At 70.6% G+C, this 54593-nt stretch carries 56 protein-coding genes, 2 tRNA genes and 1 riboswitch (1 of these 59 running past the window's edge); of the genes, 17 read left to right on the forward strand and 41 right to left on the reverse strand.

Features of this window, described 5'->3' with window-relative positions:
- Positions 1-253: 253 nt before the first annotated feature.
- From ACFV9H_RS24730 to ACFV9H_RS24745, 4 genes are all read right to left on the reverse strand, one after another.
- Complete coding sequence (locus ACFV9H_RS24730) at positions 254-913, reverse strand: DUF1707 domain-containing protein (protein ID WP_385401900.1); 660 nt, start codon at positions 911-913, stop codon at positions 254-256.
- Between the two features lie 100 nt (positions 914-1013).
- Positions 1014-1982: an ATP-binding cassette domain-containing protein gene (locus tag ACFV9H_RS24735; protein WP_385401902.1), complete on the reverse strand. Its 969-nt coding sequence runs from the start codon at positions 1980-1982 to the stop codon at positions 1014-1016.
- Between the two features lie 2 nt (positions 1983-1984).
- A complete protein-coding gene (locus ACFV9H_RS24740) occupies positions 1985-2863 on the reverse strand; it encodes an ABC transporter permease (protein ID WP_385401905.1) in 879 nt (292 codons plus the stop codon).
- On the reverse strand, positions 2856-3659 hold the full coding sequence (locus tag ACFV9H_RS24745; protein WP_385401908.1) for an ABC transporter permease: 804 nt from the start codon (positions 3657-3659) through the stop codon (positions 2856-2858). The genes ACFV9H_RS24740 and ACFV9H_RS24745 overlap by 8 nt, the downstream gene beginning before the upstream one ends.
- A 211-nt stretch (positions 3660-3870) precedes the next feature.
- On the opposite strand from ACFV9H_RS24745, the gene ACFV9H_RS24750 reads away from it, so the two are divergent.
- A complete protein-coding gene (locus tag ACFV9H_RS24750; protein ID WP_385402022.1) occupies positions 3871-6288 on the forward strand; it encodes a transglycosylase domain-containing protein in 2418 nt (805 codons plus the stop codon).
- Between the two features lies 1 nt (position 6289).
- Here ACFV9H_RS24750 and ACFV9H_RS24755 read toward each other — a convergent pair whose 3' ends face one another.
- From ACFV9H_RS24755 to ACFV9H_RS24770, 4 genes are all read right to left on the reverse strand, one after another.
- Positions 6290-6610, reverse strand: coding sequence for a multidrug efflux SMR transporter (locus ACFV9H_RS24755; protein ID WP_214938444.1), 321 nt, complete (start codon positions 6608-6610; stop codon positions 6290-6292).
- A gap of 38 nt (positions 6611-6648) precedes the next feature.
- Positions 6649-6721: riboswitch (guanidine-III (ykkC-III) riboswitch) on the reverse strand.
- Between the two features lie 44 nt (positions 6722-6765).
- Positions 6766-7107, reverse strand: coding sequence for a co-chaperone GroES (locus ACFV9H_RS24760; RefSeq protein WP_030239046.1), 342 nt, complete (start codon positions 7105-7107; stop codon positions 6766-6768).
- A gap of 43 nt (positions 7108-7150) precedes the next feature.
- Entirely contained in the window at positions 7151-7471 is a 321-nt protein-coding gene (locus ACFV9H_RS24765; protein WP_385401910.1) for a DUF3618 domain-containing protein, read from the reverse strand.
- Between the two features lie 131 nt (positions 7472-7602).
- Positions 7603-8823, reverse strand: coding sequence for an RNA-guided endonuclease InsQ/TnpB family protein (locus ACFV9H_RS24770; protein WP_385401913.1), 1221 nt, complete (start codon positions 8821-8823; stop codon positions 7603-7605).
- A 145-nt stretch (positions 8824-8968) separates the two neighbouring features.
- Here ACFV9H_RS24770 and bcp point away from each other — a divergent pair, with 145 nt between their 5' ends.
- Together bcp and ACFV9H_RS24780 are read left to right on the forward strand one after the other, a co-directional pair.
- Positions 8969-9436 (forward strand): thioredoxin-dependent thiol peroxidase, encoded by a 468-nt coding sequence (gene bcp / locus ACFV9H_RS24775; protein WP_385401915.1) that lies wholly within the window; start codon positions 8969-8971, stop codon positions 9434-9436.
- A gap of 179 nt (positions 9437-9615) precedes the next feature.
- Positions 9616-9699, forward strand: a tRNA-Leu gene (locus ACFV9H_RS24780).
- Between the two features lie 63 nt (positions 9700-9762).
- Here ACFV9H_RS24780 and rdgB read toward each other — a convergent pair.
- The 4 genes from rdgB to ACFV9H_RS24800 all read right to left on the reverse strand — a co-directional run bounded on the left by rdgB (position 9763) and on the right by ACFV9H_RS24800 (position 12038).
- Positions 9763-10386, reverse strand: a complete 624-nt coding sequence (gene rdgB / locus ACFV9H_RS24785) for an RdgB/HAM1 family non-canonical purine NTP pyrophosphatase (RefSeq protein ID WP_385401918.1) — start codon at positions 10384-10386, stop codon at positions 9763-9765.
- An 8-nt stretch (positions 10387-10394) separates the two neighbouring features.
- Complete coding sequence (locus ACFV9H_RS24790; RefSeq protein ID WP_385401920.1) at positions 10395-10775, reverse strand: hypothetical protein; 381 nt, start codon at positions 10773-10775, stop codon at positions 10395-10397.
- Positions 10776-10865: 90 nt separating this feature from the next.
- Positions 10866-11591, reverse strand: coding sequence for a ribonuclease PH (rph, locus tag ACFV9H_RS24795; protein ID WP_365171669.1), 726 nt, complete (start codon positions 11589-11591; stop codon positions 10866-10868).
- 96 nt (positions 11592-11687) lie between these two features.
- The gene (locus tag ACFV9H_RS24800) at positions 11688-12038 is read right to left on the reverse strand and encodes a glucose PTS transporter subunit EIIB (protein ID WP_385401924.1); all 351 of its coding nucleotides are present in this window, start codon (positions 12036-12038) and stop codon (positions 11688-11690) included.
- 127 nt (positions 12039-12165) lie between these two features.
- Between ACFV9H_RS24800 and ACFV9H_RS24805 the strand changes: the two genes are divergently transcribed.
- Both ACFV9H_RS24805 and ACFV9H_RS24810 read left to right on the forward strand, forming a co-directional pair.
- The gene (locus ACFV9H_RS24805; RefSeq protein ID WP_385401927.1) at positions 12166-13467 is read left to right on the forward strand and encodes a PTS transporter subunit EIIC; all 1302 of its coding nucleotides are present in this window, start codon (positions 12166-12168) and stop codon (positions 13465-13467) included.
- Positions 13468-13776: 309 nt separating this feature from the next.
- Entirely contained in the window at positions 13777-15045 is a 1269-nt protein-coding gene (locus tag ACFV9H_RS24810) for a PTS transporter subunit EIIC (protein ID WP_385401930.1), read from the forward strand.
- 83 nt (positions 15046-15128) lie between these two features.
- Here ACFV9H_RS24810 and ACFV9H_RS24815 read toward each other — a convergent pair whose 3' ends face one another.
- Positions 15129-15881, reverse strand: a complete 753-nt coding sequence (locus ACFV9H_RS24815) for an MBL fold metallo-hydrolase (RefSeq protein ID WP_385401932.1) — start codon at positions 15879-15881, stop codon at positions 15129-15131.
- Between the two features lie 215 nt (positions 15882-16096).
- Between ACFV9H_RS24815 and ACFV9H_RS24820 the strand changes: the two genes are divergently transcribed.
- Together ACFV9H_RS24820 and ACFV9H_RS24825 are read left to right on the forward strand one after the other, a co-directional pair.
- Positions 16097-16516, forward strand: a complete 420-nt coding sequence (locus tag ACFV9H_RS24820; RefSeq protein WP_385401935.1) for a hypothetical protein — start codon at positions 16097-16099, stop codon at positions 16514-16516.
- Positions 16513-16866 (forward strand): DUF488 domain-containing protein, encoded by a 354-nt coding sequence (locus ACFV9H_RS24825; RefSeq protein WP_385401938.1) that lies wholly within the window; start codon positions 16513-16515, stop codon positions 16864-16866. Before ACFV9H_RS24820 ends, ACFV9H_RS24825 begins: the two co-directional genes overlap by 4 nt.
- A gap of 425 nt (positions 16867-17291) precedes the next feature.
- Here ACFV9H_RS24825 and ACFV9H_RS24830 read toward each other — a convergent pair whose 3' ends face one another.
- The 8 genes from ACFV9H_RS24830 to clpS all read right to left on the reverse strand — a co-directional run bounded on the left by ACFV9H_RS24830 (position 17292) and on the right by clpS (position 22647).
- Complete coding sequence (locus ACFV9H_RS24830) at positions 17292-17729, reverse strand: hypothetical protein (protein WP_385401941.1); 438 nt, start codon at positions 17727-17729, stop codon at positions 17292-17294.
- A 172-nt stretch (positions 17730-17901) separates the two neighbouring features.
- Complete coding sequence (locus tag ACFV9H_RS24835) at positions 17902-18852, reverse strand: PLP-dependent cysteine synthase family protein (protein WP_376658534.1); 951 nt, start codon at positions 18850-18852, stop codon at positions 17902-17904.
- The gene (locus ACFV9H_RS24840) at positions 18852-19130 is read right to left on the reverse strand and encodes a MoaD/ThiS family protein (RefSeq protein WP_385401944.1); all 279 of its coding nucleotides are present in this window, start codon (positions 19128-19130) and stop codon (positions 18852-18854) included. The genes ACFV9H_RS24835 and ACFV9H_RS24840 overlap by 1 nt, the downstream gene beginning before the upstream one ends.
- 101 nt (positions 19131-19231) lie before the next feature.
- Complete coding sequence (locus ACFV9H_RS24845; RefSeq protein ID WP_311736929.1) at positions 19232-19339, reverse strand: putative leader peptide; 108 nt, start codon at positions 19337-19339, stop codon at positions 19232-19234.
- Positions 19340-19416: 77 nt separating this feature from the next.
- Positions 19417-19839 (reverse strand): Mov34/MPN/PAD-1 family protein, encoded by a 423-nt coding sequence (locus ACFV9H_RS24850; protein WP_385401947.1) that lies wholly within the window; start codon positions 19837-19839, stop codon positions 19417-19419.
- Between the two features lie 110 nt (positions 19840-19949).
- Positions 19950-21389, reverse strand: a complete 1440-nt coding sequence (locus tag ACFV9H_RS24855; protein WP_385401949.1) for an amino acid permease — start codon at positions 21387-21389, stop codon at positions 19950-19952.
- A 338-nt stretch (positions 21390-21727) separates the two neighbouring features.
- Positions 21728-22333, reverse strand: coding sequence for a DUF2017 domain-containing protein (locus tag ACFV9H_RS24860; RefSeq protein WP_385401951.1), 606 nt, complete (start codon positions 22331-22333; stop codon positions 21728-21730).
- Positions 22333-22647: an ATP-dependent Clp protease adapter ClpS gene (clpS, locus tag ACFV9H_RS24865; protein ID WP_385401953.1), complete on the reverse strand. Its 315-nt coding sequence runs from the start codon at positions 22645-22647 to the stop codon at positions 22333-22335. Before clpS ends, ACFV9H_RS24860 begins: the two co-directional genes overlap by 1 nt.
- Before the next feature lie 80 nt (positions 22648-22727).
- Here clpS and ACFV9H_RS24870 point away from each other — a divergent pair, with 80 nt between their 5' ends.
- Positions 22728-24056, forward strand: coding sequence for a nicotinate phosphoribosyltransferase (locus tag ACFV9H_RS24870; RefSeq protein WP_385401955.1), 1329 nt, complete (start codon positions 22728-22730; stop codon positions 24054-24056).
- 291 nt (positions 24057-24347) lie between these two features.
- The gene (locus tag ACFV9H_RS24875) at positions 24348-24953 is read left to right on the forward strand and encodes an isochorismatase family protein (RefSeq protein ID WP_385401958.1); all 606 of its coding nucleotides are present in this window, start codon (positions 24348-24350) and stop codon (positions 24951-24953) included.
- A 7-nt stretch (positions 24954-24960) separates the two neighbouring features.
- Here ACFV9H_RS24875 and ACFV9H_RS24880 read toward each other — a convergent pair whose 3' ends face one another.
- On the reverse strand, positions 24961-25263 hold the full coding sequence (locus ACFV9H_RS24880; protein WP_030825287.1) for a hypothetical protein: 303 nt from the start codon (positions 25261-25263) through the stop codon (positions 24961-24963).
- A 112-nt stretch (positions 25264-25375) separates the two neighbouring features.
- Positions 25376-27730: an immune inhibitor A domain-containing protein gene (locus ACFV9H_RS24885; RefSeq protein ID WP_385402024.1), complete on the reverse strand. Its 2355-nt coding sequence runs from the start codon at positions 27728-27730 to the stop codon at positions 25376-25378.
- Between the two features lie 485 nt (positions 27731-28215).
- Here ACFV9H_RS24885 and ACFV9H_RS24890 point away from each other — a divergent pair, with 485 nt between their 5' ends.
- Complete coding sequence (locus ACFV9H_RS24890; RefSeq protein ID WP_385401960.1) at positions 28216-28473, forward strand: hypothetical protein; 258 nt, start codon at positions 28216-28218, stop codon at positions 28471-28473.
- A 258-nt stretch (positions 28474-28731) separates the two neighbouring features.
- Here ACFV9H_RS24890 and ACFV9H_RS24895 read toward each other — a convergent pair whose 3' ends face one another.
- Together ACFV9H_RS24895 and ACFV9H_RS24900 are read right to left on the reverse strand one after the other, a co-directional pair.
- Positions 28732-29478 (reverse strand): RDD family protein, encoded by a 747-nt coding sequence (locus ACFV9H_RS24895; protein WP_385401963.1) that lies wholly within the window; start codon positions 29476-29478, stop codon positions 28732-28734.
- 78 nt (positions 29479-29556) lie between these two features.
- Positions 29557-31062 carry an RDD family protein gene (locus ACFV9H_RS24900; protein ID WP_385401965.1) on the reverse strand — a complete coding sequence of 502 codons (1506 nt, stop codon included), beginning with the start codon at positions 31060-31062 and terminating at the stop codon, positions 29557-29559.
- Positions 31063-31339: 277 nt separating this feature from the next.
- Here ACFV9H_RS24900 and ACFV9H_RS24905 point away from each other — a divergent pair, with 277 nt between their 5' ends.
- Entirely contained in the window at positions 31340-31822 is a 483-nt protein-coding gene (locus tag ACFV9H_RS24905; RefSeq protein ID WP_385401967.1) for an SsgA family sporulation/cell division regulator, read from the forward strand.
- Positions 31823-31827: 5 nt separating this feature from the next.
- Here ACFV9H_RS24905 and ACFV9H_RS24910 read toward each other — a convergent pair whose 3' ends face one another.
- Positions 31828-33210, reverse strand: coding sequence for an FAD-binding oxidoreductase (locus ACFV9H_RS24910; protein ID WP_385401969.1), 1383 nt, complete (start codon positions 33208-33210; stop codon positions 31828-31830).
- A gap of 96 nt (positions 33211-33306) precedes the next feature.
- Here ACFV9H_RS24910 and ACFV9H_RS24915 point away from each other — a divergent pair, with 96 nt between their 5' ends.
- The gene (locus ACFV9H_RS24915; RefSeq protein ID WP_385401971.1) at positions 33307-34815 is read left to right on the forward strand and encodes a tetratricopeptide repeat protein; all 1509 of its coding nucleotides are present in this window, start codon (positions 33307-33309) and stop codon (positions 34813-34815) included.
- Between the two features lie 326 nt (positions 34816-35141).
- On the opposite strand, the gene hppD is transcribed toward ACFV9H_RS24915, so the two are convergent.
- Positions 35142-36287: a 4-hydroxyphenylpyruvate dioxygenase gene (gene hppD, locus ACFV9H_RS24920; RefSeq protein WP_385401974.1), complete on the reverse strand. Its 1146-nt coding sequence runs from the start codon at positions 36285-36287 to the stop codon at positions 35142-35144.
- A gap of 122 nt (positions 36288-36409) precedes the next feature.
- Here hppD and ACFV9H_RS24925 point away from each other — a divergent pair, with 122 nt between their 5' ends.
- From ACFV9H_RS24925 to ACFV9H_RS24940, 4 genes are all read left to right on the forward strand, one after another.
- On the forward strand, positions 36410-36886 hold the full coding sequence (locus tag ACFV9H_RS24925) for an Lrp/AsnC family transcriptional regulator (RefSeq protein ID WP_385402027.1): 477 nt from the start codon (positions 36410-36412) through the stop codon (positions 36884-36886).
- A 76-nt stretch (positions 36887-36962) separates the two neighbouring features.
- A complete protein-coding gene (locus ACFV9H_RS24930) occupies positions 36963-37577 on the forward strand; it encodes an ArsR/SmtB family transcription factor (protein WP_385401976.1) in 615 nt (204 codons plus the stop codon).
- A gap of 38 nt (positions 37578-37615) precedes the next feature.
- Positions 37616-37819, forward strand: a complete 204-nt coding sequence (locus ACFV9H_RS24935) for a hypothetical protein (RefSeq protein WP_385401978.1) — start codon at positions 37616-37618, stop codon at positions 37817-37819.
- On the forward strand, positions 37816-39108 hold the full coding sequence (locus tag ACFV9H_RS24940) for an MFS transporter (protein ID WP_385401980.1): 1293 nt from the start codon (positions 37816-37818) through the stop codon (positions 39106-39108). Before ACFV9H_RS24935 ends, ACFV9H_RS24940 begins: the two co-directional genes overlap by 4 nt.
- Here the strand turns inward: ACFV9H_RS24940 and ACFV9H_RS24945 are convergent.
- The 6 genes from ACFV9H_RS24945 to ACFV9H_RS24970 form a co-directional block, all read right to left on the reverse strand.
- Complete coding sequence (locus ACFV9H_RS24945; protein ID WP_385402029.1) at positions 39038-39820, reverse strand: PDZ domain-containing protein; 783 nt, start codon at positions 39818-39820, stop codon at positions 39038-39040. The two genes, ACFV9H_RS24940 and ACFV9H_RS24945, sit on opposite strands and share 71 nt — an antisense overlap.
- 285 nt (positions 39821-40105) lie before the next feature.
- Positions 40106-40747 carry a helix-turn-helix domain-containing protein gene (locus tag ACFV9H_RS24950; RefSeq protein ID WP_329384979.1) on the reverse strand — a complete coding sequence of 214 codons (642 nt, stop codon included), beginning with the start codon at positions 40745-40747 and terminating at the stop codon, positions 40106-40108.
- A 378-nt stretch (positions 40748-41125) separates the two neighbouring features.
- Positions 41126-42910: a DEAD/DEAH box helicase gene (locus ACFV9H_RS24955; RefSeq protein ID WP_385401982.1), complete on the reverse strand. Its 1785-nt coding sequence runs from the start codon at positions 42908-42910 to the stop codon at positions 41126-41128.
- A 149-nt stretch (positions 42911-43059) separates the two neighbouring features.
- Entirely contained in the window at positions 43060-43428 is a 369-nt protein-coding gene (locus tag ACFV9H_RS24960; protein ID WP_385401985.1) for a type II toxin-antitoxin system death-on-curing family toxin, read from the reverse strand.
- Entirely contained in the window at positions 43428-43625 is a 198-nt protein-coding gene (locus ACFV9H_RS24965) for an Arc family DNA-binding protein (protein ID WP_030031080.1), read from the reverse strand. The genes ACFV9H_RS24960 and ACFV9H_RS24965 overlap by 1 nt, the downstream gene beginning before the upstream one ends.
- A 32-nt stretch (positions 43626-43657) precedes the next feature.
- Complete coding sequence (locus ACFV9H_RS24970) at positions 43658-45115, reverse strand: MFS transporter (protein WP_385401987.1); 1458 nt, start codon at positions 45113-45115, stop codon at positions 43658-43660.
- Between the two features lie 183 nt (positions 45116-45298).
- On the opposite strand from ACFV9H_RS24970, the gene ACFV9H_RS24975 reads away from it, so the two are divergent.
- Positions 45299-45370: transfer RNA gene (locus tag ACFV9H_RS24975), tRNA-Cys, on the forward strand.
- A 61-nt stretch (positions 45371-45431) separates the two neighbouring features.
- Here ACFV9H_RS24975 and ACFV9H_RS24980 read toward each other — a convergent pair.
- From ACFV9H_RS24980 to ACFV9H_RS25015, 8 genes are all read right to left on the reverse strand, one after another.
- Positions 45432-45980 carry a hypothetical protein gene (locus ACFV9H_RS24980; RefSeq protein ID WP_385401990.1) on the reverse strand — a complete coding sequence of 183 codons (549 nt, stop codon included), beginning with the start codon at positions 45978-45980 and terminating at the stop codon, positions 45432-45434.
- A complete protein-coding gene (locus ACFV9H_RS24985) occupies positions 45980-48289 on the reverse strand; it encodes a hypothetical protein (RefSeq protein WP_385401991.1) in 2310 nt (769 codons plus the stop codon). The genes ACFV9H_RS24980 and ACFV9H_RS24985 overlap by 1 nt, the downstream gene beginning before the upstream one ends.
- Positions 48290-48298: 9 nt before the next feature.
- Positions 48299-48727, reverse strand: a complete 429-nt coding sequence (locus ACFV9H_RS24990; RefSeq protein ID WP_385401993.1) for a hypothetical protein — start codon at positions 48725-48727, stop codon at positions 48299-48301.
- A 34-nt stretch (positions 48728-48761) separates the two neighbouring features.
- Positions 48762-49946, reverse strand: coding sequence for a type VII secretion-associated serine protease mycosin (gene mycP, locus ACFV9H_RS24995; protein WP_385401995.1), 1185 nt, complete (start codon positions 49944-49946; stop codon positions 48762-48764).
- Between the two features lie 21 nt (positions 49947-49967).
- The gene (locus tag ACFV9H_RS25000; protein WP_385401998.1) at positions 49968-51392 is read right to left on the reverse strand and encodes a WXG100 family type VII secretion target; all 1425 of its coding nucleotides are present in this window, start codon (positions 51390-51392) and stop codon (positions 49968-49970) included.
- On the reverse strand, positions 51392-51886 hold the full coding sequence (locus tag ACFV9H_RS25005) for a hypothetical protein (protein WP_385402001.1): 495 nt from the start codon (positions 51884-51886) through the stop codon (positions 51392-51394). Before ACFV9H_RS25005 ends, ACFV9H_RS25000 begins: the two co-directional genes overlap by 1 nt.
- A gap of 186 nt (positions 51887-52072) precedes the next feature.
- Positions 52073-54415 (reverse strand): xanthine dehydrogenase family protein molybdopterin-binding subunit, encoded by a 2343-nt coding sequence (locus ACFV9H_RS25010; RefSeq protein WP_385402003.1) that lies wholly within the window; start codon positions 54413-54415, stop codon positions 52073-52075.
- Positions 54412-54593, reverse strand: partial view of a 2Fe-2S iron-sulfur cluster-binding protein gene (locus ACFV9H_RS25015; RefSeq protein ID WP_385402005.1) — the final stretch only. The gene runs 1696 nt beyond the window's last position; 182 of the gene's 1878 nt are visible here — the last part of the coding sequence; the start codon falls outside the window, past its right edge — the gene reads right to left on this strand; the stop codon is at positions 54412-54414. Before ACFV9H_RS25015 ends, ACFV9H_RS25010 begins: the two co-directional genes overlap by 4 nt.

The raw sequence follows: 54593 nt of genomic DNA on the forward strand, positions 1-54593 counted from the left end.
CCCCGCAGGACGAGCGCGCAACCACCCTCCCTGTCGAAGCACCTGCCAAGTGCGCGAGGACGAGGAGATGCTCCGGCGGGGCACCGCCCCAACCCAGGCCGATCCCGGCCCAGGAAAATCCAGCCTCGCCGGCGCTTGAGGCGCGGGGTCCGGGGCGGAGCCCCGGCAGCGAAGCCGCCCCGACCGGGCCGGTCCCGGCCAAGGGACAACCCCAGCCCCGCCGGGAGGCACGCGGCGGGGACGGAGCCCCCGGCTACAGCTCCTTGCGGAGCGACCGCTTCGGCGACTTGACCTTGATTTCCACTCCGCCCCAGAACGCGAAGCCCGTCACGATCACCCGCGGAGCGTCCGGCTCCGTCGGGCCCCCGCCCTCGCGCTGGTCGAAGGCGCCCATGACGCCGATGCCCCGCACGTCGACGGCCACGCCCGGCGGCACCGTGATCTGGATGCCGCCCATGATCGCCACGCAGTTGATCACGACCTCGCGCTGCGCGAAGTTCGCCTCCCGCAGGTCCAGCTCCCCGCCGCCCCAGAACGCCACCGCGTCGAACCGCGCGGGCACCGTCCACCGGCCCTTGCGCTGGAAGCCCGACATGATCGCCACGGCTGTCGTGGACGTGCCCGTACCGCCGATCCTGGCCGGCCACGACGAACCGGAACCGGAACCCGACGCGGCGAGCGGAACCGGCGACGAAGCCGCCGCCCCCGCCCCCACCGCCGGCAGGTCCCGCGTCAGCGGTTCCAGTTCCGCGTACGTACGGGACTTGTACGCCGCCTCCAGCCGCTCCTCGAATTCCTCCATGTCGAGCCGGCCCTCGGCGACGGCGTCCCGCAGACGCTCCACCACCCGGTCCCGGTCGGCATCCGACGCCCTCAGCTCCGGCAACGGCTTCTCCGGCCGCTCGTCACTCATGCGCACCAGACTATGCACGGATCGGCGTGAGTTGTACGGGTCGGACCCGGAGCGCACCCGGAGATCCACCCCGGCTTACCCCTTATCCGGCCGCACCGCCTCACCCCCGCCCCGCGTACATCCGCGCGATCACGTCCTCGATGTCCGGCTCCCGCACCGACAGGTCCACCAGCGGATACTCCGCCGCAACCGCGGCCACCAGCGGCGCCGCCGACGCGCCCGCCGGGAACGCCAGCCACTGCCGCGGCCCCTCCACCTTCACCACCCGCGCGCCCGCCACCTCGATCGGCGCGAGTTCCCGCTCCAGGTCGATCACCAGGGTCCGTTCGACCTCCTCCACCGAACCCGCCGAGTGCAGTCCGCCGAGCGACCCGTCGTACATCAGCCGCCCGTGGTCGATCACCATCACCCGCTCGCACAGCTGCTCGATGTCCTGGAGGTCGTGCGTGGTCAGCAGCACCGTCGTGCCGAGCTCCTCGTTCAACTGCCGCAGGAAACCCCGCACCTTCGCCTTGCTCACCACGTCCAGCCCGATCGTCGGCTCGTCCAGGTACAGCACGTCCGGATCGTGCAGCAGCGCCGCCGCGATGTCCCCGCGCATCCGCTGCCCCAGCGACAGCTGCCGCACCGGCACGTCCAACAGTTCCGCCAGGTCCAACCTGTCCACGCACCGCTCCAGATTGGAACGGAACCGCGCCCCCGGGATCCGGTACAGCCGCCGCATCAACCCGTACGAGTCCTTCAACGGCAGGTCCCACCACAGCGTGGTCCGCTGCCCGAACACCACCCCGATCCGGTGCGCCAGCCGCATCCGCTCCCGCGCCGGATCGATGCCCGCGACCCGCACCCGGCCGCCGCTCGGGGTCAGGATCCCGGTCAGCATCTTGATCGTCGTCGACTTCCCGGCACCGTTCGGCCCGATGTAGCCGACCATCTCGCCCCGGGCCACCTCGAAGCTGATCCCGTCCACCGCCCTGACCCGGCGCTTCTCCCGGCGCATCAGACCGACCCGGCGCCGTACGTCGAAGACCTTCTCGACCCCGTCCAGTGAGATCAACGCATCCGACACAGCTAGCTCCCCGTACTCCGGTACGAACGGACACCCGCGCGCCACGCCAGCGACGCGGGCAGGAACACCGCGAAGGCCACCAGCGGGCTCAGGTACGCCACCCACCCCGGCAGCCCCAGCGGATCGGGCCGCCCCAGCACGTACAGCGCCGGCAGCCAGTTGACGAAGGCCAGCGGGACCACGAAGGTCACCCCGCGCAGCAGCTCCGTCGCGAACACCGTCGGCGGGTACTGGAGCATCGTGCAGCCGCCGTACGTGAAGGAGTTCTGCACCTCCGCCGCGTCCCCCGCCAGGAACTGGAACGCCGCCCCCGCAACCATCACCGCACCGAAGATCGCCGCCCCCGACACGATCATCACCGGCACCAACAGCACCCTGCCGGGCGTCCAGTCCACGTCCAGCACCGAGACCGCCCAGCCCAGCACGCCCAACCCCTGCACCACCCGCCCCAGTCGACGCAGCGCGAACCGGTCCGCCGCGACCTGCGCGAGGATCGGAACCGGACGCACCAGCATCGTGTCGAGCGAACCGTCGCGGATCCGCGCCCCGATCCGGTCCGTATTGCCGAGCAGCAGGTCCGCCAAGCCCAGGGAAGCCGAGCAGGACCCGTACAGCAGGGCGATCTCGGGCAGCGTGAAACCGCCCAATACGTCCACGTGGGAGAACATGATGTAGATCGCGACGAAGTCGAGCAGTGTGATCGCCGCGTTCCCGAACGCCGACAGGAGGAACGACGTCCGGTACGTCATCGTCGAGCGGATCCACATCGCCACGATCAGCCCGTAGCCCCGCACCCCCTCCACCGCCCGGCCGCGCCGCCGCCCCACGACCGCGGCAGCGCCCGGCTCCCGCTCCCGGCCCGCGACCACCGCCTCAGCCACCCTGGACCACCACCTTCCGCGTCGCCGCCGCCTGCAACAGCCGCCCCGCGCCCAGCAGTACGAGCGCCCACCCGGCCTGGAACCCCAGCGCCTCGGCCGCACCGCCGGCCCCCGCGTGCTTGCCCATCAGCACGTCCACCGGCACCTGGAGCATCGCCGACCACGGCAGCACCCGCACGAACTCGCCGAAACCGCCCGGGAAGACCGTCAGCGGCAGCAGCATCCCCGAGAAGAAGATCGAGACGACCGTGGCCATCATGTTGATCCCCGAACCGTCCATCAGCCAGAACGCCACCATCCCCAGCAGGTAGCGCACCGCGAAGCTCACCACCAGACCGAGCGCCACGGACACCAGGAACAGCAGCCAACGCACCGGTTCGTCGGGCAGCGCCAGCGTGAACACCAGCGAACCCGCCAGCAGCGGGACCACCCCCCGCCCCACCAACTGGAAGGCGGCCCGGCCCATGTCGGCGGCCAGCCACCACATCTGAAGGTCCGCCGGCCGGTACAGGTCGACGGCGATGTCACCCGTTCGGACCCGCTCCTGGATCTCTTCCTGGAAGCCGCCCCCGATCAACGCCCCCGCGGCGAGCAGCGACTGGCTCACCCACACGAAGGTCAGGGCCTGCGCCTGGTCGTAGCCCCCGAGCCCGGGGCGCTCGCCCCACAGCGCGATGTACGTGTACGCGACGATGAAACCGAAGACGGTGTTGGTGAACACCCCGGCCGCCGTCGCCGTCCCGTACGTGGCGTAGCGCCGGAACCCGCCCGCCGCGACCGCCGGATAGAGGCGCATGCGCCGATGTGCTCGCCGACGCGCTTTCTGCCGCACCGTATCCCTCCCTTTCCCAGGTCGTTCCTACGTCGGCCAAAGCGCGCGAGCTTAGTGCGGAGGGGCGATCCACGCGACCGATTTACGCCCGTCCGGAGCGTAATCAGCGGCCATCGGGTAGACACCATGAGGTACAGAAGTGGATATTTCGCACAGCGCCGAGGAGCCCCTGGAGATGAGCGACCAGTCACCACCCCCGGGCTGGACCCCTCGCGACCCGGACTCGCCCGACGAACGGCAGCCCCCACGGGCCCAGCAGCCCGCCAACCCTCCCGGACCGGGAAAGAAGCCCCGCCGCAAGCGCACCGGCTGGCGGCGCCTCGTCCCCACCTGGCGCATGGTGCTGGGCGGCGTACTCCTCCTCGTCCTGCTGCTCGTCGGCGCCCTCGTCGCCGGCTACCTGCTCGTCGACATCCCACCGGCCAACGCCGCCGCCACCGCGCAGTCCAACGTCTACCTCTACTCCGACGGCTCCCAGCTCGCACGCGACGGCGAGGTCAACCGCGTCAACGTGCCGCTCTCGCAGATCCCCCGGACCGTCCAGGAAGCCGTACTCGCCGCCGAGGACCGGGACTTCTACTCCGAACGGGCGGTGGACCCCAAGGCGATGCTCCGCGCCGCCTGGAACACGGCCACCGGCAAGGGCACCCAATCCGGCTCCACCATCACCCAGCAGTACGTCAAGAACTACTACCTGGGCCAGGAACAGACGATCAAACGCAAGGTCAACGAGTTCTTCATCGCGATCAAACTCGGCCGCGAGAAGTCGAAGAACTACATCCTGGAGGGGTACCTGAACACCAGCTACTTCGGCCGCAACGCCTACGGCATCCAAGCCGCCTCCCAGGCCTACTACGGCAAGGACGTCGGCAAACTCACCACCGCAGAGGGCGCCTACCTCGCCACCCTCCTCAACTCCCCCAGCGCCTTCGACGTCGTCTCCCACCCCCAGAGCCGCGACCGCGCCCTCGCCCGCTGGAACTACGTGCTCGACGGCATGGTCAAGAAGAACTGGCTGCCGGCCGCCGAGCGCGCGGCCACCCGGTTCCCCGAACCGGGCAAGGTCCGCCCCGCCGCCGGACTGTCCGGGCAGCGCGGCTACCTCGTGGAAGCGATCAAGGACTACATCGCCGAGCACAAGATCCTCGACGAGAAGACCCTCGCCGAAGGCGGCTACCGGATCACCACCACCATCGACAAGCGCCGCCAGAACGCCTTCGTCGAAGCCGTCGACGCCCAACTCGTCGGCAAACTCGACCCGGAAGCGCGCAAGGCCGACCGCCTCGTCCGCGCCGGGGGCGTCTCCATCGACCCCGCCACCGGCAAGGTCGTCGCCATGTACGGCGGCATCGACTACACCAGGCAGTACGTGAACAACGCGACCCGCCACGACTACCAGGTCGCCTCCACCTTCAAGCCCTTCGTCTTCGCGGCCGCCGTCGAGACCGACTCCCGCACCCAGGACGGGCGCCGCATCACCCCCAACACGATCTACAACGGCGACAACAAGCGCCGCGTGGTCGGCACCCGAATCCCCTACGCCCCCGAGAACGAGGGCCAGGTCTCCTACGGGAACATCACCGTCAACACCGCCACAGACCTCTCCGTCAACGCCGTCTTCGCCCAGATGGTCGTCGACGTCGGCACGGCGAAGGTCAAGAAGACCGCCGTCGACCTCGGCATCCCCGAAAACACCCCGAACTTCGTCCAAGGCCCGGCCATGGCACTGGGCACCCTCCAGGCCAGCGTCCTCGACATGACACAGGCGTACGCGACCCTCGCGGACCACGGCCGCCGCACCCCGTACACCTTCCTGGAGAAGATCACCAAGGAGGACGACACCATCGGCCTCCCCGATCGCACCCCCACCCAGGCCATCAGCCGCGAGGCCGCCGACACCACCACGTCCATGCTGGTCAGCGTGGTCGACAACGGCACCGGCACGGCGGCCCTGGCCGCCGGCCACCCGGCCGCCGGCAAGACCGGCACCGGCGAACTGGACCGCTCGGCATGGTTCGCCGCCTACACCCCGGACCTGGTCACCGTGGTCTCCATGATGGGCCAGGACCCCGACACCGGAACCCTGCAGTCCCTGTACGGCGCCCTCGGCGAGGCCCGCATCGGCGGAGGCGGCTACCCGGCCCGCATCTGGGCCTCCTACACGAAGACGGCCCTCGAGGGCACCGACCCCGTCGACTTCGACCTCGAACTCCAGCCGGGCGCGGCCCAGCCCCCGCCCTCCCCGAGCTTCGAGCCGTTCCCGCCGGAGGAAACCCCGGAAGAGCCCTTCCCGAGCCGCCCCGGCCGCCCGACCCGCCCGACGCGCCCCGACCCGAATGGCGGCCAGGACAACGGGGGCCAGGACAACGGGGGCCGGACCAACGGGGGCCAGAACCAGGGCGGCCAAACCAACGGAGGCCAGAACAACGGAGGCCAGACCCAAGGTGGCCAGACCAACGGCGGCCCCACCGAAGGCACACAGGGCGGCACCACCACGGGCACCCAGGGCGGAACGACACAGGGAACCGACGCCGAAGCGGGCGCCGACGCGGGAGCGGCGGGCCGGCGCCCGCCGTCCGCGTTCCTGGAATGACCTAGTGCCCCGAGGTGGCCTTCAGCCCCACCACGGCCACCAGCAGCAGACAGATGAAGAAGATCCGGGCGGCGGTGACGGGCTCACCCAGCACCGCCATGCCCAGCACGGCCGCACCCGCGGCGCCGATGCCCACCCACACGCCGTACGCGGTACCGATGGGCAGGCTCTTCGCGGCGTAGGACAGCAGCACCATGCTGGCGACGATCCCGGCGCCCGTGAACACACTGGGCCACAGCCGGGTGAAACCTTCGGTGAACTTCATGCCGATCGACCAGCCGACTTCGAGCAGACCGGCGACGAGAAGAAGAACCCATGCCATGACGGCACCTCCGAGCGACGAGACATCCAGCGATACGGGGTGCGTCGTCTTGTCGTTCACCCGGTACGGCGCGTCTCGTCGGGGTTCCCCTCCACCGTAGCAAAGGGCGACGAAAAGGGCCGGTGACCTCCGCCACCAGCCCTTTCCTAGAATTCCTACAGGTACAACCCGGTGGAGTCCTTCGACCCCTCCAGCCGCTCCGCGGCCACCGCGTGCAGGTCCCGCTCGCGCATCAGCACGTACGTCGCACCCCGCACCTCGACCTCGGCCCGGTCCTCGGGGTCGTACAGCACCCGGTCGCCCGGCTCGACGCTGCGTACGTTCTGCCCGACCGCGACCACCTCGGCCCAGGCCAGCCGCTTGCCCACCGCGGCCGTCGCCGGAATCAGGATGCCGCCGCCCGAGCGGCGCTCCCCCTCCGGCAGGTCGGACTTCACGAGCACGCGGTCGTGGAGCATGCGGATGGGCAGCTTGTCGTGGGTGGTGTTCTCGCTCACGCCTCGAACTTACCTGCCCGCGCCGACCGTGTACTCCGGAGGGTCATCCCCGCCGACGGCGCGCCGAGACGACGAGCAGCCCCACCAGACCCACCGCGAGCAGCGCGACGGGCACGACCCGCTCGAAACGCGGGGCCCCGTCCTCGTGACGCAGCCCGGCCTGCACGTCGGTCACGCACCGGTTCACGGCGGCGAAGGCCCGCCCGGCGGTGTGATCGACGGTCGAGGCGACCCTGGCCTTCGCGTCCCCGATGATCGTCCTCGGGTGCATCCGCACCCCGATCTCGTCGAGCGTCTCGGCGAGCTGCTCGCGGCGGCGGACGATGTCCGCCTCGATCTGTGCGGGGGTCCTGGCTTCGGGCACCGCGCTGCCTCCGTCGTCTTGTCGTGTCTGGCGTGGGACGTAGTCCCCCATGCGCAGTCTGTCAGTTTAGTCTCGTGGCATACCTATACCGATGCCCTCCCGAGGAGACTCCTGACTTGGCTTCCCCCTCCCTAGAGGGAGGGGATTCCCACCCTCGCGGGTGAGGTTTCCTGCTTCGCCGCGGACCGCCCCAGCCGAGAGGAGGACTCCCGTCGAGGTCTTACGCCCGCTCCACAGGCAGCAACCGCCAGCCCGGCGGCCAGAAGATTGATTGCTGCGTTCTCGTCCCGGTCGTGGGTCGTCCCGCAGCTCTCGCACGTCCATTCTCGGACGTTCAGGGGCATCGCCTCGGCAATCGCCCCACATGTCGAGCACAGTTTGGAGCTGGGGAACCACCGGTCGACGATGATCAGCTCGCGTCCGTACCAGGCCGTCTTGTACTCCAGCATTCTGCGCAGCTCGCGCCAGGCCGCGTCGGTGATGGCCCGGGCGAGGCTGTGGCTCTTGAGCATGTTGCGGACGGTGAGTCCCTCGATCACGAGCGTTTGGTTTTCGCGCACGAGTCGAGTCGTCAGTTTGTGCAGGTGATCCTTGCGGCGGTCGGCGATCCGGGCATGGATCCTCGCCACCCTGACGCGGGCTTTGGCCCGGTTGCTGCTACCCCTTTCCTTCCGCGACAGCGCCCGCTGGGCCCGGGCCAGACGCTCTCGATCCCTGCGCTCGTGCTTCGGGTTGGCGATCTTCTGTCCGGTGGACAAGGTGACCAGGGCTGACAGCCCGGCATCGATGCCCACCGCGTTCGTGGTGGCGGTCATGGGCTTGGGCGTGTCCTCGCACAGGAGGGACACGAACCAGCGCCCGGCACTGTCACGGGACACCGTCACCGTGGACGGCTCCACTCCCAGGGGCAGCGGGCGCGACCACACAATGTCCAGAGGCTCCGCCACCTTCGCGAGCACGAGCCGACCGTCGGCGTAGCGGAACGCGCTGCGCGTGTACTCGGCACTCGCCCGGGACTTTCGCTTCGACTTGAAACGGGGATACCGAGCTCGCTTCCCCCAGAACGCCACAAACGCTGCCTGCACATGTCGCAGCGCCTGCTGCAAGGGCACCGACGACACCTCAGCCAGATAGGCCAGTTCCGTGGTCTTCTTCCAGCGGGTGAGCAGTGCAGACGTCTGCCCGTAGCCCACCCGCTCCTTGCGCGCCGTCCACGCCTCGGAGCGGGCGGCAAGAGCCAGGTTGTAGACCTTCCGCACGCAGCCAAACGTGCGAGACAGCTCAGCCGCTTGCACGTTGGTCGGATAGAAGCGGTATTTGAATGCCCGCTTCACGGAAGAAGAAGCCCCCACACCCCGGACGCTAGGGTCGGTCACGATCCGAACACAAGCGCAGGTCATAGCATCACCTAGCGACACCCCGCCGCAACGCGGCTTCTGGCCCGAGATGCGTTTGCCCCTCCGGCTTGAGCCGGAGGTTCCAACCGAGGAGATTGAGATGAGCGAGCGACTGCAGCCGGGCGACACCGCCCCCGCCTTCACCCTGCCCGACGCGGACGGCAACGAGATCTCGCTCGCCGACCACAAGGGCCGCAAGGTCATCGTGTACTTCTACCCCGCCGCGCTGACGCCGGGCTGCACGAAGCAGGCCTGCGACTTCACGGACAACCTGGACGTACTGGCCACGGCCGGCTACGACGTCATCGGCGTGTCCCCGGACAAGCCGGAGAAGCTGGCGAAGTTCCGCGAGAAGGAGCACCTGAAGGTCACCCTGGTCGGGGACCCGGAGAAGGAGACGCTGACCGCCTACGGCGCCTTCGGCGAGAAGAAGCTGTACGGCAAGACGGTGACGGGGGTCATCCGCTCCACGGTGGTGGTGGACGAGGAGGGCAAGGTCGAGCACGCCTTCTACAACGTCAAGGCCACGGGCCACGTAGCCAAGATCATCAAGGACCTGGGCATCTGAGTCCCACTCCGCCCGAGCGGCCCGCACCTAACTCGGCGCGGGCCGCCCGCGCCCCAACTGCCACTCCCTGACGGACACCTGGTGCCGGAATCGTCGCCCCAAACCTGCCGCCCACCCCGGCCGCCCCGTAGACTGAAGCCAACCCAGCCGGGCACGATGTCCGAATTGGGCTATATGTCGCGGTTGTGGTGGAATTGGCAGTCACGTTTGGTTTAGGTCCAAATGGGTTAATACCCGTGGGGGTTCGAGTCCCCCCAACCGCACGTCACGTCGAAGGCCCCGTACGCAGATGTCGCGTACGGGGCCTTCGACGTTTTGGGGAAGCGTCAGCCCAGCAGTTCCCGGACCACCGGGACCAAGGCCCGGAACGCCTGCCCCCGGTGGGAGATCGCGTTCTTCTCCTCCGCCGTCATTTCCGCGCACGTCCGCGACTCCCCCAGTGGCTGGAGGATCGGGTCGTAGCCGAAGCCGCCCACCCCGGAGGGGGTGTGGCGGAGGGTGCCCAGGAGGCGGCCTTCGACCACGCGCTCCGTGCCGTCCGGGAGGGCCAGGGCCGCCGCGCAGAAGAAGTGGGCGCCGCGGTGGGCTGCGTCGATGTCCGCGAGTTGGGCCAGCAACAGAGAGAGGTTCGCGGCGTCGTCGCCGTGGCGGCCCGCCCAGCGGGCGGAGAAGATGCCGGGGGCGCCGTTCAGGACGTCCACGCAGAGGCCGGAGTCGTCGGCGACCGCCGGGAGGCCCGTGGCCTGGGCGAGGGCGTGGGCCTTGAGGAGGGCGTTCTCGGCGAAGGTGACGCCGGTTTCCTTGACGTCCGGGATCTCCGGGTACGCGTCCGCGCCGACCAGCTCGTGCGGCAGGCCGGCGTCGGACAGGATGGCGTGGAGTTCGGAGACTTTGCCCGCGTTGCGGGTGGCCAGGATCAGACGGCTGGGCGTCGTGGGCGTCGAGGTCATGCCCCCCATTATCCCGGCGTGCAGACCTTCGAGAGCTCGGAGGCGGCGTCGGCGACCGGCTTGATGTCCGGGTTGGGGTTGCCCTGTTCGATGGCGGTGCGGACGTTCTTGACCGCCGTGGTCATCGAGTCGATGGCCTTGCCCAGGTCGGTGTTGTCCGTCTGGTCGCCGATCTTCTTGAGGTTGGCGTCGATCTGGTTGAGCGCGTTCTGGGCGTCCTGCGGGCTGTTGCCGGCGTTGGACACCGCCTCGGAGAGGTCGGTCACGCCTTCCGTGATGGCGACCGCCGTGTTCGCGCAGTCCATCGCCGTGGAGATCGCGTCACAGGAGGTGAGAGCCGGGACGGTGAGGGCGGCGGCCAGGGCCACCGCGGCTATGCGGAGCTTCATCTTCGGGGTCCCCCAAGGACTTGGATACGTGGACGGGCGCACGGTTGTGACACCGTGCGCCCGTACCCTGCCAGACGCGGAACGGGGCGCCTACAGTTCCAGCGCGCTCAGCTGGATGGCCTGGAGGTCCGCGCAGCCGCCGGCGGCGAGGTCCAGGAGGGCGTTGAGTTCCTTGCGGTCGAAGGGCTCGCCTTCCGCCGTGCCCTGGACCTCGACGAAGCGGCCGTCGCCGGTGCAGACCACGTTCATGTCGGTTTCCGCGCGCACGTCTTCCTCGTAGCAGAGGTCGAGGAGCGGGACGCCGTCGACGATGCCGACGCTGACGGCGGCGACGGTGTCGGTGAGCGGCTTGCGGCCGGCCTTGATGAGCTTCTTCTTCTGGCCCCAGGCGATGGCGTCGGCGAGGGCGACGTAGGCGCCGGTGATGGCGGCGGTGCGGGTGCCGCCGTCGGCCTGGAGGACGTCGCAGTCGAGGACGATGGTGTTCTCGCCGAGGGCCTTGTAGTCGATCACGGCGCGCAGCGAGCGGCCGATGAGGCGGGAGATCTCGTGGGTGCGGCCGCCGATCTTGCCGCGGACGGATTCGCGGTCGCCGCGGGTGTTGGTGGAGCGGGGCAGCATCGAGTATTCGGAGGTGACCCAGCCTTCGCCGCTGCCCTTGCGCCAGCGCGGGACGCCTTCGGTGAAGGAGGCGGTGCAGAAGACCTTGGTGTCTCCGAAGGAGATGAGGACGGAGCCCTCGGCGTGCTTGCTCCATCCGCGTTCGAGGGTGACCGGGCGGAGCTGTTCGGGCGTACGGCCGTCGATGCGAGACATGGCTCCGAGCCTAGTCCCTGCGCGGGAACGCGAAGACCCCGCACGGGTGCGTCCGGTGCGGGGTCCTCGGGGTTCGGCGGCCTCAGTGGGCCTGGCTCACATCATGTCTTCGATGTCGGCGGCGATCGGGTCGGCGTCGGTGCCGATGACGACCTGGATCGCGGTGCCCATCTTGACGACGCCGTGGGCGCCGGCGGCCTTGAGGGCGGCTTCGTCGACCTTGCTCGGGTCGATGACCTCGGTGCGCAGGCGGGTGATGCAGCCCTCGACCTCTTCGATGTTCTCGATACCGCCGAGCCCGGCGACGATCTTCTCAGCCTTGGTGGCCATGTGTTTCTCCCTGAGTGATACGAAGAACGAGTCTCGGCGGCGCCGGTGCCCGGCGGCCGGTACATGGACTACCACCGGTCCGGTCCGTTTTGTCACGGTAACCCACGGTTGGCCCATCTACGCGAGCGCGCGTCCACCTTGTGCCGAATCATGACGATCAGCAGCAACCTGCCCACAACTGGTCTACACCAGTGTGCCGCACGTGCCGCGACAGCCAAAAACGGGCCGGTCAGGGAGGACGCGGATGAGCGCGAGCAGCGCCGCAGAAGTGCCACAACCGAAGTGGTGGAACGGCTTGTTCCAAGGGCTGCAGAAGATGGGGCGGAGCCTCCAGCTGCCGATCGCCGTCCTGCCCGCGGCGGGCATCCTGAACCGGCTGGGTCAGCCCGACGTCTTCGGCGACGACGGTCTCGGCTGGACGAACGTGGCCAAGGTGATGGCCGGCGCGGGCGGCGCCCTGCTCAACGCCGACCTCGGCCTGCCGCTCCTCTTCTGCATCGGCGTCGCGATCGGCATGGCCAAGAAGGCCGACGGCTCGACCGCCCTCGCGGCGGTGGCGGGCTTCCTCGTCTACCGCGGGGTGCTGCACGCGTTCCCCAAGGACTGCCCGACGGGAACCAAGGACATCGGGGGCGGCTGCCTGGGGCAGGGGGACGCGTTCGCGGAGTACACGTTCCAGAATCCGGGGGTCTTCGGCGGCATCGTCATGGGCCTGTTGTCCGCCTGGTTCTGGCAGCGCTACCACCGGGTGAAGTTGGTCGACTGGCTGGGCTTCTTCAACGGCCGCCGGCTCGTCCCGATCATCATGGCCTTCGTGGCGATCGCCTTCGCCGCGCTCTGCCTGTGGATCTGGCCGCCGATCGGCGACGCGCTGGAGAGCTTCTCGGACTGGCTGGTGGGCCTGGGCTCGTGGGGTGCGGGCATCTTCGGCGTCGCGAACCGCGCGCTGCTGGTGATCGGCCTGCACCAGTTCCTGAACGTGCCGGTGTGGTTCCAGTTCGGCAGCTACACCAAGCCGGACGGAGAGACCGTGCACGGCGACATCAACATGTTCCTGAGCGGCGACCCGGACGCCGGGCAGTTCCTCTCCGGCTTCTTCCCGATCATGATGTTCGCCCTCCCCGCGGCGGCGCTGGCGATCGCGCACTGCGCGAAGCCGCAGCGGCGCAAGGAGGTCGGCGGTCTGATGCTGTCGGTGGGTCTGACCTCGTTCGTCACGGGCATCACGGAGCCGCTGGAGTACTCGTTCCTGTTCGTGGCGCCCGCGCTGTACGCGATCCACGCGCTGTTGACGGGTGTGTCGATGGGGGTGACGTGGGCGCTGGGCGTGCACGACGGGTTCAGCTTCTCGGCGGGCCTGATCGACTACGTCATCAACTGGGGTCTGGCGACGAAGCCGTGGCTGATCATCCCGATCGGCCTGTGCTTCGCGGTCGTCTACTACGCGATCTTCCGCTTCGCGATCACGAAGTTCGACATCCCGACGCCCGGCCGGGAGTCGGACGAGGAGATCGCGGCGATGCAGGCGGAGAACACCAAGGCGTAACCGCCGTCGCGCGGCAAAGGGCGGGCCCTTCGACCCGCGCTCGAGGCCCTCGGACCAGTGGTTCCGGGGGCCTTCGCCATGTCCGGAGGCCCGGCGGCGCGGGGGTGGAGCGCCGACACGCCGAGTGTGGTGTAGACCACAGGAAATCGAAGGTTCCTTATCTATCCCTCACCGTGCTACAACTGGTCTACACCACCGATTGGTGTAGACCACGTGGGCCGGGATCGGCCCCCGGGAGCCACCTTTCCGAGACGTCGCCATCCCCCCTTGTTTGCCCCCTGGCGGCGCCTTGCCCACTGGAGGAACCACATGTCCACAGCGACCGCTGCGGAAAAGAAGAAGGGCGCTGGCGTGATGGCCGTCATGCAGCGCATCGGCCGGAGCCTCATGCTCCCCGTTGCGGTGCTGCCTGCCGGCGCGCTGCTGCTCCGCCTCGGCGCGGCCGACATGCTCGGGAAAGAGTCCTTCCCGACCTTCGTCAACAAGATCGCCGGCTACATGGCCGCCGGTGGTGGCGCGATCCTCGACAACATGGCGCTGCTGTTCGCCGTCGGCATCGCGATCGGTTTCGCGAAGAAGTCGGACGGTTCCACCGCGCTGGCCGCCGTCACCGGTTACCTGGTCTTCCAGAAGGTGCTCGCCACCTTCACCGACAGCAACCTGCCGAAGGTGGCCAAGGTCGTCGGCGGCAAGATCGTCGAGGTCGACGCCCCGGTCAACGCCGGTGTCCTCGGCGGTGTCGTGATGGGTGTCATCACGGCCCTGCTGTACCAGAAGTTCTACCGGACGAAGCTGCCGGACTGGGCGGGCTTCTTCGGCGGCCGCCGTCTGGTCCCGATCCTCTCCGCCTTCGCGGGTCTGCTCACGGGTATCGTCTTCGGTCTCATCTGGCCGGTCCTCGGCACGGGTCTGCACGGCTTCGGTGAGTGGCTGACCGGTTCCGGCGCCGTCGGCGCGGGCATCTTCGGTGTCGCCAACCGCGCGCTGATCCCGATCGGCATGCACCACCTGCTGAACTCCTTCCCGTGGTTCCAGGCCGGCTCCTTCGACACCCCGACCGGCGCCGTCCACGGTGACATCGGCCGCTTCCTCGCCGGTGACCCGACCGCCGGACAGTTCATGACCGGCTTCTTCCCGATCATGATGTTCGCCCTCCCGGCGGCCTGCCTCGCGATCGTCCACTGCGCCCGCCCCGAGCGCCGCAAGGTCGTCGGCGGCATGATGTTCTCCCTCGCGCTCACCGCCTTCGTGACCGGTGTGACCGAGCCGATCGAGTTCACCTTCATGTTCATCGCCCCGGTGCTCTACGCGATCCACGCGGTCCTCACCGGTGTCTCCATGGCGCTGACCTGGGCCCTGGGCATGCGTGACGGCTTCGGCTTCTCCGCCGGCGCGGTCGACTTCCTGCTGAACCTGGGGATCGCCGACAACCCGTGGGGCCTGGCCGGCATCGGCCTCTGCTTCGCGGTCGTGTACTACTTCGTCTTCCGTTTCGCGATCACGAAGTTCAACCTCCCGACGCCGGGCCGCGAGTCCGACGAGGAGCTCGCCGAGCTGGCGAAGGCCGAGGCCAAGTAGGCCTCCCCGCCTCCTGTACGACGAAGCCCCCGCTCTCCCGGAAGGGAGGGCGGGGGCTTCGTCGTGTCGTACGTACCGGTGGCTCAGACCTCGTAGACGGCGCCCGAGAACGCCAGGTCGACCTGGCCGTCGAAGACCGCGCGGGCGTCGCTGAGGTTCTGCTCGGCGTCCGTCCACGGCGGGATGTGGGTGAGGACGAGCCGTCCGACGCCGCCGCCGCGCGCGTATTCGCCGGCTTCCCGGCCGTTGAGGTGGAGGTCCGGGATGTCCTCCTTGCCGTGGGTGAAGGAGGCCTCGCACAGGAAGAGGTCGGTGCCCTCGACGAGCTGGGCCAGCTCGGGGCAGGCACCGGTGTCCCCGGAGTACGTCAGCGAGCGGCCGCCGTGCTCGACGCGGATCCCGTACGCCTCCACGGGGTGGCTCACCCGCTCGGTGCGGACCTGGAAGGGGCCGATCTCGAAGGTGCCGGACTTCAGGGTGCGGAAGTCGAAGACCTCGCTCATCGAGCGCTCGTCGGGCACGTCGTCGTAGGCGGTGGTCAGGCGCTTCTCGGTGCCTTCGGGGCCGTAGACGGGGATGGTGCCGCAGCGGCCGCCCTCGTGCCGGTAGAAGCGGGCGACGAAGTACGCGCACATGTCGATGCAGTGGTCGGCGTGCAGATGGCTCAGGAAGATCGCGTCGAGGTCGTAGAGACCGATGTGGCGCTGGAGCTCGCCGAGGGCGCCGTTGCCCATGTCGAGGAGCAGCCGGAAGCCGTCGGCCTCTACGAGGTAGCTCGAACAGGCCGATTCCGCGGACGGGAACGACCCCGAACAGCCGACGACGGTGAGCTTCATGGAGCGTGAACCTCCGAGGACGGTCCGTGGACGGAATGCGGGCCGTGCGTGGGTCGAGCGTAAGGCGCGAAACCTCCGGTCGCTCCTCCGCGGCAGGCCGTTGTGGGGGGAATCACCTGCGCTGTCACCCGGGGGAGCGACGGGGGGCACGGGCGTTGCCGTGCGTTGCCGTGCGTTGCCGTGCCGGGTGCGTGTGGCGCGGCTACGGTCGAAGCATGGACACGTCCTGGTGGCCCGCGGTGGCCGCGGTCGTGGCCGTCGCGTTGGTGGTGCTGGTCGCCGGGCGCCGGCTGGGTCTGCCCCGCCGGTCTCCCCCGGCGCACGGGCCGGGCCCGCCGCCGCGGCCGCGGTCGGGCGAGCTGTGGAGCCTGGCGGACGGCCGTACGTGCCTGGTCCTGGCGGTGGAGTCGGTACGGGGCCACCGGGCGCGGGTCGCGTGGATCACGGGGAAGTACGACGACCGGCGGGCCGGGGTGATCCCGCTGCCTCCGGGGACGGTGGGGACGCAGGGCCGTGTGAGCTTCCTGGAGGCGGACCGGCCGGTGGAAGTGTCGTTGTGGGAGTTCCGCGGGCGGATGGGGGTGCTGGACCCGGCCGTGTGGGACGAGGTCAAGGGACTGGGAGGCGGGCGGTGACGGCGATCCGATTGCGGCGCGTGTACGAACCCCCGGAGCCGGGGGCGGACGGGCTACGGGTGCTCGTGGACCGGCTCTGGCCGCGGGGCCTGTCGAAGGCGGCGGCGGGTGTGGACGAGTGGCCGAAGGCGGTGACCCCGTCGACGGAGTTGCGGAAGTGGTTCCACGGGGGTGGCTCGGCCGCGGAGTTCCGGCGGCGGTACGAGGCCGAGCTGGCGGAGCCGGAGGCGGTGGCGGAGCTGGCCCGACTGCGGGGGCTTGCCGACGCGGGGCCGCTGACGCTGCTGACGGCCGTCCAGGACCCGACCACGAGCCACGCCGCGATCCTGGCGGAGCTGCTGGACGCGTAGGCCCTTCCGGCGGATCAGGGTCGGGGCGCGGAGGTACGGGGACGTTCGGCAATTCGGCGGGGCGCCGTGCCCGGGGGCACCTCCGTGGGGGCCCCGGAGGGGGACACTCCCGCAGACTCGTTTCGGGAGCACCCCCACCCCGCGGTGGCTGGGGTAGGGCCTGAGGGGGGGAGCCGGAGAAACGTTGCGGCCCCGCCCTGTCCGGCCGGACAGGCCCTTGCCCGTCCGCACGGTGGCGGCATGGGCTCGGCGGCCGTGGTGCGTGCCACGGTGGCGGCATGGCCTCGGCGGCTGCGGCGCGTGCCGCGCGGTGGCGGCATGGCCTCGGCGGCGGCGCGTGCCGTCGCGCGGTGGTGGCGTGGGCTCGGCGGCGGCGCGGGCCGGGGTGCCGTGGCGGCTTCCCGGCCCGCGCGGGGCCTTGGGGGTCAGAAGGCGCGGGGGCTGCGGTCGACGCACAGGGCCCAGATCACCCACACGCCGATCGCGATGGCGATCAGGGACCAGAACGGCTGGTAGGGCAGCCACAGGAAGTGGAGGATGATCATCAGGCCGGTCAGGGCGACGCCGAGGGCCCGGCCCCATGTCGTGCCCATGAGGATCGCGATGCCGACGATCAGGACGACGATGCCGAGGATCAGGTGGATCCATCCCCAGGCGGTCAGGTCGAACTTGAAGGTGTAGTCGCGGACCCGCCAGATGACGTCGTCCTTGGCGAGCGCGGCGATGCCTTCGAAGATCGCGAAGATGCCGGTGATCATCATCATGACGGCGGCGAACATCGCGCCGCTCGCCGCCCAGGGCGACGGGGGCGGGGGCGGGGCGTTGGGGGTGCCGGGGGCTGCGGGGCTGGGAGTGGTCGTCATCGTGCCACCACCCTCTCTCTGGGGTCGGCTGGGCACGTTCAGCGTCGACCGGTGCCGCCGTTCCGGCGACTCCCGAGGGCCGTTCGGGTGAATCCGCCCCGGAACGCAGCGGCCCGCCTCCCCGTGGGGAAGCGGGCGCGAGTGCCGTGGAAGGCGGAAGGAGGGGGCGTGGCTACGCCCAGAGCTGGCCCTGGAGGACCTCGATGGCTTCCTCGGTCGTCGCCGCGGTGTAGACGCCGGTCGAGAGGTACTTCCAGCCGCCGTCGGCCACGACGAACACGATGTCGGCCGATTCGCCGGCGGCCACCGCCTTGCGGCCGACCCCGATCGCGGCGTGCAGCGCGGCCCCGGTGGAGACGCCCGCGAAGATGCCCTCCAGCTGGAGCAGCTCGCGCGTGCGGGTCACCGCGTCCGCCGAGCCGACCGAGAACCGCGTGGTGAGGACCGAGGCGTCGTAGAGCTCCGGTACGAAGCCCTCGTCGAGGTTGCGCAGGCCGTAGACGAGGTCGTCGTAGCGGGGTTCCGCCGCGACGATCTTGACGCCTTCGACGTGCTCGCGCAGGTAGCGGCCGACGCCCATCAGGGTGCCCGTCGTGCCCAGGCCCGCCACGAAGTGGGTGATCGAGGGCAGGTCGGCGAGGATCTCCGGGCCCGTGGTGGCGTAGTGCGCGCCCGCGTTGTCCGGGTTGCCGTACTGGTAGAGCATCACCCAGTCCGGGTGCTCGGCCGCCAGTTCCTTGGCCACCCGCACCGCGGTGTTCGAGCCGCCCGCCGCGGGCGATGAGATGATCTCGGCTCCCCACATGGCCAGCAGGTCCCGGCGTTCCTGCGAGGTGTTCTCCGGCATCACGCACACGATGCGGTAGCCCTTGAGCTTGGCCGCCATCGCCAGGGAGATGCCGGTGTTGCCCGAGGTCGGCTCCAGGATGGTGCAGCCGGGGTACAGGCGGCCGGACTTCTCGGCCTGCTCGACCATGTGGAGCGCGGGGCGGTCCTTGATCGAGCCGGTCGGGTTGCGGTCCTCCAGCTTGGCCCAGATGCGGACGTCCTCGGACGGCGACAGCCGGGGCAGCCGGACCAGCGGCGTGTTGCCGACCGCGGCCAGGGGGGAGTCGTAACGCATCAGACAGCGCCGCCGGCCACGGCCGGGAGGATGGTGACGTTGTCGCCGTCCTTGAGCGCGGTGGAGATGCCGTCGAGGAAGCGGACGTCCTCGTCGTTGAGGTAGACGTTCACGAAGCGGCGCAGCTGACCGCCGTCGACGATGCGCTCCTCGATGCCCTTGTGGCGGCTCTCCAGGTCGGCGAAGAGCTCGGCGAGCGTGGCGCCCTCACCGTTCACGGCCTTCTCGCCGTCGGTGTAGGTGCGGAGGATGGTGGGGATGCGGACCTCGATGGCCATGGCAGGCTCCAGTGTCGTGAACGGGCATAAGAGGGCGTAAGCGTGTGTAAGAACGTGGAGGCGCGTGTTCTTGCTGCCCCCGCGCGAGAGGGCTCTGGTGCTCAGGCAGCAGGACAGATGGCGCTGGCGAGGCGGCACAGGTCGACGTGCAACCGCGCCACGAGCAGCAGCCTGCCGGGCGTCTCGATGCTCACGTCGTGGGAAACCATGCGGTCATGTTAACGATTCCCGGTCCCCGGTTTGGAGTGTGATTCCGCATCGTGGACGTGAACTGCTCACATGATGGTCAGTAGCCCGCCACGACCTGCACTTCTTCCTCCGTGATCACGCCGTCGACGATCCGGTACGAGCGGAACTGGAACTCGCCGAGGCCGTCCTTGTCCGCCGTCGAGACGAGGACGTAGTGCGCGCCGGGCTCGTTGGCGTACGTGACGTCCGTGCGCGAGGGGTAGGCCTCGGTCGCGGTGTGCGAGTGGTAGACGATCACCGGCTCTTCGTCGCGGTCGTCGAGCTCGCGGTAGAGCTTCAGCAGGTCCTTCGAGTCGAACTCGTAGAACGTGGGCGACCGGGCGGCGTTGAGCATCGGGATGAACCGCTCGGGTCGGTCGGTGCCCGCCGGTCCGGCCACGACGCCGCACGCCTCGTCGGGGTGGTCCTGGCGGGCGTGCTCGACGATCTGGTCGTACAGGGCCTGGGTGAGGGTCAGCATGAGCGACAGGATAAGCAGACGGGCCCTTCCGTACCGAGGGGTGGTACGGAAGGGCCCGGATGCTGGACAGAGTGCCTCTACGAGGCCGCTCCGGCCAGGCTGAGGCGTCGTTACGAGGCCTTGGTGAAGGCCGCGCCGCGCGGGTCGCGGGACTTCAGGGCCAGGTAGGAGACGCCCAGGATCAGGCCCCACAGCGGGGCGCAGTAGAGCGAGACCCGGGAGTCCTTGTCCATGCCCATCATCACGATGACCATGAGGATGAAGAGCAGGGCGAACCAGCTCGTGTACGGGGCTCCGGGCGCCCGGAACGGGGAGGCGGGGAGCTCGCCTCGGTCGGACTTGGCGCGGTAGCGGATCTGGCAGACCAGGATCATGATCCAGGCCCACATGCCGGAGATGGTGGCGAAGGAGACGACGTAGTCGAAGGCCTTGCCTGGGGCGACGTAGTTGATCCAGACGCCCACCAGCATCAGTCCGGCGGAGAAGGTGGTGCCGATGAGCGGGGTGCCGCTCTTGGTGAGCCGGGTGAAGAGCTTCGGGCCCTGGCCGTTGAGCGCGAGGTCGCGCAGCATGCGGCCGGTGGAGTACATGCCCGAGTTGCAGGAGGACAGGGCCGCGGTCAGGACGACGAAGTTGACGATCGCGGCGCCGACGCCGAGGCCCATCTTCTCGAAGGCGGCGACGAAGGGGCTGACGCCCGGCTGGAACTCGTGCCACGGGACGACCGACAGGATCATGATCAGTGCGCCGACGTAGAAGACGGCGATGCGCCACGGCACGGTGTTGATGGCCTTGGGCAGGGTCTTCTCGGGGTCCTTGGACTCGCCGGCGGTGACGCCGACAAGCTCGACCGCGAGGAAGGCGAACATGACGATCTGCAGGGTCATCAGCGTGCCGCCGATGCCCTTGGGGAAGAAGCCGCCGTCGTTCCACAGGTTGGTGACGGTGGCGGTGTCCGCGGCGTCGGAGAAGCCGATGGTGAGGATGCCGGCGCAGATCAGGATCATGCCGACGATGGCGGTGACCTTGACCATGGAGAACCAGAACTCCAGCTCACCGAAGAGCTTCACGGAGATCAGGTTGGCGCCGTAGAGGATGACGGTGAAGATCAGCGCGTACGCCCACTGCGGGAAGCTGTCGTGGGTCCAGTACGACATGTACTGCGCGGCGGCGGTGACCTCGGTGATGCCGGTGACCACCCAGAAGAGCCAGTACGTCCAGCCGGTGACGTATCCCCAGAACGGACCCAGGAACTCGCGGGCGTAGTCCGAGAAGGAGCCGGAGACGGGGCGGTACATGAGCAGCTCGCCCAGGGCCCGCATGATGAAGAAGATGACCAGGCCGGCGATGGCGTAGGCCAGGATCAGGCTCGGTCCGGCCTTGGAGATGGCCTTGCCGGCGCCCAGGAAGAGGCCGGTGCCGATGGCTCCGCCGATCGCGATCATCTGGATCTGGCGGGCGCCGAGTGCACGGTGGTAACCCTCGCCACCCTCGGCCGGTGCGCCCTCGCCGGGCGTCTTGTCGTACTGCTCGACCTGCACAGAGGTCATGTCTTGGTGCGCCTTTCTCCACGCCGACCCGCGCCTTCGATGGCTGCGGATCGGGTCCTCGATCCCCCCGGATACGGATGGAGTTGCACGCCGGCGGTCAGCCGGTTCAAGCGGGCCGCGGAACAGGGGTGGCGTCCCGGCGGTCGTGAAGATTTATCACGCCATTACGGGCGACCGAGGGCGGAAAATGTGACGCATGGCACGGGAAATTCGGGACAGAGGTCCAGAAACGCGTCAGATCACCGCGGTGCGGTGATCTGATCGTTATCCGGATTTGAGCGTCCGCTGAGCGAACGCCGCTGTGTTTTGAGGCTCCCCTGAGGGTCCTCGGTTCCTCCTCAGAGGGTTTCGATCAGGGTCTCCTGGAGGCCGCCCAACCAGAGGTACGCCATCACCATCGGCTTGCGCGGATCGTCGTCCGGCAGCCGGAAGAGCATCGCGCTCTCGTCGTCCTCCGTGATGTCGAGGCGGGCCGCGATGGTCAGGCGCAGGTCGTTGAGCGCGCCGAGCCAGCGCAGCGGCAGCTCGCCGGTCAGCTCCAGCACCGCCGCCCCGTCGCCGCCCGGGGTGAGTCCGTCCAGGCTGCGTACGACGGCCAGCGCGTCCTCGCGCTTGCGGGTGCGCAGGTCGTTCTCGGTGAACCGGCGGAACTCCGCCGACCGGGCCGTCAGCTCGGCCTGGTCCACGCCCTCGTCGCCCGTGCCGTCCGGGGACCCGTAGGCGTCGGGGAAGAGCCGGGCCAGCGCCGGGTCGGACGGGGGCTCGGATGGCCCTTCGGCGAACAGCGCGGCCAGCGGGTCGGCGTCCTCGGCGGGCTCGGGCTCGCCGGGGCCGATGAGCTCCAGCAGCTGGACTGCCAGGGAGCGCAGGATGGAGATCTCGATCTCGTCGAGCGCGATGGCGGCGCCGCCGCCCTTCAGCTCCTCGAAGGTTCCGCCGCCCATCAGACGCGGTCCTGCGAGAGGGTCGCCCACAGGCCGTAGCCGTGCATGGCCTGCACGTCGCGCTCCATTTCCTCGCGGGTGCCGCTGGACACGACCGCCCGTCCCTTGTGATGGACGTCGAGCATCAGCTTGTGCGCCACGTCCTTCGAATAGCCGAAGTACGCCTGGAACACGTACGCCACGTAGCTCATGAGGTTGACCGGGTCGTTGTGCACCAGGGTCACCCAGGGGACGTCGGGTTCCGGGACCGCGAAGGTCTCTTCGGCCGACTCGGTGCGTTCGATCTCAATGGGAGCAACACTCACTTGTCCCATGCTGCCACCGTGACGGGTCCGTCGCACAAACGGGCCCTACATCTCGTCACTCTGACGAAATGTGCGCTAGCATCCGTGTCATGAACCCTGCGGACCTGGGCCTGCCGGTGGACGTGCCGTCGACAGCGCTCTTCACGGACCATTACGAGCTCACGATGCTGCAGGCCGCCCTGGCGAACGGCACCGCCGACCGCCGCTCGGTCTTCGAGGTCTTCACCCGGCGGCTGCCCGAGGGACGGCGCTACGGCGTGGTCGCGGGCACCGGGCGGGTGCTCGACGCGGTGGAGAACTTCCGCTTCGACGGCGCCGTGCTGGAGTTCCTGCGCGAGCGGGCCGTCGTCGACATGCGGACCCTGGACTGGCTGGCCTCGTACCGCTTCTCGGGCGACATCTGGGGCTATCCGGAGGGGGAGGTCTACTTCCCCGGCTCCCCGATCCTGCGTGTCGAGGGCAGCTTCGCCGAGTGCGTGCTGCTGGAGACGGTGATCCTTTCGATCCTGAACCACGACTCGGCCATCGCGGCGGCCGCCTCCCGGATGTCCTCGGCGGCCGGCGAACGGCCGCTGATCGAGATGGGCGCGCGGCGCACCCACGAGCTGGCGGCGGTCGCCGCTTCGCGGGCCGCGTACGTGGGCGGCTTCACCTCCACGTCGGACCTGGCGGCCGGCTTCCGGTACGGCATCCCGACGGTCGGCACGAGCGCGCACGCCTTCACGCTGGTGCACGACAGCGAGCGGGACGCCTTCACCGCCCAGGTGGCCTCGCTGGGCCGGGGCACCACCCTGCTGGTGGACACCTACGACGTGGCCGAGGCGGTCCGTACGGCCGTCGAAGTGGCGGGCACCGATCTCGGCGCGGTCCGGATCGACTCCGGCGACCTGCTGCTGGTGGCGCACCGGGTGCGGCAGCAGCTGGACGAGTTGGGGGCGACCTCCACGAAGATCGTGGTCACCTCGGACCTGGACGAGTACGCCATCGCCTCACTGGCGGCGGCGCCGGTGGACGCGTACGGGGTGGGCACCCAGCTGGTGACGGGCAGCGGGCACCCGACGTGCTCGATGGTCTACAAGCTGGTGGCGCGGGCCGTCTCGGCGGACCCCAAGGCGGCGCTGGCGCCGGTGGCGAAGAAGTCCACGGGCGGGAAGACGTCCATCGGGGGCCGCAAGTGGGCGGCGCGGCGGGTGGACGCGGAGGGCGTCGCCGAGGCGGAGGTCGTCGGGACCGGGCCGGTCCCGACGGCCCTGGCCGACCACCAGCTGCTGACCCAGCTGGTCAAGTCCGGCGAGGTCATCGCCCGCGAGCCGCTGGAGGCCGCGCGGGACCGCCACCGTGCCGCGCGAGCGGGGCTCCCCCTCTCGGCGACCCAGCTCTCCCGCGGCGAGGCCGTGCTCCCCACGGAGTACCAGTAGCCTGCGGCGCTGACCCGAATCCCGTCCATCCAGCGGCTGCGCGGGGCCCGGCGGGGGCTGCGGCCGGGCCGCTGGGGCTCCGCCCCAGACCCCGCTCCTCAAACGCCGGAGGGGCTGGACTGGCGCTGGGCCCCGAGGGGCGGGTCGCCTCCCGGCGGCACACCCCCGGCCTCGCCGGCGTTTGAGGCGCGGGGGTCCGGGGGCAGAGCCCCCAGCACGTGGCCCGCACCGCCGCAGCGCACCCGCAGCCGGCCCGCACCATCCACACCGCCAAAGCGAAGGGCACCGTACATGCACCGCGCACTGATCGTCGTCGACGTACAGAACGACTTCTGCGAAGGCGGCAGCCTCGCGGTCGCCGGCGGAGCCGACGTGGCCGCCGCCGTCACCGAGTACATCGGTCAGGCCACCCCCGCCTACCGGCACGTCGTCGCCACCCGGGACCACCACGTCGACCCCGGGTCGCACTTCGCGCACCCGCCGGCGGAGCCGGACTACGAGACCTCGTGGCCCGTGCACTGCGTCGCCGGGACGGAGGGCGTGGGCTTCCACCCGAACTTCGCCCCCGCCGTCGCGTCGGGGGCCGTGGCCGCCGTGTTCGACAAGGGCGCGTTCGAGGCCGCGTACAGCGGTTTCGAGGGTGCCGACGAGAACGGGGCCACGCTCGCCGAGTGGCTGCGCGCGCGGCACGTCACCGAGGTGGACGTGGTCGGGATCGCCACCGACCACTGCGTGAAGGCCACCGCCCTCGACGCCGCCCGCGCCGGTTTCGCCACCCGCGTCCTGCTGGACCTGACGGCCGCCGTGGCCCCCCACACCGCCGAGAAGGCGCTGGAGGAGCTCCGGGCGGCCGGAGTGGCCCTGGTGGGCGGGAAGGCCTCCCAGGGCACCGCCTAGGCGGTGCCTAGGTCCCCAGGAGGGCCCGGATGGGGTGCCAGAGCTCCTGGGCGCGGTCGGGGGCGCCGCGCCACAGGAGGCCGTCCGGGTGGTGCAGGACGGCCGTGACCTCGTCCGGCGTCGGCGGCTGCGCGTTGCCCCGCAGGTACACCGCCCGCATGCCGAGGTTCCGCAGCCTGGTCAGGGCGCGGGCTCGGTTCGCGGCGTGGACGAGAACGCGGACATTTCCACCCTCACCGGATGGCCTGGGCAGCGTGAGCGCGACCACCACGCTGCCGCCTGGCAATCTGACGAAACCTCCACCGGGCACGGCTGTCATCTCCCCCGTCAATAAGAAACTCGTACCGCGCATCTAAACGCGATCGGCCGCCGCCCGCTAGAGGGCGACGGTCGATCATGCTTTGACCTGCGGTTTTACCGAATTACTTCGAGGAGGGCCCGACCTCGATGGTCATGACCTGACCGTCGTAGGTCTCCTTGAGAATCTTGATCTTGGTGTTGGTGTCAGTGACCTTCACCGAGCCGGTCGGGTTCTCGTCGTACCAGTACTTGCCCTTGTGGTCATCGAAGACCAGCTGGGCGGCCTTCGGCTTGAGGAAGAGCTCCTCGCCGTTCTTGTGCAGCGTGATCGCGTCCGTCTTGTAGGCGCTGAAGGCAGCGTCGTACGGCTGGATCTTGTTGCGCAGCAGGGTGCCGTCCGCCCACTTCATGGGCTTCGCGTTGGCGTCGATCGGAAGGATCAGACCCTGGCCCGGGTGCTGGCTGGTGTTGTTGTCCTTCTGGGAGGTGTCCCACTGCCAGATCAGGAGGCCGTCCTGGTAGGCGTAGTGCTCGACCCAGTTCGGACGGGTGTTGGCGAAGCCGAAGTTGTACGGGCCGACCTGGAGGGTCTTGTCGTACGAGACGTAGCGGCGGTTCTCGGCCAGGTAGTACTGCGCGTACTCCTTGGTGAAGCCGGAGCCGATGCGCGAGAAGCCCTTGCCGGTCCAGCCGTTGTCGCCGTTCTCGGCGCCGTCGGTGAACAGCGCGGCGCCGTCCGCGGTGAGGGTGACGGCGTCGGCGGTGAAGCCCTTGCCGCCCGCGCCGCCGTCCGTCTGGTAGCGGAAGCGGAGGTCGACCTTCTTGCCCGCGTAGGCGTCGAGCGGGAAGTTCAGGTTCTTCCAGGCACCCGAGACACCGGTCAGCGACGGGCTGCCGGAGGCGTCGGCCGGAAGGGCCGTGCCGTCGGCGGTACCCGCGAGGGCGGTCCAGGTGGCGCCGCCGTCGGTGGACACCTCGGTGTAGAGGTAGTCGTAGTCGGCCTCGATGTCCCACCAGCCCTTGAGGGACAGCGCGGCGGACTTCTTGCCCGTCAGGTCGACCGACCGGGTGAGGGTGTTCTTGAGGTCGTCACCCATGTTGCTCCACCACTGGGTGGCGCCTTCGGCGGGGGCGACGACGTCGGTCTTGACCTGCTTCTTCGGCAGCTCGACGACCAGCGCCTGCTTGTCCTTGGTGTTGTACTCCGAGACGCCCAGCTTGTGGGTGGACTTCGTCGCGGCCTTGGCCTTGTCGTAGTTCAGCCAGCCCAGCTGGAGCTTGTCCCAGGCGGTCATGTCGCCCGGGAGGTCGCCTATGGAGTCCTTGCCGGTGCCGAGCCAGGAGCCGGCCGACATCAGGGACCAGAAGCCGACCGAGTTCTCGCCGCCACCGGAGGTGTCGTAGAGGTCGGGCAGGCCGAGGTCGTGGCCGTACTCGTGCGCGAAGACGCCGAGGCCGCCGTTCTCGGGCTGCATCGTGTAGTCGCCGACCCAGATGCCGGAGTCGCCGATCTGGGTGCCGCCGGCCTTGTTGTTCTCCGGACCGGTCTTGCCCGCCGCGGTGCCGTAGGCGTACCAGCGGTGCGCCCACAGGGCGTCCTTGCCCTGCACGCCGCCGCCGGCCGACTCGTCCTCGCCCGCGTGGACGATCTGGAAGTGGTCGATGTAGCCGTCGGGCTCGTTGAAGTTGCCGTCGCCGTCGAAGTCGTAGCGGTCCCACAGGTCGTACTGGGCCAGCTGCGCCTTGATCTGGGCGTCGGTCTTGCCCGCCTTCTTCTGGGCCGCCACCCACGCGGCGACGCCGTCCTTGACGGTGTCCCACACGTTGGAGCAGTTGCTCTGGCCGCAGTAGTTCGAGCCGTAACGGGCCTCGTTGTACGGGACCTTGACCCAGTCGGCGACCTCGCCCTCGACCGAGTAACGGCCCGAGGAGGTCTTCTCGTAGTAGGTCTTCAGCGAGTCCTTGCCCTGACCCGTGGCGAAGTACAGGTCCTGGAAGTACTCGCGGCTGAAGTCCTTGCGCCAGGCCGTGCTGTTGTTGTCGGCACGGTCGGGCTGGGCGATCGTGTTGTGCAGCGGACCGGGGGTGCCGCCGTACTTCGGAACGGCCGGCTTGGGGCCGGGACCGTCCGGGTCGAACATGGTGGTGTTGTCGACCTGGTCGCCGAACTCGACGAGGATCGTGAAGATCTTGTCGGTCTTCTCGCGGCCGAGCTCGACGTACTTCTTGTCGTCGAGCTTGACGACCTTGGAGGCGCCACGCTGCTCGACGTTCTTCTTGCCCGAGAGGACCTGGTCCAGGGCGGCCTTGCGCTGCTGCGCCTGCTGCTCGCTGAACGGGCCCTTCAGGTCGTGCTCGACGACCTTGGAGGGCGCCGTCGGGTCCTGACGGTCGGCCGCCGGGGCCGCGGGGGCCTGGGTTTCGGCCTGGGCCGCGGTAACGGTGAAGAAGGTGGCGCTTGTCGCACAAGCAGCCATGGTCACGGCGACGGCCGCGGCGCGCACGGCACGCCTCTTGGCGGAGTTGCTGGTCACTTGATGTCGTTCCCCTCCCGCGGCCGCATGGACGGTCGGAACGTCTCCATCGGAGCAGGGGGGTTCCGCGCGGCGCGCGTCTCAAGTGACGACATTTGACCGGAGAGTTCAAAGAAAAGACAGACCTTGACTTGTTCCTTACAACTGCACTATGCGGTCAGCCGGTTCCGGTATCCGGACGTTCCGCTGCCATACGGGGCGAACGGCGCTTCCAGGCCACGCATTTGGGTCTGTTTCGGACTCGACGGGCCGCGCGGGCCGGGGATGTGGTGAGAAAAATGACCCTCGTGCGCCCCCCTGTGCTCCGGCACCGTGGGTTAGGTCACGCTTACTGGCGGTTCCGCTCGGGCATCTCCCGTCGTAGAGTCACTTGACGCGCGACCTAGTTGAGCCGACTCCCCCTCCCCTCCCTGAGGACGGATATCGCCATGCCGCGTCCGACTGCCGCACAGCTCGCCTACGGGTCCGCCACCGTCATCGTGTCGACGATCGCCATGCTGCTGCTCTCGCAGACGAGTACGGGGCTCGGAGTCGCGGTCATCGCCGCGGCCGCCCTCGCCCTCGGCCTGCTCGTCGCCGTCACGGTGCCCGCCCCGAAGCGGCGCGGCCGCCATGCCGCCCGTACGGGCCCGGCCGCGGCCCCTGTTGTCACCGCGGCCGTCACCGAAGAGCCCGTACACCACTGAGGCCGCACAACGCGGAGCGGGCGGCCTCCCCGGAGGGAAGACCGCCCGCGGCGTGATGCGTGCGCGCGTTGCGTGCGTTGCGTGCGTATGTCTGCGGCTAGTGCTGTGGCCGGAAAGGTTTGCCGGGGCGCGGTGTTCGGTGCGGTGCATCGCAAGGCGGAGGGCCGCGGCTCGTACCGGACGTACTTGCGCGGTCCGACAACGCGGCGAGGTGCCGTGCCGAGCGCCGTGACCCGGTGAACCTTTCCGGTCACAGCACTAGGTGCTGGCCTGGACCACCACGGTCTTGCCGACCTTGTCGTGCAGGCCCTGCTTGTACGGCTTGTCGACGAGGATCGACACGATCAGCGCGAGCGGCCACAGGCAGAAGCAGCAGATCAGCGTCGGCAGCCAGAGCACCGCGGCGCGGGACAGGGACGCGCCGGACTGCGGGACGCTGCCGTCGTTGAGCATCGCGACGCGCATGCCCATCGCCTTCTTGCCGAGGGTCTGGCCGGTCTTCTGGGTGAACCACCAGTCGTAGCCGACGTAGGCGACGATCGAGATCAGGGTCATCAGCAGGCCGCTGCCGCTGTAGGACTTCGTGATGATCTCGGTGACGTCCTCGCCCTTGTTCGTCTCGACCGTGTAGCGGTTGCGGTCGCCGACGGCCAGTTGGATGAGGAACAGCGGGATGGCGACGATCAGCAGGTCGATGACGCGCGCGGCGAGCCTCTTGCCGAAGTCGGCGAGCGGGGGCATCCCGGCGAGCGGATCGGGCATGCCGTAGCCGCCGGCCCCGCCGTACGGATCACCGCCGTACGGGGGCGGCGGGGGCGGGTATCCCCCGCCGGCGCCGCCGCCCGCGCCCGGACCTCCGGGGGGCGGGGGTGGGGGATACCCGCCGCCCTCGGAGGGCGGCCGGTCGTACGGCGAACCGCCCGACGGAGGCGTCGGTTCCTGGGGCTTCTTGAGGAACGGGTCGTCCTCGGGCCGTTCGCCCGGCGGCGGCTGGTCGGTACTCATGGCCCGAGTCGAACCCGGCTCCGCCGCCCCCGCAACGGGACCGCGTCCATTCGGGCGACGGGCCGTGCGCGGCCCGACTCAGCGCGACACGTACGTCTTCGCCGCCTTGTCGTGCCAGGCCTGGCGGCGCGGCCGGTCCACGAGGCACCAGAGGCTGCCGGGGAGACCGAGGAAGGCGTACACCAACCAGCGGCGCAGGGCGGCGCCGAAGCGGGGCGGGCGCAGGGTGGCGACGGCCAGCACCCTGACGCCGAGGAGCTTCTTGCCCGGCGTGCGGCCCCAGCGGGCCGTGGGCAGCACCTCGTAGAGGATCCCGAAGAGGAGGACGGCCCCGAGGACCAGGCCCAGTTGGCCGGCGACGGTGGCGTCGAGGAGCCAGACGGTGGTGGGGCGGCCGCCCGCCCGGGCGGCGTCGACCTTCGCCTGCACGTGGGCGGTGACCCCGGGGACCAGGGGCAGGGCGGCCGCCGCCGCGACGGCCGCGTACACGAGGGAGTCCAGCGCGCGGGCCGTGACCCGCCGGGCGGCCCCCGCGGGCCGCACGGCCCGTTCGGCCATCCGCTCGAAGACGGCCCGCGCGGTGTCGGCGGTGTTCGCCTTCGGCTGCGCGGCGGGGGTACGGGGGGCCGGCGGCCGCGCCCCGCGGGGCTCCCGGGCCGGGGCGTCCTGCGCGGTCCGCGGGAGCACCGGGCGGGCTCCGCCGGCGCGGGGCGGCCACACCTCGGGGCGGGCGGCGTCCCGGTCCACCGGGGGCTGCCGCCGCTCGGCACTGCCGGGGGCCTCCCGGCGGGGCTCCTGGGCCGGGGCGGGCCGGGGCTCCGGCCGGAACTCCCTGGCCGGGCCGGGCTCCGGGCGAGGCTCCCGGCGGGGCTCCGGGGCCGGGGCCGGGGCCGGGCGGGGTTCCGCCTCGGGCCAGGAGGCCGTGAGCCCGGACACGGCGGGCCCGGTGGTATCGGGCCACGCGGGGGCCGGCGCGGCCGGGGCCGGGGCCGCCTGGGCGTGCCGCGGGGCCGGGGTCGGAGGGGTTTCGCCGGGGCCGGGCGCGCGCCGGGGCGTCTCCTCGGGCGCCGAACGTGGCGAGGGGTCGGAGGGCCGAGGTTGATCGTGTTCGGCGCCCTGCGGGGAAGCCCCGGCACCCACCCGACCCCGTCGGAACAGGTCGGAGGCGGAGCCGGCCGAGGGGGCGGAGGGGTGGGCGGCGCCTTGCGGGGGTGCCCCGGCGTCCTCCCGGGCCCGGCGAGAGCCGTCTTCGGCGGAGCCGGCCGAGGGGTCGGAGGGGCGGAACCGGTCCTCCGCGGAGTCCCCGGGTTGGCGGGGTTCCGGGGGGCGGGCCAGGGAGATGCCGGGTCGGTCGGGATTGCCCCATGAGACCCGGTTGTCGCGCGGGCCGCCGAAGCCGGCCTGGTGTGCGGGATCGGCATGCCACACCGCGGGCTCGTCCAGGAACACCGGCCCCGTCTCCTCGGAGCGCGCGGCCGGAACCGCCGCGGCGGGTCGGCTCGTACCCGGCACCCAGGACAGGCCGTTCCAGTACCGGACGAACCCGGGGATGGACGGATCGGGGTAGTAGCCCTCGCGGGCCACGTGCTCTCCGTCACCAGGGGAGGCCGTCAATGTCCCCAACTCCGATCGTGGCTTGAGGCTTGCGCAAGGGAGGACCATAGCCAAGAACCCCTGTGCGGCATGGGTGGTAACGGGAGAATCCAAACCTTCGGGCGAATGCGAGTTTCGGTCAGTCGACAGAATCCGGCCAATCTGCGGATCGCTGACGGAAGTCGCGTCATACCCGGGCACATCGGCGCTCTCTGCGGGTGTGGGGCCAGATCCCGGCCTCACAGCGACACCGCGAAGTGAGGCCCTCATGCACCACCACCCCGTCATCGAGCGCGAGCTGGAACTCAAGCTGGTCCTGTCCCCCGAGCGCAGCATCCCCGTCCCCGCGCGGCTCCTCTACCTCACGGACGACCCGTACGCCGTGCACATCACCTTCCACACCGGCTCCAGCACCCCCGTCAACTGGACCTTCGCCCGTGAGCTGCTGGTCGAAGGGGTGTTCCGGCCGTGCGGCCACGGCGACGTGCGGATCTGGCCCACGAAGGTGGAGGAGAAGGCGGTGCTGTGCATGGCGCTCAGCTCACCCGACGGGGACGCGCTGCTGGAGGCTCCGGCCGTGTCCGTCTCGGCATGGCTGGAGCGCACCCTGCGCGTCGTCCCGCCCGGTACCGAGGCCGAGCGGCTGGGCCTGGACGACGCCCTGGCCGAGCTGCTCGCCCCGACCCCGGCGGACGAGCTGTGGCTGCGCGACCCCTGGCCCTCGGACGAGTCCGCGGACGGGGACCTGTGATGCCGTCAGAAGAGCTTGCCGGGGTTGAGAAGGTTCAGTGGGTCGAAGGCCTGCTTGACCGCCCGCTGCATTTCCAGGCCGACGGGTCCGAGCTCGCGGGCCAGCCACTCCTTCTTCAGGACTCCGACCCCGTGCTCGCCGGTGATGGTTCCGCCCAGCGCGAGGCCCAGCGCCATGATCGCGCCGAAGGACTCGCGGGCCCGGCGGGTCTCGTCCTCGTCGGCGGGGTCGAAGCAGACGATCGGGTGGGTGTTGCCGTCACCCGCGTGTGCGCAGACCCCGATGAGCAGATCGTGCGCGGCGGCGATGGCGGCCGTCCCGTCCAGCATCTCGGCGAGCCGCGAGCGCGGTACGCACACGTCGTCGATCATCGTGGCGGGCCTCAGCGCCTCCAGCCCGGGGAAGGCCATCCGGCGTGCCTGGAGGAGCAGTTCGGACTCCGCCTCGTCCTCGGCGGGGACGACGGCGGTGGCCCCGGCGGCCGTACAGAGCTCTCCGACCGCCGCGAGGTCCTCGGGGGCGTGCGGGGTGTCGAAGGCGGCGAGCAGCAGGGCCTCGGTGGCCTCGGGCAGGCCCATCTTGCCGAGCGCGTTGACGGCGTGGACGGTCGTACGGTCCATCAGTTCGAGGAGGGAGGGGGTCAGTCCGGCCTCCATGACGGCGCAGACGGCCTCGCAGGCGGCCGCCACGGAGGGGAACTCGGCGGCCAGCGCGAGCTGCCGCGGCGGCGCGGGCCGCAGGGCGAGCACGGCTCGGACGACGATGCCGAGGCTGCCCTCGGAGCCGACGAAGAGGCGGGTGAGGTCGTATCCGGCGACGCCCTTGGCGGTGCGGCGGCCGGTGCGCAGGAGGCGGCCGTCGGCGAGGACGACGTCGAGGCCGAGCACGTACTCGGCGGTGACGCCGTACTTGACGCAGCACAGGCCGCCGGACGCGGTGCCGATGTTGCCGCCGATGGTGCACTGTTCCCAACTGGAGGGGTCCGGCGGGTAGTACAGGCCCTGTTCGGCGACCGCGCGGGAGAGGACCGCGTTGACGACGCCGGGTTCGACCACGGCGATGCGGTCGACGGGGCTGATCTCCAGGATGCGGTCCATCTTGACCAGGGACAGCACGATGCAGCCGTCGGAGGCGTTCGCGGCGCCCGAGAGGCCCGTACGGGCGCCCTGCGGGACGACGGGGATCCGTAGGGCGGTGGCGGTGCGCATGACGTGCTGGACCTGTTCCACGGTCCGGGGCAGGACGACCACGGCGGGGGTGCCCGCGGCGCAGAAACTGGCCATGTCGGTGGCGTAGGAGGCGGTCACCTGGGGGTCGGTGAGCAGCGCCTCGGCAGGGAGTCCGTCCAGCAGGCTCGCGCGCAGGCGTGCGGAGAGATCGTCGTCCATGTGACCAGAGTGGCAGCCGGGGCCAATTGTGTGAACACGCCCGCAACCCCCTTCGGAGACCCCGGCGAGCTCTTCATATTGACGCACAGTGACTCCATGGAGCGTATGGACATCGTCGAGGAAGCACAGCAGCCGGCGCCGCCCGTGACCTTCACGGGTCGCAAGACGCTCGTGGCGGCCGCGGTCGCGGTGGTCCTGATCGCCGGGGCCCTGCTGATCAGGCCGGCCCGGGCAGGTGACGACGCCCGCCCGCCGGGGCCGAGCGACCGGGCCGCGTCGGCCGTCGGCATGGGCGCGCCCGTGGCCGCGGTGGACCTGACGGCGCTGGTCGCGGACCGGGAGAAGTGGCTGGCCAAGCACGCGGACGACGAGGCCTCGTGGGCGGTGCTGGGTGCGGCCTACCTGGAGCATGCGCGGCGCACGGCCGACTCGGGTTGGTACCCGAAGGCGGAGAAGGCGCTGAAGCGGTCTCTGGAGCTCCGCCCGGCCGACAAGGGCAACTTCGACGCGATGACGGGCATGGGCACGCTGGCCAACGCCCGCCGGGACTTCGGGACCGGGAAGAAGTGGGGCGAGCTCGTACGGGCGCAGGCGCCGAAGCAGTGGACGGCGTACCCGGTGCTCGTGGACGCGTACTCGGGGCTCGGCGACTACAAGGGCGCGCAGAGGGCGATGGAGCGGCTGCTGGAGCTGCGGCCGGGTCTGGCGGCGTACGTGCGGGCCTCGCAGGTGTACCGGGACCGCGGCTGGCGCGAGGACGCGGCGGTGGCCATGGAGCAGGCGGCGGGCGATGCGAAGACCCCGGCGGAGAAGGCGTACGCGCTGTTCCGGCTCGGGGAGCTGTCCTGGGAGCGGGGCGAGACGGAGGAGGCTCTGGGCTACTACGAGGGCGCCCTGCGGGCCGACCCCGCCCAGGCGCAGGCCCTGGGCGGCCGGGCCCGCGCGCTGGCCGCGCTGGGCCGTGGCGGTGAGGCGGTCCGGGACTACCGGCTGGCGCTGGGGCGGGCCCCGGTTCCGCAGGTGGCGAGGGAACTGGGCGAGCTGCTGGAATCGCTGGGGCGCGCAGAGGAGGCGCGGGAGGCGTACGACATGCTGACCGGGCTGGCGGCCCGGGACGGCACGAACGGGGTCGACGACGACGTGGTGCTGGGGCTGCACGAGGCGGACCACGGCGATCCGGCCGCGGCGGTGCGGCGGCTCTCGGAGGAGTGGTCGCGGCACAAGAGCGTGCAGGTCGCGGACGCGCTCGGGTGGGCGCTGCACCGGGCGGGCGAGGACGTGGCGGCGCTGGAGTACGCGAAGAAGGCGACGGAGACGGGGCTGCGGAGCGCGGAGTTCTCGTACCACCGGGCGATGATCGAGCGCGGCGTCGGCGACGAGGCGGCGACGCGGCGCCACCTCCAGGAAGCCCTCCGCACCAACCCGAGCTTCTCCCCTTTGCGGAGCCCGCTGGCGAAGGAGGCCCTGGCGGCGATCGCCGCGCCGCCGGCGGGGGGCCCGGAGAACCTCCTCCCGACCACGCCCTGGGTGGCCCCGGACCTCCCGAAGCCGAAGCCGGTGGCAAAGCCGGTGGCGAAGCCGAAGCCGTCCCCGTCCGCCCGCTGACGGAGCCGCGGCCCCTCCCCTCCCGGGGCCGCGACCCCTGCGGGCGGATGTCCGGCTCAAAGCTCCGGGGCTCCGCCCCGTACCCCGCGCCTCAAACGCCGGCGGGGCTGGATTTCGCCCGGCCTCTGGGTCCGGGCGGAGCCCAGGATGCCGCGCAGCGGCACATCCAGCCCCGCCGGCGTTTGAGGCGCGGGGTCTGGGGCGGAGCCCCGGCAGCGGCGGCGCGCATGCGCACGGGCCGAGCCCCGGCGGCTGCGCGCATGCGCACGGGCGGACCCCCCGGCGGCAGCCGACCGGCGGCGGCCAAGGGGTCCGGGCAGCGCAACCTAAAGGTTGCCCCGCTTGGCCTGCTCCCGCTCGATCGCCTCGAACAGCGCCTTGAAGTTGCCCTTGCCGAAGCCCATCGACCCGTGCCGCTCGATCATCTCGAAGAAGACCGTCGGCCGGTCCTGCACCGGCTTGGTGAAGATTTGCAGCAGGTAGCCGTCCTCGTCACGGTCGACGAGGATCTTCAGCTCGCGCAGGGTCTCCACGGGAACCCGCGTCTCGCCTGCCCACTCGCCCAGCGTGTCGTAGTACGAGTCCGGCGTGTCCAGGAACGAGACGCCCGCCGCCCGCATCGACCGCACGGTCGCCACGATGTCGTTGGTGGCCAGCGCGATGTGCTGGACGCCGGCGCCGCCGTAGAACTCCAGGTACTCGTCGATCTGCGACTTCTTCTTCGCGATCGCCGGCTCGTTGATCGGGAACTTCACCTTCAGGGTGCCGTCCGCGACGACCTTCGACATCAGCGCCGAGTACTCGGTCGCGATGTCGTCGCCCACGAACTCCTTCATGTTCGTGAAGCCCATGACCTTGTTGTAGAAGGCGACCCACTCGTTCATGCGGCCGAGCTCGACGTTGCCCACGCAGTGGTCGATGGCCTGGAAGGTGCGCTTGGCCGGCGGCTCGACCATCGGGTCGACGGCGACGAAGCCCGGCAGGTAGACGCCGGTGTAGTCGCCGCGCTGCACGAGCGTGTGGCGGGTCTGGCCGTACGTGGCGATGGCGGCCAGCGTCACCGTGCCGTGCTCGTCCTTGACCTCGTACGGCTCGTCCAGGCCGCGCGCGCCGTGCTCGACGGCGTACGCGTACGCCGCCCGCACGTCCGGGACCTCGATGGCGAGGTCGATGACGCCGTCACCGTGGGCGGTGACGTGCTCTTCGAGGAAGCGGCCGTGGTCCGTCGTCGCCTTGATGACCGACGTCAGGACGAAGCGCGCGGCGCCGTTGGTCAGGACGTAGCTGGCCGTCTCCCGGACGCCGTTCTCCGGTCCGGAGTACGCCACGAGCTTCATGCCGAAGGCGGTCGAGTAGAAGTGCGCGGCCTGCTTGGCGTTGCCGACGGCGAAGACGACCGCGTCCATGCCCTTCACCGGGAAGGGATCTGCCTCACGCGCGGTGTGGGGGGTGGTTTCGATGGTCTCAGTCATGAGCGCAGAGTCCCGCCGATCCACAAGCTGCGCAATAGTTTCCATTTCTGCTGTACATACTGCCCAGCCCAGGCGGAGGATGGCTGAGACATCTGTGCACTATGACCACCCCGGAGGCACCCGTGGGCATCGACGAACTCGACGGCCGTCTCATCGTCCTGCTGGCCCGCGAGCCCAGGATCGGTGTTCTGGAGGCTTCACGCCGTCTGGGCGTGGCCCGCGGGACGGTGCAGGCCCGTCTCGACCGGCTCCAGTCGAACGGGGTCATCCGCGGGTTCGGCCCGCAGGTCGATCCGGCCGCGCTGGGGTATCCGGTGACCGCCTTCGCCACCCTGGAGATCAAGCAGGGCCAGGGGGCAGACGTACGGGCCCACCTGGCCGGGGTGCCGGAAGTACTGGAGCTGCACACCACCACGGGGCACGGGGACATGCTGTGCCGGCTCGTGGCCCGGTCCAACGCCGATCTCCAGCGGGTGATCGACCGGGTCGTCGCCTTCGAGGGGATCGTCCGGGCCTCGACGGCGATCGTGATGGAGAACCCGGTGCCGCTGCGGATCATCCCGCTGGTCGAACAGGCGGCGGAGGACGACGACCGCTGACCTCCGGCCCGAGTTCCAAAGAAGACGTTGCAAAGAAACCCTTGCATAGGAGTCTTTGCAACTCTACTGTTGAGCCATGCCCGAGAAGCCCGAGCCCCAGAAGCCCAACGAGCCCGCTCAGCCCGTCGAGCCCAAGGTCCGTACCCTCGACGCCCGTTCATTGCGCGGCCTCGCCCACCCCCTGCGCATGCGCATGCTCGCCGCCCTACGCCACGACGGCCCCGCCACCGCCTCCCAACTGGCCGAACGACTCGGGGAGTCCAGCGGCGCCACCAGCTATCACCTGCGGCAGCTCGCGGCGCACGGGTTCGTCGAGGACGCGCCCGAGCACGGCAAGGGCCGGGAGCGCTGGTGGCGGGCCGCCCACGACGGCACCCAGTTCGACGAGTCGCTGATGTACGACGGCGACCCGGAGACGCGCGGCGCCGCCGAGACCTTCCTGCACGAGATCGCGACGTTCCACACGCAGGAGCTGAGCACCTGGCTCGGCGACGCCCACACCTGGTCCAGGGAGTGGCGCCGCGCTGCGGAGCTCAGCGACTTCACGCTGCACCTGACGCCCGAACAGACCTATGAACTGAGCCGAAAGATGAACGAGTTGGTCAACAGCTACCGCGACCTACCCCCGGCGGAAGGCATGGAGACGGTCCGCATCCACACGCACGCCTTCCCCCGTCGCAGCGGCAACTAGCCACCGCGCCACCCTCGTTTCCCAGAAGGAGTACCACCATGCACGCCTTCACCCACGCCGCCGACCACGCCACCCGCACCGCCGAACTGGCCGCCCAGGCCGCCGCCTGGCGCCTCGGCGCCTCGGTGGACGGCGCCCCCGCTCTGCGCGACCGGCTCGGCGAGGCCTTGATCGCCGTCGGGATCGGCCTGATGCGCCCGGAGCGCATCCACAGCCGCGTCCAGCACGATCTCGCGGCATGAGCAGGCGGCCGTTCACCGCGATCCTGGCCGCCAACACGATCTCCATAGCCGGGAGTTCGCTCACCCTGATCGGCGTCCCGTGGTTCGTGCTGCAGACCACGGGCAGCGCCGGCCGGGCCGGGGTCGTCGCCTTCTGCGCCACCCTGCCCATCATCGTGGCGGCCCTGGTCGGCGGACCGGTCATCGACCGGATCGGCCGCCGCCGGGTCTCCGCCCTCTCCGACCTGATCTGCGGGCTGGCGGTCGGCGCGATCCCGCTCCTGCACTACGCGGGCCTGCTGGAGTTCTGGATGCTGTGCGCGCTGATGGCCCTCGGCGGCCTCGTGCACACCCCGGGCCTGACCGCCCGCCACGTACTCCTGCCCGACCTCGCCGAGCACGCCGGCACCACCGTCGCCCGCGCCGCGAGCCTCTACGACGCGGTCTCGCGCGGAGCGCGGATGATCGGGGCCGCGCTGGCCGGCGTACTGATCGCGGCCTTCGGCGCCGAGACCGTACTGCTGTTGGACGCGGCGACCTTCGGGGCGTCGGCGCTGCTGGTCTCCGCCTTCCTTCGCGGGGTCCCGGCCGCAGAACCCCAACGGGCCGCCGGAAAGGTGTCCTTCGCGGTCTACCGCACCGAACTCGTCGAGGGCTGGATCTTCCTGACCCGTTCGCGCCTGCTCATGGGCATCACCGTGATGGTGATGATGACCAACGGCCTCGACCAGGGCTGGTCCTCCGTGCTGCTGCCCGTGCACGCGCAGGACGCCCTCGGCGGGGCCACCGCCATGGGCCTGCTGGTCTCCCTGTTCGGCGGCTCCGCGCTCCTCGGCGCCCTGCTCTACGGGGCCTGGGGCGAACGCTTCCCCCGCAGGGCCGTCTTCGCGGCGGCCTTCCTGGCCTCCGGGGCCACCCGCTACGTGGTGGCCGCGTTCACCGACACCACGCTCCCGCTCGCGGTGACGATGGCCCTGGCCGGACTGGGGGCGGGCATGCTCAACCCGATCCTGTCCACGGTGATGTACGAGCGGGTGCCGGATCAGCTGCGCAGCCGCGTCTCCGGGGTGACCACGGCGGGCTGCGAACTCACCATGCCGGTGGGCGGTCTCGCCGCCGGTCTGCTGGTCGACGGCTTCGGGGCGGCGCAGGCACTGCTCCTGTTCGGCGGCACCTATCTGCTGACGACGCTCGCCCCGCTGGTCTTCCCGGCATGGCGCGCCATGAACGCCGGCGGGCTCAGCAGGACGGAACGTCCTCTCCCCGACCCAACCCGCGAAGGGCGTTCACCGCATCCGTCAGCGAAGTGACGGGGACCAGCCGCAGCCCCTCGGGGAGTTCGGAGAGCGCGTCCGAGCACTCCGCCTTCGGTACGAGGAACACGGTCGCCCCGTCGCGCCGCGCGGCCTGGGTCTTCAGCGCCACTCCCCCGACCGCACCGACCTCTCCGGCGGCGGTGATGGTCCCGGTACCGGCGATGGTCTGCCCACCGGTGAGATCGCCGCCGCTGCCGTCGCCGTCGAGCTTGTCGACGATGCCGAGGGAGAAGAGCAGCCCGGCGCTGGGACCGCCGACGTCGGCGAGGTTGAGCTCGACCTTCACGTCCTTGGGGTCCTTGTGGAGGAAACCGAGGGCGGCGTCGGTGGCGGCCGACTGGGACTTGGCCATTTCCTCCAGATTGTGCTCTTCGATCTCCTTGTCGGTTCCGCCCGAGGAGTAGACGGCCTCCCTGGGCATGACCGCCCGGGTGGTGTCGAACCAGTCGCCGACGAGGTCGGGCAGGTTCACGGTCGTGGAGGGGCCGGTGGCCTGGATGGTGGTCATCCGGAGCTGGCCCTTGGTATCCCGGGTCGGGGCGCCGGAGACGGAGATGACGGCCTTGCCGTCCCGCTCACCCAGCACGTCGGCCGTGAGCCCGGGCTGGGCGATCACGAACGGCAGGGGCGCGAGGGCCGCGACGGCGAACAGCCCGACCACGGGCACGGCACAGACGGCCAGTGCGGCGGGACGCGACAGACGCATGAGACGAGAGAGCACCCGCCCAATCTAGCCGCCCGCACCCCGACGCCCGGCAACCCCTGCCGCAGCCCTCCGCCCCACAGGGACAACCCCAGCCCCGGCAGTACCAGCCCGCCGGGGCAACCTCAGCCCCGCCGGGGCAATCTCAGCGCCGCCGAGGGCAACCTCAGCCCAGCCAGGGGCAACCTCAGCCCCGCCGGCGTTTGAGGCGCGGGGGCCCGGGGGCAGAGCCCCCGGCAACGGCGCCGCACCGGCACACACACCGGCACCCGGCACGGGACCGGCGGCCTAGCGAAGGGCGTCGGCGACTTCCCGCGCCGCGTCGACCACCCGCGGCCCCACCCGCTCCGGCACCGCGTCGGCCAGCATGACGACGCCGACGCTGCCCTCCAGCCCGGTGATCCCCACCAGCGGCGCGGCAGCGCCACTGGCGCCCGCTTCGAGCTCGCCGTGGGTCAGCGTGTACCCCGGCTCGATCAGCGAGCCCTGACGGGCCGCCAGAATGGCCCGCCCGGCGGCCCCGCGGTCCAGCGGGTGGCGGAAGCCGGGCCGGTAGGCCACGTGGTAGTCCGTCCAGGTCGGTTCCACCACGGCGACGGCGAGCGCCTCGGAGCCGTCGACGAGGGTCAGGTGCGCGGTGGCCCCGATGTCCTCGGCGAGGGACCGCAGCGCGGGCAGCGCGGCTTCGCGCACCAGCGGGTGCACCTGCCGCCCGAGGCGCAGTACCCCGAGCCCGACGCGGGCCCGGCCGCCGAGGTCACGGCGGACCAGGGCGTGCTGTTCCAGAGTTGCGAGGAGTCGGTAGACCACGGTGCGGTTGACACCGAGGCGGTTGGAGAGCTCGGTGACGGTCAGACCGTGGTCGGTGTCGGCGAGCAGTTTGAGGACTCTGAGCCCTCTGTCGAGAGTCTGGGAGGTTTCCGCGGTCACGACGCCTCTCCCTCTTTCGGTGAGCGGCGGTGACTCTCGGGTGACGCACGTCGCCGGTCCCGCGGCGACGCACGGAGAGGCCGCCGGTAGCGGCCATTGCACCGGCTGCGCTCCCGCGGCGGCGCTGCCACGGTGCGTTCAATGCGGGGACAGTAGCGAGCAGGTCCGCTCAGCGGAAGGCCTCGTCCAGAATCCGGGCGCCTACTACCCCTTTATGCCGGTTCCGTAAGGCCGACGGGGGCCTTTCGGAGGCCCGCCGGGTCCGGTCCGCCTGTAGGACCGCACGAGTGCGATCGGGTCCGTTCCTGGACGAAGCCGGGGGCCCGTGCGACGCTCCGCAACGGACCCCGCGTCACTCTCCGTGAGGCCCGGGCGGGCTCACCGCATGCGGGTGGCCCACTCCTGCACCTTCTTGATCCGCTCGCGCAGCTGTCCCGCGGTCGCCTCCGCGCTCGGCGGTCCGCCGCAGACCCGGCGGAGCTCCGTGTGGATCACCCCGTGGGGCTTGCCGCTCTGGTGGACGTACGCGCCGACCATGGTGTTCAGCGACTTGCGCAGTTCCAGCAGTTCCTTGTGCGAGACCACCGGACGCCGTTCCGCCGGCAGCTCCAGCAGGTCCGCCTCCGCGTCCGGCTTGCGGCGGCTGTGCGCGATCTGCCGGGACTGCCGCTTCTGGAGGAGCATCTGCACCTGGTCCGGCTCCAGCAGGCCGGGGATGCCGAGGTAGTCCTGCTCCTCCTCGCTGCCCGGGTGCGCCTGCATGCCGAATTCGGCGCCGTCGTACAGGACCCGGTCGAAGACCGCGTCGGACTCCAGCGCCTCGAAGGACATCTGCTCGTCCTCGCCGGTGTCCTCGTCCTCCTGCTTGTTCGCCTCGTCCATCTCCTTCTCGGACTCGGCGTACGGATCCTCCTCGCCCTGCTTCTTGGGCTTGTCGAGGACGTGGTCGCGCTCGACTTCCATCTCGTTGGCGAAACCGAGGAGATAAGGAATGGTCGGAAGGAACACGGATGCGGTCTCGCCACGCCTGCGTGATCGCACGAAGCGCCCGACGGCCTGCGCGAAGAACAGCGGGGTCGAGATCGTCGTCGCGTACACGCCGACCGCGAGGCGCGGTACGTCGACGCCCTCGGACACCATCCGGACGGCGACCATCCAGCGGTCCTGGTTGACGCTGAAGTCGTCGATCCGCTTCGACGCGCCGGTGTCGTCGGAGAGGACGACGGTCGCCTTGGTCCCGGTGATCTCGCGGATCAGCTTGGCGTAGGCGCGCGCCGAGTCCTGGTCGGAGGCGATGACGAGCCCGCCTGCGTCCGGGATGCCCTTCCTGACCTCGGTCAGCCGCTGGTCGGCGGCGCGCAGTACGTTCGGCATCCAGTCGCCCCGCGGGTCGAGCGCGGTGCGCCAGGCCTGCGAGATGGCGTCCTTGGTCATCGGCTCGCCGAGCCGGGCCGCGATCTCGTCGCCCGCCTTGGTGCGCCAGCGCATGTTGCCGCTGTAGGACAGGAAGATCACGGGCCGCACGACGCCGTCGCCGAGCGCGTTGCCGTAGCCGTACGTGTAGTCGGCCGAGGAGCGCCGGATCCCGTCGTTCCCCTCCTCGTACGTGACGAAGGGGATGGGATTGGTGTCGGACCGGAAGGGCGTACCCGTCAGGGCGAGCCGCCGGGTCGCCGGGTCGAAGGCCTCCAGGCAGGCCTCGCCCCAGGACTTCGAGTCGCCGGCGTGGTGGATCTCGTCCAGGATCACGAGGGTCTTGCGCTGCTCGCACCGGTTGCGGTGGAGCATCGGGCGGACGCCCACACCCGCGTAGGTGACGGCGACCCCGTGGTAGTCCTTGCTGAGCGGTCCCGCCGAGTACTCGGGGTCCAGCCGGATGCCTATCCGGGCCGCCGCCTCCGCCCACTGCTTCTTCAGGTGCTCGGTCGGCGCGACGACCGTGACCTGCTGGACGACGTGGTGGTGCAGCAGCCACGAGGCGAGGGTCAGCGCGAAGGTGGTCTTGCCGGCGCCGGGCGTGGCGACGGCGAGGAAGTCCCTCGGCTGTTTCTGGATGTAGCGGTCCAGCGCTCCCTGCTGCCAGGCGCGCAGCTTGCCCGCGGTACCCCAAGGGGCACGGCCGGGGAAGGCGGGTGAGAGGTGGTGGGAGGCGGTAGTAGTCACGGTCTCCGGTTCGGGCTCTCGGCGTACTCGCGTACTGGCATGGGCAGTCGTACGTAGGACAACCGGGCCACCTTACCGGGACGGGCCCGCCCCTCGCGGAGGGACAGGCCCGTGACCTCGGCCGGTGCGGTGAGCGTCACACACGGGTCTCAGCCCGCGAACCTCGGGAGCTGCGCCGCGATCTTGGGCACGTCGAGAGCTCCTTGGCACACGTCGAGCACGAACTGCTCGGCCTCGTCCACATCGAAGTCCCCGTCGAGCGGGTGCCCGTTCATGTGGAGGAAGACCCAGGTCGCGTACCAGGCGATGCGCTTGTTCCCGTCCACCAGTCCGTAGTTCCGGGCGAGCGATTCCATCAGGGCCGCCGCCTTCTGCCAGACGTCCGGGTAGGCGTCCTGGCCGAACACGCCGGCTTGGGGGCGGGCGAGCGCCGAGTCGAGCAGACCGTAGTCGCGCACCTCGTTCGCCCCGAGTCGCTCCGCGAGATTCAGCAGCTCGGGGAGCGTGAGGTAGTGCATCAGGCAAGCCTCCGGTTCAGCTCGGCACTCGCCTTCAGTACGTGCTCCGCCGCCTCGTTGAACAGCCGGGAGTGTTCGTTTACGGCCTTGATGACCGCGTCGTGCGCGAAGGACTGCATGCTCCGGCCCTCCGCTTCGGCGCGCTCGCGCAGGGCGTCCAGCTCTTCTTCGGTGAATCTGACGTTGAGACCAGCCATGACACGACGGTACCGCGTGGTACCAGCCGGTGTCACGCGCTTTCGGGAACCGGCTCCAGCCGGGTCGCGACCCACGCCCCCACCAGCGCCACGCAGGCCATCGGCAGGAACACCACCACGAACGCCGCCGGGTGCGAGGCCGACCCGCCGGCGGTCACCGCGTGCGCGGCCCCGACCGCCCCGCCGCCCAGCGCGGCGAACGCCGCCCCACCCGCGGCCAGCAGCACCACGTTGGCGAGCGCGTCCGAGATCTGCAGCGCCGCCGAATTGGATCCCGCCTGCTCCGGCGCGGACAGCTTCAGCAGCAGCACGCTCGTGGAGCCGATCACCAGCCCCATGCCCAGGCAGCCGACCGCCCAGGCCGGCGCCAGCGTCCACACCGGCACCGACTCGATCAGCACGGCCGGCGCGGCCACGATGGCGAGGGCCACCATCACCATCCCGCCCACCATCAGCCGCTCCCGGTACGGGGCCATCCGCCCCTTCGACTGCACCCACGACCCGCCCGCCCAGGTCACCCCGCCGAGCGCGAGCGAGAACCCGGCCATCGTCGGGCTCAGCCCCCGCTGGGTGACCAGCATCAGCGGTACGAAGCTCTCGGCCGCGATGAACGACCCGGCGGCCACCCCGCGCAGCAGCACCACCGACGGCAGCCCGCGCCGCGCCCGGTACGTCCCGCGCGGCAGCAACCCCAGCACGGCGGGCACCAGCAGCGCCACGCCGGCCGCTCCCGGCACCAGGGACCACCACTTCAAATCCTGGGCGGCGTACTGCAACAACCCGGCCCCCACCGAGATCCCCAGGGCCAGCCGGATCCGCCGCCGGTCGAACGCCACGGGCGGGGCATCCGGGTCGACGGGCCCGGACGCGGTCCTGCGTATCGCGGGAAGCGCGACGCAGAGGGGGACGACGACCAGGGCCGGGATTCCGAGGAACACCCACCGCCACCCGAGGTGCTCGGTGACGGTCCCGGCCGCCAGCGGCCCGACGATCGACGGCACGACCCAGCTCGCCGCGAAGGCCGCCATGATCGCGGGCCGCAGCCGTTCCTCGTACGCCCTGCTCACCACCACGTACAGCGCGACGATGACCAGCCCGCCGCCGAAGCCCTGCACGGCCCGCCCGAGGACGAACACCCCCATGACCTGGGCGGTCCCGGAACACACCAGCCCGGCGGCAAAGGCACCGATCCCGACGGTCAGCGGCCGCAACGGCCCTTGCCGGTCGGCCCACTGCCCTGACAGGACCATGCCGAAGAGGCTGGTGGTGAAGTAGGCGGAGAACCCGAAGGCGTACAGCCCGACCCCGTCCAGCTCCCGCGCGGCGACGGGCATGGCCGTGCCCACGGCGGTCGCCTCGAAGGCGATCAGGAAGACGACGGAGATGATCCCGATGCTGAGCGTCCGGTAGGCCGCCCCGAGGATCCCGCCCGGCGACGGGGCCTGGACGGGCGCGGTCATCTCGGGCACGCGGGGTTCAAGGGCACTCATCGCCCCAGCGTAAGGTCCGTCTCCGCTTTTCGACCCTGTCCTTTGGGCGGATCCCGCCCTGGTCCCCCGGACCTAGGGCCTCCGCCCGACTGTGAACGCGACATGGCAGTCGTATTGCACCCCGCGGGGAAGCCTTCCCCCGCCCCGCGGACCCCCATAACGTCTTACTCGTCACCACCACACAGCCGTGTGCCCGAGTGGTTGAGGGACTCGCCTGCAAAGCGAGTTACGCCGGTTCGATTCCGGTCACGGCTTCGGCGGAAGGCCGCTCAGGGGCAGGCGCTCCCCTGGGCGGCCTTCACCATGTGTGGGGCCTTCAGGCGCCACACTGGTTCTGCTGCTTGGCAGCGTCCACGTACTTCGTCATGAGCGTGGTGAACAGAGCCCGTGAGGTGCCGGGCTTCATGTGCTCGACGGAACCACTGATCCCCAGCTCGAGCTCGAAGGAGTCCGTGGACCCCTTACAGGTGAGGGCGACGCGAGCACCCGTGTTCCACACGATCCCCTTGTCGCCGAGGGGCAGCGGATCCGGCGCGGGCTGGTTCGGATCGGTGGGGGGCCAGGTGATGCTCTGCCCCAGGGGCCGGCGCTCGGCCGTGACGAGTACCCGGCCCTTGCCGTCGACGTAGACGTTGCAGGTCGCCCCTCGGCGTTCGGCCGTCAACCGGGCATCGACGGGTGCGTCCTCCTTCACCTCTTCGCCGGAGCCCATCAGCGGCTCCAGGTCGGACCTCGTGAAGACGCCGAAGCAGGTACGCTCCGGCAACTGCGGCGTCGCCGCCTTCTTCTCCTCGGCACAGCCACTCAGGGCCACCGCCAGGACCAGCGTGACGGCGCCTGCGAGGGCGGTGCGGGAACCGCTCATCAGGAGCCGCCGTTCGACGTGGCGACCTGGCCGCGGCCGACCGCGTGGGCGTTCGCCGTCTCCGTCGAAGCCACGCCCGCGAGGGCGTCGATGGTCCGCTGGCTCATGCCGGTTCCCTCCACGGCCTTGCGCACCGATTGCGCCGCGGACTCGCCGGCCTGCATCTGCGCGTTCGTGTAGTCGAGCACCGCCTTGTGATCGGCCTCGCCCGTCTTCTCCGCCTGGTCCTTCTTGGCCCGCTCCACAACGCCCTCCGTGATGTCCTCCTGGAGCCACTCCACGACATCCCCGGCGAGCGGCACCATCTCCAGGTATTTACCACCGGCCGCGCTGATCCCGCGGTTGATCCACTTGGCGTTGTCCTCGACGCCCTTGACGTACTCCTCAGCCTTGTGACCGTTCTCGGCGAACGTGCCCTCGGCGCGGGCCTCGGACAGGATGCCGGCGATCTGGCCTCCGGGGTGCACGGCGCTCTTGATCGCCGCGTCCAGGTCCTCGTACTCGGCCCGGTGCGCGACGACGTCGTTGATGAGGGTGGTCGTGAACGCCCGCTGGGAGTTGGTGATGGCGCCGTACGCGTCCGGGTCCTGGCCCACCGCACCGATGAAGGCAGCCATGTCGGCCTTGTGGAACTCGGCCATCACGCCGTTGACCTTGATCATCCGGCTGCCGTTCTCCGCCGATGCCTGCATGTCCGGCATGTACTCGGCCGCCATCTGGCCGAAGTGCCCGGAGAGCCCCTTCAGCGGGCCGTCGGGGTCACCCGGCTTCGCCACGACCAGCTCCGGCTTGTCGCCGATCTTCTCGACGACCCGCTCCATGACGGCCGCCATCTCCTTGGTGTGCGGAACCGGCTTCGCGTCCTCGTCACCGGCCGCACGCCCCGAGACGGCCGCTTCGAGGGCGCCGCCCAACGCCTCCTGCGCGGGGCCGGCTTCGCCGTACGGGTGGGTGGGGGTCCGGTCGAAGGCGTCGGCCCACGACTCCTTGTCGAGCATGTAGTCGACCATGCCCCGGTCCTTGCCGTGCTGCCCGTCCACGACCTTGTCGGCCGTGGTGACGATGCCGTCGCCGTTGCTGTCCTGGCGGACCGGCTCGTTGAAGAAGGCCGTCGCCGCGTCCGGGTTGTGGGACATCGCGTCCATCAGGCCCGTCAGCGGGTAGAAGCCCCGGCTGCCGTCCTTGCCCTGACTGAGCACCGTCTTCGGGTCGTACGGGGACCCGTGCTCCCAGGCCTTCGGGTTCTCGCGGTCGAACGCGACCATGTCCCGCCCGACCGAGGTCAGGAAGTCCTTGTCGTACTTGCCCTCGTGGAGCAGCGCGCCCAGCGCCTGGTAGCCGTAGATCTTGCTGGTCAGATCGCCGGTGACCTGCATCTCCTTGCGGCCGGCCTTCATCAGGTCGGTCGTCCACGCCGCGTCCAGGTGGTTCGGCGAGTTCTTCTGCGTGGCGAGCCCCAGCATCGCGCCCATGTCGTTCTGGATGTTCCCGACCATCGCCAGGCGGTCCTTGCCCGCCTCGCCCAGGGTCGACGCGTCGATGGACAGCTTCGCGTACGCCTCGAGCGTGCCCTCGGGGCCGAGCTTGCGGTAGAAGTCCGGTGCGAACTCGGCGTCGTTGCGGTTGTCGTCGAGCAGGTCCTCCAGCTCGCGCAGCGCTTCGGGGTTGCGGGCCACGCCGCCCGGCTCCTTGCTGAGCTTCTTCATCAGCTCGGCCGCCCGGTCGGCCTGTTCGCCGTCCAGAGTGGTGTACTTCGGCGCGGTGAAGTCGTGGTCGTCGGAGGCATTGGCGCGCAGCGCGCGGGCCAGGGAGTCGTCGGCGTCCGCGACGTCCTCGACGAGCCGGTCCACCTTCGCCTGCCAGGCCTTGCGGTTCTCCTCCTGCTTCCGCAGGAATTCGGGGTAGTCCGGGTCGTGCCGGGCCGCGTACTGGGTCTTCGGGTCCATCGGAATGGCCGAGACCTTGCCGGCCGCGTCCACGCGGAACCCGGCGGCCGGGGCCTCCTCGTCGACGGTCTTCTTCAGCGCGTCCCGGGCCGTCTTGATGGTGGTGTGGCCGTCGCTGAGGAGCTGGTGAACGCCCTTGGCCGCCTTGGCCGCGTCCTCGAACTCCTTGGCCGTCTTGTCGACGAACGCCCTTCCGACACCGGCCGTGACCCCGCTCCACTCGGCCTTGTCGGACTTCGCCTTCATGCCGTTGCGAGCGGCCTCGGCCATCTCGTCCAGCTTGTCGGCCATGGCCTTCCAGTCGGTGACCGCCGTCTGGAGCTTGTCCAGCGGGGCGTGCATCACGTTCTCGTACGTCAGCATGCGCGCGGCCTACTTCAGGTACTTGTCGATGGCGGACACGGTGAAATCGGCCTGGAGCTGCTGCTCGTCCTTGGCATGGGACTTGACCGAGTAGTTCAGGCCGTTGGAGATGTTCGCGCAGGCGGCCACCAGGGTCTTCACCTGGCTCTCCCAGGTGCTGTTGAGCTTGAGCAGCGCCGCCCCGCTCCCGAAGTTCTCCTTCGTGAGCGCCCCTGCCGCTTCGCCGGTGGCGGTGGCGGCGTGCTTGCCGTCGGTCTGGAGGCGGGTGTGCAGCTTGTACGCCTCGGAGCCGACGGCCCCGATGTGGTCCTGGTTGAGCTCCAGGTCCCCACCACCACCGCCGCCGCCGCCGGGGTCGACCGGCACCTGGTTGAGGCGCATGGCCACATTGGCACTGGCCGTGGCGCGCGCCGCCGACCATTCCTCGTCGAACGACATCGCGTGAACTCCTGTGTGGGGGGTGCTGGTGGGGTCAGCGGTTCCGGCGTACTACGACCGCCGTGACGGCACCGCCGATCAGCAGGCAGGCTCCCAGACCGAGCCCGATCCAGGGAAGGAGGCTGCCGTCCTTCTTCTCCTCGGCCTGGGGGGCGGGGGCGGGGGCGGGGGAGTTGGGGGCCTTTGCGTCCGAGGAACCGGCGGGCGCCTTGGACGCCGCCGCGGCTGCCGCCAGGTCGGGCAGGGGATACACATCGGCCGGGCCGGGGTCGCCGGGGGTGGGCACCGCGATGCGGGGGCGGACCACGCCGTAGCCGACGTAGTCGTTGCGCTCGGCGCCGGTGGTGGGCTTGCCGGCGGTGTTCAGGAGCACGCGGAGGACCTGGTTGTTGGTCCAGTCGGGGTGCACGGACCAGAGGAGGGCGGCGGAGGCGGAAGCGAGGGCCGAGGCGTCGCTTGTGCCGTGCGTCTTACACAACCCTGTCTTGCCGGTGCAAGACGTGACAATGTCGACTCCGGGCGCGGACAGGTCGATCTGGGGGCCGTGCTGCGACTCCTTCGTCGCCTCTCCCTTGGCGTCAACTGCGCCGACGCCGACCACTCCAGGGGTTGCGGCGGGATACATGACCTTGTTTAGCGTATCCCCGTCATTGCCGGCACCGGCAAAGATCAGCTTCCCCTTGGAAATCGCGTACTTGACCGCGTCAGCCCTCTCCCGGTCATCCTCCGGTGTTCCGGAGATAGCCAAGGAAATATTGATGACCTTGGCATCCGAGTCCGCCGCGTAACGAATGGCCTCGACCCACGACGGCGTCTTCGCCCCCTCCAGCATGTTTGGCACGCGGATCGGGAGGATCTTGACGCCTGGCGCGAGCCCGTAGGAGCCGTCACCGCTTGGGTGCTTTCCGGTTGCGGCGATCATCGCAGACACGCCGGTACCGTGACCGTCGTAGTCGTTGTCCTTGTCTGCCGCTGCATCACCGGCGGGGAAGACTGCGCCGGGCAGGACTTGACCTTGCAGTTCCGGAATGCGGTTCACACCGGTATCGATCACCGCGACGGTGATGCCCTTTCCGGTGCTGGTCTTCCAGATTTCGTCGGCCTTCATGGCGTCGAGATGCCACTGCTGCGACCGAATGGTCGCAGCGTGGGCCGGGGTCGCGGCGACCCCGGCCAGCAGGAGACCCACCAGGGCCGAGGTCGCCTTACGCATGCGCATCCCGTGCAAAGTCCGTTCTGCTCAGTCGATCACCGGCGGAACAACGCGACGGTTGCCCTGCCAGGTCTCTTCGTCCTCGGCCAGGTAGTCGGGGCGGTCGCCCCCCTGGTCGTCCCGTCGATTGCCCGCAGTGCGTGCACCCGCGCCCGCGTGGCCCACGGCACCCGCTCCGGCACCACCGGAGCTATTGCGCACGAGGCCTGAACCGCCCTGGGTGAACGGCTGACCACCTGGGGCCAGACGGTTGCCGGCACCGGCCTGACGCCCACCGACGACACCGCCCGGTTCCATGGCCAGGCGACGGCCCACCGGGGACCCGCCCGGGCCGTGGGAGGCGCCCGGGCCATGCCCCATACCGCCGCCCATGGCACGGCCCGCCTGAGGGCCTTCGCCGATGACCGTGCCGCGCGGGATACTCGCACTGGGGCCATTGGTGGTCACTTGACGACCACCCATGATGCCCGTGTCACGCGGCGGCAGGCCAGGGGGACCACCGAGCTTCCCGAGGGGACCGCTCGTGCCCGGGAGCGGGGCGAGGGGGCCAGGCCCCTTCAGTCCGCCGATCGGCGGGCTGGTCATGGGCGGAACGAACGGGCCGGGGGTGGGAAGGCCCGGGCCGGTGGGCGGCGGGCCCTGGGGCGTAGGCGTCGCCGGGGGCACGCCCTGGGTAGTCGGAGGAGGAAGCGTGCCGACCGTGTCGAGGTCCACGTCCACTTCCTGTTCGAGGTTCTGCGGCTGGGGGTCCGGCGCCGTCCTCGGAGGCAGCACGTTGTCCGCCTGCGGCGGGCTCGGGATCACACCCGGGTCCGACGGGGCGCTGGTTCGCGGGCCCGACGTCGTGTACGGAGAACTGGACGAACCGCCTCCGCCAGACCCTCCCCCCTGACGTTCCATGTCTTCCGAGCCATAGACGTTCTGCGGCACGAGCACCTCGGGCGGCGGCGGAAACGTCGGCACCTCCGCCTTGTTCATCTCCCCCGACGACTGCTCGTACGACTGCGCCAGGTTGTTCATCAGCCGAACCGCCTCGCGGTGGTCCGAGTCCAGCTTCTTCTGCGCGTCCGCGCCGATCTTCGGTGCGTCCGGGTCGTTGTGGTACTTCCGGGCCGCTTCCAGGTTCGCGGTCGCGTCCGCGTCGACGACGGGCATCTTCGCCGCCTCGTGCATCAGCTGGACGGTGCGGCCCATCCATTCGGAGCCCGTCTTGCTGTACTCGCTCAGGCGCAGCGTCGCGTTGCCCGCACGGCCGACCCACTCCTGGTAGGCGGTCGCTCCTTCGCCCTCCCAGCCGGTCACGACGTGGTTCTTGAGCTTCTCCGCGATCTTGGCGATGTCGTCGGAGGCCTTCTTCAGCTGGTCCGCCCGCGCCTGCACCGTCTCGGGGTCGATCCCAGCGATCATCGCCCGCAGCTGCTGGTGCGAGTAACCGTCAAAAGTCGTTGCCATTAGACCGTACCGCCCGACGTGTCGCCAGAAGTGCCAGTTGTGCCCGGAGCCGTGGTGGTGGGCGGCGGGTTCGTGGCCTTCAGGCGGGCCTGCTCCTCGACCCACGGGTCGCGCTCCGGCACGTACTCCTTCTCCGCTTCCTTGGCGAGGGCCGCCATGCGCCGCTTGGTGTCGTCATCCACCGCGCCGTAGCCCTTGCCCGCCGACAGGATCGCGATGCCCAGGGCCTCGATCGTCCCCGCCAGCCCCTTCGAGAGCTTCTGCAGTTCCGTGATGACGGTGTCGTACGACTTGAAGAGGGCGTCGGCCTCCGGGAAGCCCTTGCCGAGCTTGCCCGCCGGCAGGGTGTTGTCCGCGAGCTTCTCGTGGTTCGCGTGGGAGCCGGTCAGGTCCTCCAGCAGGACGTCCACCATGTTCTTGTACTCGCTCAGCGAGTCGAACTGGACGGACAGTGCCTTCGCACTCGCCGTCCCGAACATCCCTGGCTCGATCATCAATGCCACGTTGGCCTCCCCGACTCCCCGTCTCCCCGTAGTCGCGGCGCAAGCGCCGCTCCCCCGTCCCCGTTCAGCGCGTTCACGCGCATTCACATGCGCACGTACACACTCTCACCGATCACTCTAGCGACCGGCACCGACAGCCCCAAGTCCGGGGTTGCACGTGCAATGTGGGTCACACGGTCATGAGTTGGGCGCGGCGACTGCCGCCGATGGCCGGATCGGGAGCCTGTTCACCGGGCGGCCCGTGGCCGCCCTCACTGCCGAGGCCACCGCCGCCGGGGTCGTCACCACGGGGACCGCGCTCGCCGCCTTCGCGCCGAAGGGGGCCACCACGTCCCGTTCTTCGACCAGTTTGACGATGCGGACGGCCGGCGCGTCCAGCGCCGTCGGCAGGGCGTAGCCCGTCAGGTCGGGGTGGCGGATCAGGCCCGAGACCGTGCGGAGGTTTTCCGTCAGGGCCGCGCCCACGCCCTGCGTGACGCCCGCCTCGATACGGGCCTCCAGCTGGCGGGGGTTGAGGATGCGGCCCACGTCCTGGGCCACGGCGAGTTCCACGACCCGGACCGAGCCGAGTTCGATGTCCACGTCCACCACCGCGCGGATCGCGCAGAAGGCGAGGCCGACGAAGGCGTCGCCCTGGCCGTCGCCGTCGAGGGGTTCCGTGGGGTGGGGGCGGCACTGGGCCGTCGCCCAGAGCTCCTTGCCCTCTATGGCCTCCGCCACCGTCATGGAGAACGCGCCGTCGTACGACGTGATCCGGCCATCCGCGATCTGGAGGAGCTCCGTGGACATGCCGAGTTTGTGGGCCATGGGCTGGAGGAGCTGGGTGCGGACCATCTTGGCGGCCCGCTCGACCGCGCCGCCCGACACCCAGGTGTGCCGGCCATGGGTCGCCGGGCCCGCCGGCGGCTGGTCGGTGTCGACCGGAGCCGTCGTCACCTCGTCGACGCCCAGAACCTCCTGGACGATCTGGCGGGCGAGGGTCGCGAAGCCCTGGCCGGTGTCGACGGCCGCGCAGATGACCGTCGCCGCACCGTTGACCACCTTGACGGTGGCCGTCGCGACCTCGTCCGCGCCCTCCGCGCCGAGCATGTGGACCATGCCGACGCCGTAGCCGACGCCCCGCCGGACCGCGCCGGGCTCGCCCGCGCCCTCCGGGCCGCCCGGCAGCAGCCACTCGTCCTCCGGGGTGTCCTTCGGGAGGGCGGGGAGCTCGAAGTCGCGGACCGCGCGCAGGAGTTCGGCCACGGGGGCCGGGCAGGTCACCGTCTGGCCGGTCGGGAGGAGGTCGCCCGTGGCCAGGACGTTGCGCATGCGCAGTTCCGCGCCGTCGATGCCGAGGGCCGCGGCCAGTTTGTCCATCTGGCCCTCGTAGGCCGCGCAGACCTGCATCGCGCCTTCACCCCGGACGTGGCCGGACGGGGGGTTGTTGGTGCGGACCGCCCAGCCCTCGACGAAGGCGTGCGGGACCACGTACGGGCCGCAGGCGAAGGCGACCGCCGCCGCGAGGGACTCGGAGGAGGCGTCCGCGTACGCGCCGGCGTCCATCAGGATCTGGGCCTCGACCTTGACCAACCGGCCCTCCGCGTCCGCGTGGTGGCGGTAGCGGAGCAGGGTCGGGTGCCGGTGGGTGTGGCCGAGGAAGGACTCCTCGCGGGTGGCGGCCAGCTTGACCGGGCAGCCCGTGCGCAGGGCGAGCAGGCCGAGCGGGAGCTGGAAGGCGGCGTCCTCGCGGTCGGCCGTCGCGCCCGGGACGCCGGTGACGACCACGCGCACCCGGTCCGGGTCGAGGCCGAAGCAGGCGGCGGCCAGGTCGCGGTCGGTGTGCGGGTCGGTGGAGGCGGTGTAGAGCTCGACGCCTCCGTCGGGGCGGGGCACGGCGAGGCCGGCCTCGGCGCCGATGGGCGCGGGGTCCTGGCGGCCGATCCGGTAGAGGCCCTCGACGACGACCTCGCCGGTGGCCTCCGGGTCGCCGTAGCGGAGCGGGATGTGCCGGATGAGGTTGCCGTCGGGGTGCAGCGGGGCGGCGCCGAAGGACTGCTCGGGATCGGTGACCGCGTCGAGGAGCTCGTACTCGACGGCGATGGCGGCCGCGGCGAGGCGCGCGGTGTCGGGGTGGTCGGCGGCGACGGCGGCGATGGGCTCGCCGTGGTGGCGTACGACGTCGTGCGCGAACACCGGCCGGTCCGCGATCCGGCGGCCGTGCGTGGTGGCGCCGGGGACGTCGGCGTGGGTGACGACGGCGCGGACGCCGGGCATCGCGGCGGCGGCCGTGGTGTCGATGGAGAGGATCCGGGCGTGGGCGTGCGGGGAGCGCAGCACGGCGGCCCACAGGAGGCCCTCGGCCCACAGGTCGGCGGCGTAGGGGAAGGTGCCCTCGGTCTTGGCCCGGGTGTCGTTGGAGGGGACGGAGGCGCCGATTCCGCGCGGGACCTGGTGGTCCGGGGTCTCGGTCGCCGCCGCCAGGGCGGTCACCGTCGTGTTCAGCGCCGTCGTCGCCGTCGCCGCGTCCTGCCCGCTCACGCCGTGCCTCCGTGGTGGATGCCGCCCTCGCCGGGCGCTGCCTGGTGCGGGATGCGCGGCTCCGGCGAAACCGAAACCGAAGCCGCGGGCTCGGCGGCTGCCGCCGCGCGCTCGGCCACGACGTCGCGCACGGCGTCGACGACCCCGGCGTAGCCGGAGCAGCGGCAGAGGTTGCCGC

Origin of the sequence: Streptomyces sp. NPDC059874 (genome assembly GCF_042731135.1) — a bacterium.
GTDB lineage: Bacteria > Actinomycetota > Actinomycetes > Streptomycetales > Streptomycetaceae > Streptomyces.

Coding starts and splice junctions, on each gene's coding strand:
- ACFV9H_RS24730 (WP_385401900.1), bottom strand. CDS start 913: ATGAGTGACGAGCGGCCGGAGAAGCCGTTGCCGGAGCTGAGGGCGTCG.
- ACFV9H_RS24745 (WP_385401908.1), bottom strand. CDS start 3,659: ATGCGCCTCTATCCGGCGGTCGCGGCGGGCGGGTTCCGGCGCTACGCC.
- ACFV9H_RS24750 (WP_385402022.1), top strand. CDS start 3,871: ATGAGCGACCAGTCACCACCCCCGGGCTGGACCCCTCGCGACCCGGAC.
- ACFV9H_RS24755 (WP_214938444.1), bottom strand. CDS start 6,610: ATGGCATGGGTTCTTCTTCTCGTCGCCGGTCTGCTCGAAGTCGGCTGG.
- bcp (WP_385401915.1), top strand. CDS start 8,969: ATGAGCGAGCGACTGCAGCCGGGCGACACCGCCCCCGCCTTCACCCTG.
- rdgB (WP_385401918.1), bottom strand. CDS start 10,386: ATGACCTCGACGCCCACGACGCCCAGCCGTCTGATCCTGGCCACCCGC.
- ACFV9H_RS24790 (WP_385401920.1), bottom strand. CDS start 10,775: ATGAAGCTCCGCATAGCCGCGGTGGCCCTGGCCGCCGCCCTCACCGTC.
- rph (WP_365171669.1), bottom strand. CDS start 11,591: ATGTCTCGCATCGACGGCCGTACGCCCGAACAGCTCCGCCCGGTCACC.
- ACFV9H_RS24800 (WP_385401924.1), bottom strand. CDS start 12,038: ATGGGCCAACCGTGGGTTACCGTGACAAAACGGACCGGACCGGTGGTA.
- ACFV9H_RS24805 (WP_385401927.1), top strand. CDS start 12,166: ATGAGCGCGAGCAGCGCCGCAGAAGTGCCACAACCGAAGTGGTGGAAC.
- ACFV9H_RS24810 (WP_385401930.1), top strand. CDS start 13,777: ATGTCCACAGCGACCGCTGCGGAAAAGAAGAAGGGCGCTGGCGTGATG.
- ACFV9H_RS24815 (WP_385401932.1), bottom strand. CDS start 15,881: ATGAAGCTCACCGTCGTCGGCTGTTCGGGGTCGTTCCCGTCCGCGGAA.
- ACFV9H_RS24820 (WP_385401935.1), top strand. CDS start 16,097: ATGGACACGTCCTGGTGGCCCGCGGTGGCCGCGGTCGTGGCCGTCGCG.
- ACFV9H_RS24830 (WP_385401941.1), bottom strand. CDS start 17,729: ATGACGACCACTCCCAGCCCCGCAGCCCCCGGCACCCCCAACGCCCCG.
- ACFV9H_RS24835 (WP_376658534.1), bottom strand. CDS start 18,852: ATGCGTTACGACTCCCCCCTGGCCGCGGTCGGCAACACGCCGCTGGTC.
- ACFV9H_RS24840 (WP_385401944.1), bottom strand. CDS start 19,130: ATGGCCATCGAGGTCCGCATCCCCACCATCCTCCGCACCTACACCGAC.
- ACFV9H_RS24845 (WP_311736929.1), bottom strand. CDS start 19,339: ATGGTTTCCCACGACGTGAGCATCGAGACGCCCGGCAGGCTGCTGCTC.
- ACFV9H_RS24850 (WP_385401947.1), bottom strand. CDS start 19,839: ATGCTGACCCTCACCCAGGCCCTGTACGACCAGATCGTCGAGCACGCC.
- ACFV9H_RS24855 (WP_385401949.1), bottom strand. CDS start 21,389: ATGACCTCTGTGCAGGTCGAGCAGTACGACAAGACGCCCGGCGAGGGC.
- ACFV9H_RS24860 (WP_385401951.1), bottom strand. CDS start 22,333: ATGGGCGGCGGAACCTTCGAGGAGCTGAAGGGCGGCGGCGCCGCCATC.
- clpS (WP_385401953.1), bottom strand. CDS start 22,647: ATGGGACAAGTGAGTGTTGCTCCCATTGAGATCGAACGCACCGAGTCG.
- ACFV9H_RS24870 (WP_385401955.1), top strand. CDS start 22,728: ATGAACCCTGCGGACCTGGGCCTGCCGGTGGACGTGCCGTCGACAGCG.
- ACFV9H_RS24875 (WP_385401958.1), top strand. CDS start 24,348: ATGCACCGCGCACTGATCGTCGTCGACGTACAGAACGACTTCTGCGAA.
- ACFV9H_RS24885 (WP_385402024.1), bottom strand. CDS start 27,730: ATGGCTGCTTGTGCGACAAGCGCCACCTTCTTCACCGTTACCGCGGCC.
- ACFV9H_RS24890 (WP_385401960.1), top strand. CDS start 28,216: ATGCCGCGTCCGACTGCCGCACAGCTCGCCTACGGGTCCGCCACCGTC.
- ACFV9H_RS24895 (WP_385401963.1), bottom strand. CDS start 29,478: ATGAGTACCGACCAGCCGCCGCCGGGCGAACGGCCCGAGGACGACCCG.
- ACFV9H_RS24905 (WP_385401967.1), top strand. CDS start 31,340: ATGCACCACCACCCCGTCATCGAGCGCGAGCTGGAACTCAAGCTGGTC.
- ACFV9H_RS24910 (WP_385401969.1), bottom strand. CDS start 33,210: ATGGACGACGATCTCTCCGCACGCCTGCGCGCGAGCCTGCTGGACGGA.
- ACFV9H_RS24915 (WP_385401971.1), top strand. CDS start 33,307: ATGGAGCGTATGGACATCGTCGAGGAAGCACAGCAGCCGGCGCCGCCC.
- hppD (WP_385401974.1), bottom strand. CDS start 36,287: ATGACTGAGACCATCGAAACCACCCCCCACACCGCGCGTGAGGCAGAT.
- ACFV9H_RS24930 (WP_385401976.1), top strand. CDS start 36,963: ATGCCCGAGAAGCCCGAGCCCCAGAAGCCCAACGAGCCCGCTCAGCCC.
- ACFV9H_RS24935 (WP_385401978.1), top strand. CDS start 37,616: ATGCACGCCTTCACCCACGCCGCCGACCACGCCACCCGCACCGCCGAA.
- ACFV9H_RS24940 (WP_385401980.1), top strand. CDS start 37,816: ATGAGCAGGCGGCCGTTCACCGCGATCCTGGCCGCCAACACGATCTCC.
- ACFV9H_RS24945 (WP_385402029.1), bottom strand. CDS start 39,820: ATGCGTCTGTCGCGTCCCGCCGCACTGGCCGTCTGTGCCGTGCCCGTG.
- ACFV9H_RS24960 (WP_385401985.1), bottom strand. CDS start 43,428: ATGCACTACCTCACGCTCCCCGAGCTGCTGAATCTCGCGGAGCGACTC.
- ACFV9H_RS24965 (WP_030031080.1), bottom strand. CDS start 43,625: ATGGCTGGTCTCAACGTCAGATTCACCGAAGAAGAGCTGGACGCCCTG.
- ACFV9H_RS24970 (WP_385401987.1), bottom strand. CDS start 45,115: ATGAGTGCCCTTGAACCCCGCGTGCCCGAGATGACCGCGCCCGTCCAG.
- ACFV9H_RS24980 (WP_385401990.1), bottom strand. CDS start 45,980: ATGAGCGGTTCCCGCACCGCCCTCGCAGGCGCCGTCACGCTGGTCCTG.
- ACFV9H_RS24985 (WP_385401991.1), bottom strand. CDS start 48,289: ATGCTGACGTACGAGAACGTGATGCACGCCCCGCTGGACAAGCTCCAG.
- ACFV9H_RS24990 (WP_385401993.1), bottom strand. CDS start 48,727: ATGTCGTTCGACGAGGAATGGTCGGCGGCGCGCGCCACGGCCAGTGCC.
- mycP (WP_385401995.1), bottom strand. CDS start 49,946: ATGCGCATGCGTAAGGCGACCTCGGCCCTGGTGGGTCTCCTGCTGGCC.
- ACFV9H_RS25000 (WP_385401998.1), bottom strand. CDS start 51,392: ATGGCAACGACTTTTGACGGTTACTCGCACCAGCAGCTGCGGGCGATG.
- ACFV9H_RS25005 (WP_385402001.1), bottom strand. CDS start 51,886: ATGATCGAGCCAGGGATGTTCGGGACGGCGAGTGCGAAGGCACTGTCC.